This is a genomic window from Sphingobacterium sp. HSC-15S19 (assembly GCF_050433745.1).
Taxonomy (GTDB): Bacteria; Bacteroidota; Bacteroidia; order Sphingobacteriales; family Sphingobacteriaceae; genus Sphingobacterium; species Sphingobacterium siyangense.
Genome location: NZ_JBNPWQ010000015.1, coordinates 115,343 through 170,857, shown reverse-complemented (window position 1 = coordinate 170,857; position 55,515 = coordinate 115,343). Strand labels below are relative to the sequence as shown.

Here is a 55,515-nt window from a genome sequence, read left to right as displayed (position 1 = left end):
AGTTAATGCCAGCCTTACGGCTGACCAAACTCGAAGAGGAAAATCGCAAAACCCAATGCGCAAGGGGACTGTATTATAGTTAATTTATAGAGGAAAGATACGAATTTCTATTCACTGTACTATTGATATCATGACTCCATATTAAACAACCTCTAGGATCACTAACAGATCAAAAAGTAGGTATTGCTAATGACCGACAACAGCTATCATTTATCGATAAAGAGAAAACCCCTGAGAAAAGGAACAATATTTGTACGCTATTAAATCAAGCTATACATGATATCGCTTAATCAACGCTTAATTTTTGATATGTTATGATTTGTTCAGATAAAGATATTTTAGCCGTTCTCTCTTCTTCATTGGATGCTTGCGCAATTTATGATAGCGCAGATCTCCGTATTTCTTATGCAAGCACTAACATGTTAAAATTATGGAATTGTGATCACAGCGCGATTGGGCAATATCTTGAGAATTGTCTTCAACAAGAAGAATTAACGTCTTATATCCCCCTTTTGAAAAACGTTTGGGGAAATGAAAATACACAGCTGATCGACAAGATAAAGATCAAGCTCAAAACCGAACAACAATCTTCACTCCGATATACGCACACGTTTGAATATCATCCGCTCATCAATGAAAAGGGTGAAATTTATGCCATATTTAATCAAATTAGACTGATACCTGAAAATGAAGACGACACCCCACAAACGCAAGAAAAAAATACCATTGAACGAAAACTGCTACAAGATTTATTAACTCAAAAGTATACAGTAGCAGGAACCCCCTACAAAATCCCCACGAATAATTATACCTTATCACCTAAACATACCGAAGATCTCAATGAAAAGCTTAAGGATGCACTCAAGAAAATCATAGAAAGTGAAGAACATTACCATTTTGCCTTACAGTCGGCTGAGATGGGTACATGGAATTTAAATTGTAAAAATTATATGGTCAATTGGGATGAACGGACCCGGGAGCTCTTTGGTTTTGCGAAAGGTGAATATGTTCCATATAATGAGGTACTAAAATATATTCATCCAGAAGATAGGAATAGAATCGATCAAGAAGTCAAAAAGTCACTGACTTACCAAAACAAAGGTGTTTATGACGTACAATTTAGAACCATTGGAGCACAAGATCTTCAATTACGGTGGTTGCACTGTAAAGGAAGAGTATACTTTGACCAAGACCAACAACCCGAATGGTTTGCAGGCACCGCTATAGATATTACCATCCAGCATCAAGAGCATGAAAAACTTGAAGCTATTAATCAACTTATCGCCAAAAGAGATCAACAGTTTAGAATGATCGTAGAAGCCGCCGGCATCGGTATCTTTTCTATTGACATGGAAACCAAGAAAATGGAACTCAATGATCGTTGCCGTGAATTATTTGGCTTCGATCAGCGTGACAACATAAAAGAATCCGACTTTTTCGACCAAATTCTGCCTCAGTATAGAAACATCATTCATCATGTTTTTCAAGAAGTAACGCTCAAACAATCCCCTTTTGATTGTCAATGTGAAATAAAAGATAAAAAAACGGGTAAGATAAAATGGTTAAGGTCAATAGGCGGAAGTCAATTGGAATCGGATACGACAAGACTCATGATCTACGGCGCTATAATAGACAGCACCAATGACAAGGAAGAAGAAAGGAAAAAACTAGACTTTATTAGTATCGCAAGTCATGAACTCAAAACACCTTTGACCTCACTCATTGCCTATATCCAATTACTACAAGCCAAAGAAGGTACATTGAGCAGCGAAAAGCGCATGCAATATCTCCACCAATCGAATGAGCAAGCAACGCGCATGCGCGGTTTAATCGACGGCTTTTTAAATGTTACTCAACTAAATGAGGGTAAGTTAGTACTTCGCAAAAAGACATTTAACGTTTGTTCTTTACTCGATTATATTCAAAATATCTATTCTCTAAAATCTGCAAAGCACTTCATTCATTATTCAGGAGCAATAGATTCGAATTTGGAGATTATCGCCGATCGTGATAAAATCGAACAAGTGTTAATCAACTTCATGGATAATGCCATTAAATATTCGCCCAGTAATTCAACAATTACTATGCATGTGGCCATACATTCAGGTTATTTTGAAGTCGAGATCAAAGACCAAGGAAAAGGCATCAATCATAAGGATCAGAAACAAATATTCAATAAATTCTATCGTGTAAATGACGATGCAGATCGTTATGCTTCGGGATTTGGCATAGGACTGTTTATTTGCAAAGAAATTATTCAAAAACATCAAGGAGAAATTGGTGTCGACAGCCAGATCGGCCAAGGGTCAACCTTTTGGTTTAAAATTCCGGTCAGTGTATAAATAACAGCGCTAATTACCACCAATAAAATTTCCGATAGCAAAAAAAGCAACAGTTGCGAATCAAATCACAACTGTTGCTGAAATATTAATTCGTCACCTATTTCTTTTTCAAATCGGCTCCGGCAATATCTTCCCATCGATAATAATGGAATGTTTTATCGTCACTCATAACAACAAACAAGCCATGTTTGAAGGTTTCATTTAAATTAAAAGAGGTAGTTTCCGAACCATCACTTTGTGTTGCCATAACCGGCACAGTCTTCAGATATTTATGTTCGAAAGGATTGCTTTTGGTTCCTTCCCGACTAAAAACCTGAAAACGATTTGCACCCTGGTCCGACACCAAGATATATCCAGTACTGTCGGTCACTTTATAAATCGAAATACCTTCATGATCTTCTTTAAAACCTGCTGTAGCAAACAATGCCAACTGTTGGTTTCCCTTTGCTGGATCCGCATAGTATTGTTTTACGCCAACCTGTTCATCCGAATAGTAAATATACCCAAGCTCATTGTCCACCGCTATTGCCTCAATCTCTTTCTTTCCACTAAATGAACCGAATTTGCGAACCAGTGTAGCTTTTACTGAACCAGAGCCATTATCCTCCAATAAATATTGTCCCAAATAGCCTTCTTTTGGTCCATTTTTTCGTCCAACAATAGCATAGATCTCTCCTTTTGGAGAAGTATATAGGGCAATCCCCATCAGATCTCTGAATTCAGGCTCAGTTTCACCAACAAACATATCTAATCCCCCTTGATCGATCGGCTTCATGTCAGGTAGTGAAAAAATACGCAATTTATGGGTCATACGCTCTGTTGTGACAGCGATATCGACAGGTTTCCCCCCCAATACCAAACCGTAAGCGACATCGACATTGTTTGGCCGTTTTAAATTGGAAACCACTTTTTCTTTGACCGTTTTACCCTGTAAATCGTACACGAATAAAGCTCCATCGGCATCTTTATCCGTTGCTATAATCAGACTCTTGCTCGGATCGCTCTTATTGATCCAAATTGCAGGATCATCCGAATCATAACGTACAGCATCGGTCACAATAATGGGTTTAACTGAGTTTACCGTATTTGTTTGCGCATTTTTGCATGCCATTTGAAGCAGGGTTGACGCTCCAAAAGTTAGTGTTAGTATTGTTTTTAAATTTGTCATTATATGAAGTAAATTAGAATTTGGAACCAAATGCCCCAACATAAGCTGCAGGCTGAGGAGAATTATATGTCAGGCCGTTTGACATCACCAGGCCACTCGTAAAATGGGGTTTAAAAGCCAAAGTACCGGCCTTTAATGCAGGTGAATTCCCCTGAAGATGAAAATCCCAGGTTAAATCAAATATGTAATTGTCAACTGATGTTTCTAAAGGATAAGAAACAAATTTAGGATTATTCTCCCCTGCCACTTTACCTCTAACATCATTACTACCGCCTACAATATCATTTTTACCGACCTGAAACTGATCTACAGTCAATTGACCGTAGCCATAATACCAATTATTACCTGACACAGAACGGCTATCTTCTGGTTTTTTAGGATCACGCTTGACACCAAACCGTGTATTGGCAAAAAGATTATTATAAATTTCTGCTCTGACAGAGGCTTCTAACCATATGGAACCTCCTTTGGCTGTAGGTCTGCGCCACCCTGTATTGAGCATGGTATTATTATAAACAATAATATAAGCCTGCGGTGTACGGTCTCCCGAGTTGGATAGTTTTAATGCATTGGTATTTACACTATACACGAGGTTATAAGCAACATCTGCAAGACATCCGGATTTGAAATTCATCGCTTCTCCACCTGTCACCCCATTAGAAAAGAAACGATTGTTAGCGAAAATGATTTTTCCGCCTTCAATATACGTACAGTCTTCGTGAAAATGACTTACAGTACTATTTTGAACAACTAGCTTTCCGTCTGGATTTGAGAACCACAAAGCTGGCAAAGCTTCACCAGACACTTTTTTATACAAGCCCATTTTTACAGAAGTCGACGCATCCGATGTAATTGCACCACCATATTCAATGACGGTATTGTCCAAAACAAGTTCCTGGCAGCTTGGAGCGGCTAAAATTCCTCCCCATAACTTCCCAAATTCATTCGTCTTCGTCTTATATCCATCTTCAACCGTAAACTTTACAGGATTTTCAGCTGTACCTAGTGCATACAAATTACCCAAAACAACAATTTCAGGCTTATTGACTGAATCCATCAATACGGTTACACCTTCCTCAATCGTCAGGCTCTTGCCTTCGGGAATAATAATATCTCCCTTGATATGCTGCACACTCCCTTTGCTCCACACACCGGAGACCTCACCTATAGCACTTCCATCAGCATCAGAAGTATCAACATCAATATTTGCTTTTTCACAGGCACTTAGCACCACGATAAAAAACGCTAGAAACGATAAAATACATTTATTTTTCATCTGTATATATTTAATTTTTAATGATGAAGCAGATTTCACTTATCGAAAACATTGGCTTTCCAAAAAAATTCAAGCTTCACCTAAACAAATTGTTCTTAATTCACATCACACATGTTCAGATTAAAACATGTCGTGTTTTACGCGAGTCTATTATTTACTAAACGAATAACGTAAACCAAGGATATAGTTCTGTCCATACAAATCCTTTCTAATCAATGTATTTCCGCCTTCAATAAGCTTTTCGCCGATCTTCTCATTTTCGGGATTTGTTCCTTTCACATACAATTCCATTGGTGTATTCAAGATGTTGTTAGCTTTGGCAAAAATGGCCCAGCCAGCTTTAAATTTCTTCTCAATAGAAGCATCTAACTGAACAAATCCTTTTTGCCATAAATCATCGTTCAAAAATTGCGACACTGTATTGATTCGTGAGCCGGTATAAGATCCAGCTAACTGTCCTTCCCAGCCATTATTAGCATCTTTGTAAAGTAGCGATAGATTGGCCACATGTGCAGCTTGCCCATATAGCGGCCTCGTTTGATCCACGATAATCGCTTCAGGGTCCTGTGTGGTTTCATTGATTCGACGTGACATCTTGGCGGTCGTTATACGTGAATGTGTATAGGTATAATTGGCCTTAACACCAAATTTTTGGATATACTTGATATAATCAACCTCGATACCAAAGTTGTTGGCGTTACCAAAATTACCGGGGGTGTAGTATACATCCTGCTTACGAACCTCATCCGGTTGAAAGGTATATTCAATTGGGTTTTTGATTTTCTTGTAAAACATACCCACAAGAAATTGAGAGGAAGCTTCAGGGAATAATTCATACCTTAAATCGAAGTTATCTGCTAAGGCATGTTTTAAATCTGGGTTTCCTTTTTCTAAAAACTCTTCATTAACCACACTTGAGGGTACAATTTCATAAAATCCAGGTCGGTTTAACGCTCGATAATAGGCCGCATGAAGCTGTTGTTTTTCGTCCAAATGATATTTCATGGTCAAACTTGGCAGCCACTCTGTATAAATTTGAGATCCTTCTGGTCTTTTTTCTCCTGCAGGAAACAATAATTTATAATTCTGATTGGTATGCTCCATACGGATCCCTCCGATCATCTGCCATTTGTCATTCTCATAATTGAACATGCCATACAATGCTGTTGTCTTCTCACCGGCGTCGTAAGTTAATGGATTTGCGACAGCTCCAGTAGGATTGGTAACAGTTAAATTGAGATCGGTATAGCGCTGAAAATCCACGCCGTATTTATACTTTGCCTCTTCTGCCGAAGCTGGTGATAAGTTGTAGTTATTGTAAAAACTACTACGCTGTTTATCACGATACAAACCTCCGGTCGATAGCTCCAGCTTACTGTTTTCCATTGGAACTTTATAAGCTACATCCCAATAGCCTGCACGATCATTATCGGTATTCCGCTCCCAACGATAGGTTACAGGAGATTTATTCACGAGAGAAGTCCTTTTACGTTCAAAATTTTCTTCTACTCCATCCAAACTGATCATCGTATTTTGTGGCAATTGATTGCGGGCCGAAGAGAGTACTCCTGACCAACGGACATTCAGACGATTATCTAAAAAATGATGATCCCCCTGTAGGGTACCATTGTAAATTTGTTGCTGCGTTTTTCGGCTTCTTGTCACATAGGTCAGTTCGGCTTTACCAATGCTGGGATCATACTGACCATTGTATATCGTATTTACGGCATCGCGCAATTGCATGTTATTTAAATTCACATACATTTGATAAAAGCTAACCCGATGATTTGGATTAAATCGATAATCGATCTTGTTATGCAAACCTAAGCGTTGTTGCTGTTCATCATATTGACGATCGCTCTGCTCAGTAATTACTGCATTGGGATTTACGCCAACGACAGCCGATTTGTAGAAAATAGAACGACTACCTCGATGTAAATTTTGATAGCTCGCGCCCAAAATAACGCCCAATTTATCATCCAAATACCGATTTCCTATTGTCAGATTGCCGACAAGGTCTGGAAGGGGTTTTTTATAGGTATAATCTAACGCACCCTTATTAAAATCAGCAGCGGTTGCATTGTAATTCTTCCCATTCAGTTCGTAGGGAGATTTTGCCGAAGTTCCGCCTGTTGAAAAGCTTCCAAAATCACGATTAAAATAACGTTGACTGTAACCTGTTGCCAAATTTGCCTGCAGCAATAATTTAGTCGGTGCCGATTTCATAACCATATTGACAACTCCACCCACCGCATCGGCTTCCATATTTGGTGTTAGCGACTTGTAGACTTCTAAGCGTTCCAACATATCTGAAGGAAATAAATCCAAAGGCACATAACGGTATTTATTATCCGGACTTGGAACCTTTACACCATTCACTAAAGTGGTATTGTAACGTTTGTCCATCCCCCTCAGAATAGCATATTGTCCCTCGCCATTCGAATTTCTTTCTATAGATACACCCGAAACACGCTGTACAACATTTGCAACGGTGATATCCGGAGAAATCTCTATTGCACGCGCCGAAACAACATTCATAATTTGTGACGCATTCTTTTCCAAACGCCTTGCACTAGGATCATCATCCCCCCCATTCCGGCGTCCTTTTATGGTTACTTCCATTAATGTCTGTTCGGTAGACGTCAGCTGAAAAATAAAATGAGGTGTATTTTCTTTTTGAATTTCGATTTCTTTAATTAATTCGGCATAGGCCATATGCTTGATATGAACCCTATCCACACCTGCAGATAATCCTTTGAATTCAAACGAACCATCCAATTGTGTTTTGGTCGATAGCCCACGCTGTTCCAAGAATACTGTTGCACCAGCAATAGCTTCACCAGTTTGACCATCCAATACCTTACCTTTGATTTTGGTCGCATAAGCAGCGCTGACCGAAATACTGGAGGCAAGTAATACCGTTAAAAAGTTTTTCATTTTGCTTAGATTATTATGAATCTTTGATTGTTGTCGCAAAGATGGCAGCCAATTTTAATCACACAAAATATCTAGCGTTACAACAAGGAAACAAGGTAAAAAGAGCACTATACAGCAAGGAAACAGAAAGATTTAAAACGCTAATAAACAGTAGTTTAAAAACAAATTACACGCCATTAACATTCTATTACTCCTATGTTAAAAAATTATGAAATACCAACGAGATAACCCGCTAGATCCTCTCCTTGTTCCAATCTTAATTTTTTTCGCAATCGATGTCTGGCAACACGAAGGCTATCTTGTGATATGCCCAATAGGACGGCAATCTCGATATTATTCAAATTTATTTTAAGCAATGCTATTAATCGCATATCTGCGGCCGTCAAATCTGGAAATCGTTGAATAAGTTTTTCAAAAAAGCTGTGATGCACCTTTTCGAAAGTTCCCATAAATTCTTTCCAATGGATGCCCTGTGTGATATTTTCATTGATCTGCAACACCAACTTCTGCATTTGTCGTTTTTGATCCCTGCGTTCGTCCTTAACCATTCCCTTTAATTCATCACGAAGTTCTTCCAAAAATTGATTGTTACGGATTAGATTTAAAGTATGGGATGTCAATTCCTTTTGCTTGAGCGACAGTTCTTGTTTGAGCTGCTTATCTTCAAGCAACTGGTTTTTAAGCGCAATTTCTGTCAACTCACGTTCGGCCTCCTGTTTTCGCGATTCGGCGATCTGATTTTTGATCTTAATTTTCTGGCGACTATGCAATACATAGGATAATACAATTAACAAAATTAAAACCACGATTGTTCCCCACAGCATGATTAAGTTGATTCTTTTTGTTACCTGTAATTTTTCAATCTCCTCAGCTTTTTGATTCATATCGTAGAGCGCCTGAAAAAAAGCTGTATGTCGAGCACCATCTACGCTATACAGTTCAAGCACCAACTTACGGCTCTTTTCTGCATAAAAATATGCGCTATCCATCTGCTCACGCAAGGCGTAGGTCCTACTCAAATCTTTTGTCGTAGCAGCCATTTGATACACATCACCCAAATTTTCCGCCATCTGATAAGCCAATTGTGTCAGTTTGATACTTTCTGGATATTTATTGGTCTTTCTAAAAATATCGCCCATATTATTGATGACCACAATTTTTCCATAATTGTCTTTTGTTTCCGTATAGAGGGTACTTGCTTTTTCAAAATGAAAAAAAGCGCTGTCATACCTTGCAAGATCTTCATAAATACTGCCTAAATTTTCATGGATCTTGGCTTCTCCATTTTTATTACCCACACTGCTATAAATAGACAAAGCAAGATTCTGGTAGACAAAGGCGGAGTCGTAGTTAGCTTCCTTTTCAAATAAATGACCTATATTCCCTAATGTACCTGCCTCTCCATTTTTATCCCTTTCTGTTCGGAAAGAATGTAGCGCCTTGTTAAAATAAACTTTCGCTACATCATGTTGTTTGTTGAAAATATTGAGCTCCCCGATATCACTCCAATTCGAAGCAAGATGCTGTTTTGAATTTAATTGCGTATAGATTCGATCGGCTTGAAAATAGTAGTCCTGCGCCTGTCCATAATGTCCCTGATTGACACATAACCATCCAATCGCCTGTAAACAATTGGCTTGTAATAATAAGTCTTTATCCGTAACAGCTTTTGCATAACGTTTTTTGACGAGCATAATTGCAGAATCAGGATGGTTTTGACTTAATCCTCTAATATCCTTAAAGGATTCAACCTGCGCAGTCCCCGGGTGCCACAAAAAAAGCTGTATAAAAAAAAGTAGAAACAAAATAATTTTATCAGAAATCCTCATATTTAACGTAAATAATCGAATTGCAAATGTACATGAAACATGTTAACACAATATTAAATCACATAAAGCAATACGAGTTTTAACATAAGGAAGGCTGACTTATTTTTATCCGCCAAGCTCAACGATATACTTATTAAAAAAGCCCTTTTATTGACGACACACATCAATAAAAGGGCTTGAAAATAGACAATCCCAAAACCGGTTAATTACCCGATTTCAATTCAATGAGCGGAGTGATCCGTTCTAATATATCAAATGCCACCTCTGCCATTTTATTACCTTTATTGTCCAATAACGGATTAACTTCAACAATTTCAAAACAAATTACCTTTCCAGATCGGATGATCTCTTCTAAAATCAACACAATCTCCCTTGGCAAAAAACCCTTAGGTACTGGTGTTCCCGTGCCATCCGATATCAATTCACTATCCATGCTATCTACATCAAAAGAGATATAAACCATATCACATGCTTCTAGGATTTTCAATGCTTCAGCCACACAATCGGTTATTCCCCGCTGTCTCGTATCTTCCACACGATAGTTCTTAATGCCAAGTCGTTCAATGACCAGATCTTCCGGTTCTTCCGTATCCCTTACACCAAAATAAATCAAATGATTGGATTGTATTTTACCTACTGGGCCAGCTATTCGTTTTAGTTTATTCCAAAATTCTTGTGTCGATTCGTCTATTTCATTGATTTTGCATGGCAAATTATCCTCATTCAACATCGCCGCTAAAGGCATTCCATGCATATTGCCTGAGGGTGTTGTGTGCGGAGAATGAATATCGGCATGCGCATCTACCCAGATTACACCGAGTTGCTTATCGGGATAAGCGGACTTTATACCACTGATCGTCCCCATTGCGGAGGAATGATCCCCTGAAAACACCAATGGAAAATTGCCGGAAGATAAGCTATCTTCAACGGTGGAAGCTACTTGTTTGCATTGTTCATAAATCTGCTGAATATGTTTCGCAAAAGGATGATTATCATTCTGATAAATGGAGCTATTTCGAGTCGGCACATCAACAAATGGATAGTTAATGAAATATTGACTTCCTTTATTAATTGCAGCTATCTCGATGGCGTCGATGCCCAGATCTGAACCCCTAGTCCCTGCTCCTATATCCGATCTGTTTTTGATCAATTCAATCATTTTCTCCATACACTATTTCAAATTAGTCAACGATCGCTCAATAATCCCTAAGCAAGTCTCGACTTGCTCTTTTGTAATAACCAGCGGCGGAGCCAATCGAATTTTGTTACCATGTGTAGGCTTCGCTAAAAGTCCATTTTCTTTAAATTTGAGACAGATATTCCAGGCCAAATCACTTTCTTCATCCGCATCAATTACAATGGCAGTCAAGAGCCCCTTTCCTCGCACTTCTGTAATTAACGTGCACTTAGCGGCAATCTGACGCAATCCATCCAAAAACAATGCCCCCATCTGAAACGCCCGTTGCGTCAAATTTTCATCCCGTACAACATTTAACGCTTCCATAGCCACTGCACAGGCCAACGGGTTTCCACCATAAGTCGAACCATGTTCGCCCGGTTTAATACACAACATAATGGAATCATTTGCCAACACTGCCGATACCGGCAATACACCTCCCGATAACGCTTTCCCTAAAATCAGAACATCTGGTTTGCTTTGACTCTGCGCAGCATCAATATCATAGGATGCTAACATACTTCCCGTCCGAGCAATACCGGTTTGGATTTCGTCTGCAATAAACAATACATTGTATTTTGTACATAACTGTCTCACACGCATCAGATAATTCTCATCAGGAACGACAATACCCGCTTCGCCCTGAATTGGCTCAACAATAAAGCCAGCAATATTTTCATCTGCTTTGAATAACTGTTCTAGCGCATCAACATCATTATAGGGAACGAGTACTATGCCATCTAAAAAGGGACCAAATTCATGTGTTGCAGTACGATCATTGGATGCCGATATAACGGAGATTGTCCTACCATGGAAATTGTCTTTGGCAAAAACAATTTTCGCTTGATTGGCTGCTACACCTTTCACCTGATAGGCCCATTTACGACAAAGCTTCATTGCCGTTTCTACCGCTTCAACTCCCGAATTCATCACCAAAGCCTTATCAAACCCAAATAACTGACAAAGCATTTCTTCAAAATCGCCCAATTTATTATTATAAAATGCTCTCGATGTAAGTGTCAATTTCGCAGCTTGCTCTTTTAAAGCATTTATAATTCGCGGATGGCAGTGTCCCTGATTGACAGCAGAATATGCAGATAAGAAATCAAAATAAGATTTTCCATCAACATCCCACACCATGACTCCTTCAGCTCGTTCCAATACGACTGGAAGAGGATGGTAATTGTGCGCTCCATATTTTTCTTCTTTGGCAATGAACATCTCGCCCTTACCCTGTTTAGCTACTGTACTCCTAATTCAGATTTTTTCTAATAATAACAAATATACAATATTTACTTTTTTATTGAATTAAAAATAAAATTTAACACTAAATTAGCATAAAAATATTAAAATTAACTTTTAAACCACTTTCTACAATGAATAGTATCGATGATTTTGATCTGCAGATTTTAAAATATTTAGACGAAGATGGACGGATGGCCTACTCTGCAATTGCAACAGCTATGGGCGTATCCAATACGATGATTCATCAACGAATCAACCGATTGACGGAACAAGGAATACTGGCCGGTATAAAGCCTGTATTAAATGAAAAAAAGCTAGGCTATGATTGGGGTGCTTTTACAGGGCTAAGTTTAGAAAAAGATCATGACTCGAGCCGAATTATTGAAGAACTTAAGAAAATACCAGAAGTTACAGAATGCTATTACATTACGGGCAATTACACGCTATATGTAAAAATTATTGCTAAAAACCACGAACATATGCGACAATTACTCTATGAAAAAATCGATAGCATTCCAGGAATTGCAAAAACAGATTCCCTTATTGAATTAGGCTGTGCTTTCAAACGTAATATTATATTCTAGTACAATAAAACATTCATGGGATCCTGAACCTCTATTTCAGGGTCTCCACACTACTTACCTATATTTGCCAATTCTTCTTCTGTCCAGTAGATCAATTCGCGCAAAACATATACATTTTCATAGCTTCCCAATCCATCGATGTAGTCCCACAAATCACCTTCAACCTTCACTGGTCTTCCATGATGAAGTATATCATACCCATTATCTAACCAATTTTGTATCTGCTCTTTATCCATCGTTATTAAAACTTATTGTTAATTATCTTTAAAATGACTATATCAAATATAATATATTTTACGATGGCTACCCAAAACTGTTTCAAAGAAACAAAAATTTCAACAACTTTTTGACATAGTGTCTATCACTCTTCAAGAAGTTCTCGTGCTAATTGACAAATTTTAAAAATAAAAAAAGTATATTCGTATAACATCAAATATCATTATTATGGCAGATTTTTTCTATGTTGGATTAGAAGGTGAAAACGAATTGCTCGAACTGGTGGCTGTATCTACGATTCAATCCCTCCTCTATTTTCAGGATGCCGATCAAGAGGATTTTACAACAATAAAGACCGCTATTGATCAAAATTTTATTGTCGAAGAAGATCTAATCACTGTAGCAGACACCCTCCGATTGGATCAATCTATTGTGCGCTTTACTCCGGGCAAGCCCAATTATAAAGATTAATTGCATACTCAATCATATGGGTAAATAACTATCAGTAAAGCAATTAAATCAAGATAATTAGTAAAGAAAATAAGTAAGGAAATAATGAAGGTAGTTTTAATAGGTGGTTCTGGCGCTACAGGAAGAGCGCTCGTTCAATTGATGTTAAAATCTAAGGAAATTACGGAAATCGTTGTGCTTTTAAGACGTGTCTCGTTTGAGGAGCATATTAAATTGAAACAGGTTATCGTAGATTTTGAAAATCTAACGGATTTTGAGCAAGTGATACAGGGCGATGTCGCAATTTCCTGCCTTGGCACCACATTAAAAGACGCAGGCAGTAAAGATGCACAATGGAAAATAGATCATGATCTTAATTTACAATTTGCGGCATTGGCTAAAAAAAATGGTTTTCCTACCTTTCTCTTATTATCGGCTGTTCTTGCGGATCCTGCATCAAAAATTTTTTATAACCGCATGAAAGGAAGCCTTGAACAGGATGTTAAGGCACTTGATTTCAATCGGCTTATTATTTTCCAGCCTGGAGGGCTAATCCGACCAAATACAGATCGCTTGGGTGAAAAAACAGCCATAGCTGCCCTCCGTATCTTTAATACAATAGGATTATTCAAAACATACGAGCCTCTTTCAGTAGGACAAGTTGCTATGGCAATGTTACAGGCGATCAATCATTACACAACAGGTATCCATACTGTAACCGTGAAAGATATCCAGAAATTAGCAGCAGAAACCAGTTGAAACAAGTAAAAAATAATTCATAATATTGAATTAACAGTAAGCTAATCCTAAGGCTGTAATTTGTGTTTTTTTAAAATAACAACCATTCAAATGAAAAAACACGTTTTATTTCTGTTTCTCCTCGTTTTTGTACATGTTTTCCCCTCTTTTGGCCAAGAAGTAAAATACATCTTTTATTTAATTGGTGATGGCATGGGCCTCAACCAGGTTAATCTCACCGAAATTCATCAAGCTGAAGTACAGCATAAAGATAATCCCATCCCACTTGTGTTTACCCAATTTCCTCATGTTGGATTTGCCTCCACACATTCACTCTCCAATGGCGTAACGGACTCAGGCGCTGGAGGTACCGCATTAGCCGTTGGAAAAAAAACCAAAAATGGCGTTATCGGTATGGATAGTACAGGAACTATCCCCTATAAGAGTATAGCTTATGCCGCAAAGCAAAAAGGAAAGAAAGTCGGTATTATTACAAGCGTCAGCATAGACCACGCTACCCCGGCTTCATTTTATGCGCACCAAGCAGACCGCGACATGTATTATGAAATCGGTAAAGAAATTGTCACTTCCAATTTTGACTTTTTTGGCGGATCCAATTTTCTCAAACCCGAAACAACATTTGATCATAAAAAGGCGCCATCGCTTTTCCCCATATTAGAAAAAGCCGGCTATAAAGTGCTTAAAGGAAAAGATGCTTATGCACAACTACCAAATAAATCAGATAAGATCATATTGATGAATTCAGATGGCAGTCCTATAGATGCCCTTAAATATGCCATAGACCAAAAGCCAAGTGATTTAAAATTGGCAGATATCACATCTGCAGCTATCACTTCACTGCATAAAAACAATACAAATGGTTTCTTTTTAATGATTGAAGGTGGAAAAATTGATTGGGCATGCCATGCAAATGATGCGGCTACAACGATTCAGGAAGTATTGGATTTCAATGCCTCCGTACAACTCGCCTATGATTTTTATAAAAAATTCCCAAATGAAACACTTATAGTCGTTACGGCGGACCATGAAACAGGAGGATTAGGTGTCGGTAATGGAAGTTCTTCGCTGAAAACAAAATTCTTGTCCCACCAAAAAACCTCGCATGCAGAACTTTCGAACGCAATTGGCAACCTTCGTAAGAATAATCCAAATGCAACATGGGACGATCTCAAGAATCTCATTGCTGCTCAAACTGGTTTATTTTCCAAAATTACAATCCATGAAACTGATCGTAGTGCTTTAGAAGCTGCCTATCAAAAAAGCTTTGTCGATCATCAAAATGAAACCGCAAAAAGCCTTTACGCAAGCGACGACAAAATAGCCGCATTGAGTATTTCAATCTTAAATCGGATGGGATCAATAAGCTGGGCCTCTAACAACCATTCGGCCGCCTATGCACCGGTATATGCGATCGGAGTTGGCTCCGAGCAATTCAGTCAGAAAATGGATAACACAGATATACCAAAGAAAATCGCTACAGCAGCACAACTTAGTTTGGACTAAACAAAAAAAGATCCTCAAGAAATCTTGGGGATCTTTTTTATGAGCCTCTTATCGGAATCGAACCAATGACCTACTGATTACAAGTCAGTTGCTCTACCAGCTGAGCTAAAGAGGCTTTTTAAAGAAGTTTAATGCATGTTGCTTAAAAGAGCCTCTTATCGGAATCGAACCAATGACCTACTGATTACAAGTCAGTTGCTCTACCAGCTGAGCTAAAGAGGCGTTACTTCTTTTCAATCTTACAACGTCTGACCGTTTTAAGATGCTGCAAATATCGAAAGCTTAAACCAAAAATGCAAGTCGATTTCAAGAATTTTATACCCTGTTATGCCAATTATTTAAAAATCAAGCGCATTATTTTCAATAACTGAAAATTTGTCATGATTCAATAAAAAATATTGCCATTTTTTCCGAAGTATGGCTTAAAAACCGAATGGCACTTCAATTGTTATAACCAATATGTATCAACGAAACTTTAAATAAGAGAATAAAAATGAATTTTAACAACTATACAATTAAAGCCCAAGAGGCTATACAAAAAGCATCCGAAATTGCGGCTGGCCATCAACAACAGGCGATTGAGACAGCGCATATTTTAAAAGCTTTACTCACAGTGGATGAAAATGTTGTCAGCCACTTATTAAAAAAGTTAAATGTCAACATCAGCTATCTCGGAACTGAACTTGACAAACAAATTGAAGGTTTTCCGAAGGTTAGTGGTAGCAATATTTATTTAAGTAGCGATGCCAACAATGCACTTCAGAAAGCACAGGGCTATCTCAAAGAATTCAATGATGAATTTGTCTCGGTAGAGCATTTATTATTGGGTATCCTGGCGACCTCTGATAAGACCTCAACATTACTTAAGTCACAGGGCGTTACAGAAAAAGACTTAAAGACCGCCATAAAAGAATTGCGCGGAAACAGTCGGGTAACTGATCAAAATGCGGAGGCCACCTATAATGCTCTGGGGAAATATGCACGAAATTTAAATGAATATGCCGAATCCGGCAAATTGGATCCTGTTATCGGCCGTGATGAGGAAATTAGACGGGTGATGCAGATACTCTCCCGTCGTACCAAAAACAACCCAATACTCGTTGGTGAACCTGGGGTTGGTAAAACGGCTATTGCGGAAGGTATTGCTTACAGAATTATAAAAGGCGACGCACCTGAAAACTTAAAATCTAAGATTGTATTTTCCTTAGATATGGGCGCTTTGGTTGCCGGAGCTAAATATAAAGGTGAATTTGAAGAACGTCTAAAAGCGGTTGTAAAAGAAGTTACCGATTCCAATGGAGACATTATACTCTTTATCGATGAAATCCATACATTAGTGGGGGCTGGTGGTGGTGAAGGCGCAATGGATGCGGCTAATATCCTCAAACCGGCGTTAGCTAGAGGTGAACTACGTGCAATTGGAGCGACAACCTTAAACGAATACCAAAAATACTTTGAGAAAGATAAAGCATTGGAGCGCAGGTTCCAGAAAGTTATGGTTGAAGAACCTGACACGCAAGATGCCATTTCCATTCTCCGTGGCCTAAAAGAACGCTACGAAACACACCATAAGGTACGCATTCTGGATGAGTCTATCATTGCTGCAGTGGAATTGTCACAGCGCTATATTGCCGATCGTTTTCTACCAGATAAAGCGATTGATTTAATTGATGAGGCAGCATCCAAATTGCGCCTTGAAATGGATTCTGTACCGGAAGCTGTCGATGAGCTTGAACGTCGTATCATGCAATTGGAAATTGAGCGTGAAGCTTTGAAACGTGAAAATGACGATAAAAAAGTCGCAGAACTGTCGGAAAGTATCGCTAATCTATCTGCAGAAAGAGATACGTTGAGAGCATCGTGGCAAGAAGAAAAGAGTCTTGTTGACAATGTCAATCAAGAGATTGAGAATATTGAAAACTACAAACTCGAAGCTGAGCAGGCCGAGCGTTCCGGAGACTATGGAAAGGTAGCAGAACTTCGTTATGGACGAATTAAAGAAGCGCAAGAAAAAGTGGACAAACTAAAGGCTGAACTCGCCGAAAAACAAGAAAGTAAGCGTATGCTCAAAGAAGAAGTTACTTCAGAAGACATTGCTGATGTTGTTGCAAAATGGACGGGAATACCTGTGAGTAAAATGATTCAATCAGAACGCGAAAAATTACTGAATCTAGAGGAAGAGCTTCATAAACGTGTCGCCGGTCAGGATGAAGCAATAGAAGCTATTTCCGATGCCATTCGTCGATCACGTGCTGGATTAAATGATGCGAAACGACCAATAGGATCGTTCATATTTTTGGGGACTACTGGAGTCGGAAAAACCGAACTTGCAAAAGCACTTGCCGAGTTCTTATTTGACGACGAACAATCCATGGTTCGTATTGATATGTCGGAATATCAAGAACGACACGCAGTGTCTCGTTTAATCGGAGCGCCTCCGGGATATGTCGGCTATGATGAAGGCGGACAGTTGACTGAAGCAGTCCGAAGAAGACCTTATTCTGTTGTTTTGTTAGATGAAATTGAAAAAGCTCATCCCGATGTATTCAATATCCTATTGCAGGTATTGGATGATGGCCATCTTACAGACAACAAAGGTCGTACGGTAAACTTCAAAAACACCATTATCATTATGACCTCCAATACGGGGTCAACCATTATACAGGAGAATTTCAGTCATCTGACCGATGATAATAGGGATGAAATTATCGCCAAAACACGCAATGAGGTCTTCGATCTTTTAAAACAGTCGATTCGCCCCGAGTTTTTGAACCGTATCGATGAAGTGATTATGTTTACGCCATTAAGTCGAGACGAAATTGGAGATATTGTTCGTTTACAATTTGCACATGTTCAGAAACAGCTGGCCGAACAAAATATATTCATTACGGCTTCTGATGAAGCAATGGATTGGTTGGCACAGCTTGGTTATGACCCAATTTATGGGGCTAGGCCACTAAAACGTGTTATTCAAAAACGAATTTTAAATGAATTATCAAAGGAAATTTTATCCGGAAAAGTAAATCGCGATTCGATTATTCGTCTGGATGTATTCGACGGTAAATTTGTGTTCATCAATAAACAAGAACAATAAAAAAAAGAAGGTCCGATAGTACTATCGGACCTTCTTTTTTTTATTGTTAATTTTTAAACATTTAACCTGTAATACCTAAAGCTTTTAACAACTTGTTTACATCGTCTTCGCCGTCCAAATGCTGTACCAATACTTTGGTTTTTGCATCATAGATATAGAGCGAAGGGTAATTGCTTGGCTTAAATTTTTCAATAAATTGAGTTCCAGCATCAAACAAGAATTTGACATTTGGAGCACTTTTCAATGCCTTCGCATGCATATTAATAAATCCATCGACATAAGGCTTGTCATTCATGGAAATAAAATAGAAGGATACATTCTTGAATTTGGACAAGTGCTGTGCGATACCAGCCCCCATTTTCTGACAATGGCCACAACCCGGGTCGTAAAAATCCAGCACAATATAGCCCGATTTTGGAAGCTTGTCCGAATTAAACTTGTTAGCCTGATAGACCTCATCAAAAGTAAACGATGGAAGTGTTTTGGGTGCCTGTGCAAAAACAGGTTGAAATAAGAAAAATACACTTACAAAAAATAGGGAACAAAGGAACCTCATGTTAAAGAAATTTAAACCAACAGTGACTATTCAATTAATTTTAATCAATAATACTTAAAAATGCGCTTCAGTCAACTATTATTTTAGTTTTTTTACAAAAAATCCGTAAGTTTGGGCTAATTTTTAAATCGATCAAATCTATTAATACTTATTAATCGTGAAAAAACGAATTGCTATTTTTGCTTCAGGTTCAGGGTCCAATGCTCAAAAAATAATGGAACATTTCAAGTATTCAGATGAAGCTGAGGTTGCCTTGATTTTATCCAATAACCCTGATGCTTACGTTATTCAACGAGCCGACAATTTTGAAATACCTGCACATATATTTGATCGTGACGAATTTTACAAAACCGACAACGTTGTCAACATTCTTAAAAACTTAAATATTGATCTGATTGTTTTGGCGGGTTTTCTTTGGCTCGTTCCAAATAACCTGCTGAAAGCATTTCCAAATCAAATTATAAATATACATCCTGCTCTCCTACCAAAATATGGTGGCAAAGGTATGTATGGTGACCATGTACATAAAGCCGTTTTGGCCAATAAGGAAGAGGAACATGGCATTACGATCCATTTCGCAAATGAACATTTCGACGAGGGGGAAATTATATACCAAGCACGATTCAAAGTGGATCCCAACGATACTTTAGACATTATTAAATTTAAAGGACAGCAACTCGAACATCAGTACTTCCCTAAAATAATTGAAAATCTGATCAAAAAAATGTAAAAACAATCCTATTATTTAGAATTGTTTTAAACAAATTGTAACTTTGTATTATGAACGAAGTTATTGAATCTGTGTTGGAGATCGATGAGTCAGAAAATAAAGCTGGGTTGTTTCAGTTTCGGAATACGGCTATGAACCCTTTTTCTGACTTTTCTTGTGCCTGCTTTAAAAAGTGTTGCAAAAAATATAAAGAAGGCAAACGCTGTAAAAAATGTCCGGGACGAAAAAAATAGCTATTTATTGACTACTCTTCCAGGTAGTCTAAATCTTTATCAAAGCTTTCTTCTAACTGGGTCAACGAATAAATTGCTATACCCGAAAGAACGACAACCATTGTAATTGCTGCTGGCACAATTCCAAATGCATTTACTAGAAGTCCATATAGCATTGTTGACGGAATGAGTGCACCCCGTACAAAATTGGGGGCCGTCGTTGCGACAGTTGCTCTAAGATTTGTACCAAATTGTTCCGCTGAGATAGTCACAAAGGTTGCCCAATACCCTACTCCTAAGCCCATTATAAAGGCAAGGCTTAAAAACTTCGTCGCTGTAATACCATCACTCAATAAATACCATAGTGAGCTTCCAATGATAATTAATTGACATATAAACACCACTTTTTTGCGGGATTTTAAAATCTGTGCGAATATTCCTGCCAGTACATCCCCGATAGAAATACCGATATAGGTAAACATCACCCCTTGACCAGCACTCAGTGTACCTGCAGCCCCCAAGGCCTTGCCGATCTCCGGAGCTTGAGTAACCAAAACACCGACAACAAACCAGATTGGAAGACCAATGCATAGACAGTTGACATACCGTTTTAAGCGGCTTTTATTTGTGAAAAGCATGCGAATATCCCCTTTCACAACACCCGATTTATCTTGCTCCTTAAATAATCCTGATTCAAAAGAGCCAATGCGCAACAATAGCAACAGTAAGCCCATTCCACCACCGACAAAGTAGGCCGTCCGCCAGTCAAATTCTTCCGAGACAAAATAGGCCAATATAGCGCCTAAAACACCGACACCGGCAACCAACATGGTCCCATAACCGCGTTTTGATTTATGCATACTTTCAGAAACCAGGGTAATTCCCGCCCCCAGTTCTCCGGCCAAACCAACGCCCGCTATAAAACGAATAATACCATACATAAGCACATCATGTACAAAACCATTTGCAATATTCGCTACAGAGTATAAAAGAATCGATCCAAAAAGCACTTTTAAACGTCCAAATTTATCCCCTATAATCCCCCAAAGAATTCCACCCAACAGCAAACCGCCCATTTGCATATTGAGCACAAATTCACCTTTTACCCGCATCTCTTCCGCAGGGACGCCAATATCAGTGAAGGACTGAATACGGACGATGGAGAAAATAATCAAATCGTAGATATCGACGAAATAGCCCAGTGACGCAATCATAACCAGTAACCACACTTTTTTATTGGGTTGTTTTTCTTTTATTGTTGACATTTTAGGTTTTTTGATCTGTAAAAATACCATAGTGAAGCTATAAAACCAAGATTTCGAAAAATAATCCGACACATTGTTTTATTTTTGCATCATGAGATATAGTCCACTTGCCTTAACATGGCTATTACGTATTTACCCGCCCTTTCTATTTCAAGGAATCTGGGTAAAAAAAATTAGTCCTGGCTTCCAAGGTGCCAAAGTAAAAATATATAAAACACCATTCAACATCAATACCAACAAAACACTCTTTGGTGGAACAATCTTTTCTGCAGCAGACCCCATCTTCCCTATCCTAATCGACCAATACCTTCAAAAAATTGGCTTTAAGAAAACCGTTGCTTGGTTAAAATCATCACAGATCACCTTTAAGAAACCCGGCAAAACCAGCGTGGAATATTCTGTGCAACTCTCCGAGGAAATCCTTGAAGAATGTGCCCATATTATCCGCACAAAAGGCAAAGTAGTTAAGGATTTTACCCTGGAAATTAAAGATAAGTCTGGTGACCTCTGTGCCACGGTACGTTGTGAAACCTATATTCGTGACTTGAATTTTACATTCCCTTCCAGAAATCGAAATATTGAGCCATAAGAAATTAATATATTTGTCCAATTACCAAAAAACATAAAACATGAATAAAATCGCGTTTGTAGCTATCGCATCCTTGGCAATAGCAGCATGTGGAACCCAGGGAAATGGTGCAACAGGTGTAAAAGCCCTGCAAGATTCAACTATTAAGATACATGATGAAATTATGCCTCAAATCGCTCATTTCGACCGCGATGTTGTTAAGATAGATTCTATTTTGGCAAATTTAAAAAACCTAAAAACAACTAAGGCTGATTTAGACACCAATTTAACAAGAAAAGAGCTAAGCACATTGAAAGCTAATTTAGAAAGTGCTACAGACCATATGATGGACTGGATGAAAGGATATAACCCAGATTCAACAGATGTTAAATATTTTGAAACAGAGCTTCAAAAAGTAAGTGATATGAAAAAAATATTTGATAATGTTGCTAAAGAAAGCCAAGACAAATTAAAGAATTTTTAAATCCAAAAATTCAAATAACACAGTCCGCCCCTCTTTAGGTTAACATTAAGTTGTTCGTGTAAAGATGGAATCAAGCTTTAACAAACAAAACTATTAAATACATGAGATCCATAACTAAATTTTACTGCGCAACTGGTCTTTTACTCGGTTTATTTTCCTGTAAAAACAATAGCCAGACAAGCTTACCCATCTATGGCGAAAGAGAAGCTGTAGAAAAAACAGTTGATGGAAAACAAATCGTAGATACAGTCTATCATACTATTCCGCCTTTTAAACTGCTCAATCAGGATAGTACAATGATTTCAGACAAAGATTTTGAGGGTAAAGTATATATCGCCAACTTCTTCTTTACCCATTGTCCAAGTATCTGTCCAACGATGAATCGCAACCTATTAAAGATATACCAGCAATACAAGGATAATGAAGAAGTTCGTTTCCTGTCCCATAGTATAGACTTTAAATACGATCAACCCTACGTACTGAAAGATTATGCCAATAAATTGGGTGTAACCAATAATCACTGGCAATTTGTTTCGGGGACTAAAGCAGAAATATATGGTCTAGCCAATCAATACCTGGTTTATACCGCTGAAGATAAAAATGCGCCTGGAGGTTACGATCATCAGGGGTACCTTGTCTTAATAGACAAAGATAAGCGAATTCGGGGCGCCTACGACGGTACAAATGATGAGCAAGTAAAAAAACTGATGAACGACTTACCTTTACTCTTGAGCAAGGATAAAAAATAACATGCACATTCTCTTAAAAACAGGTATAACAATTGGTGCTATTTTAGCGGTCTTGATAAGCTGTCAGCATGAAGTTGATATCAAAACTGCGCAATATGCGGTCAACGGTCAAAAGGTATACCGAACACATTGTCAAAATTGTCATGGAGAGAAAGGTGAAGGATTGGGCAATCTCTATCCGCCCCTAACCGATACCACCTTTCTGCAAACTCATCGTCAAGATCTTGCTTGCATCATCAAGCACGGAACTTCTGGTGAACTTGAAGTTGCGGGTAAAAAGTTTAATAATACCATGCCCGCTTCAAATCTTTCCGCAATTGATATCGCTTATGTATTAACCTATATCAATACCAAGATCAACAAAGGGAAAAATTTATATCCTTTGGAAGATGTTGAGAAAAGTTTAAAAGGTTGCAAATAGAAAAGCGGTGATTTAATCAAATCACCGCTTTTCTATTTGCGATCCTTCACCTCTACCTCCCCTCCACCGATCAAAAAAAATAAAAATACGAAAACAATTTCATCTCTTTTTCCTTATTGTATTATTGATTCAAATCGTTTTATATTTATTGATTTATAACAATATTCTGACATTTTGGATCCAAATTAATCGTTAATTTTGCAACCGAATGAACGTTCGATTGATGAATTCCAATGAAAAAATTGCGGCAGTATTTGCCAGCACACTAAAACTTATACAAACAAACGGCTTCCATGGAACGCCGATGAGCAAAATCGCACAAGAGTCTGATGTAGCAATTGGGACTATCTACCATTATTTCCCGTCAAAAGACGATCTAATTTTTGGTTTGTTCAAACATTGTAGAACACTACTCAATGAGTATATTTTTGATGGTATAAAAGATGATTTCGACTATAAAGACTCATTTTTTCATATTTGGCGCAACTTTGTCAAGTTCTATCTAGAGAACGGGCACATCTTTAGTTTTTTTGAGCAGTTTTTTTCCTCTCCTTATTACGAGAAGAACAAAGCTGAGATACAAGAACCTGTGGGGGGGCAAAACAAAGTTGTTGATTTTTTACAGGAAGGCATTGATCGAAAAATTTTGAAGCAGGTAGATGTCCATCTTTTGGTGGCAAGTTACATTGGCGTGGCACTATCAACTGTTCACAGCATCAAATTTAAAGATCTCAAGTTTTCCGAACAAAATGTGGAGGACTTAATGGGGATTATTTGGGATGGGGCTATTAATAGAGAAAAAAATAATTAATTACATATATGAAGTTTAATAAAATCGTTTATTCCTTAGCGGCCCTATCGCTTTTGAGTAATACAGGATTTGCACAACAGCAATCTGAAAACTTGCCGGCAAATGCAACACTTCAGCAGCTGATTGATTACGCCTTACGTAATCAAATCGCTGTAAAACAAGCGCAATTGGACGAGACCATCGGTGAAAAGGATATTGACATCTCTCTTTCAGGTTGGTATCCACAATTGGGTCTAAAAGGAAGTTATAATTATAATGTCATTGTTCCATTAGCAAATATTGGCGGAAATAATATCAAAATGGGGCAGAACAATGCAAGTGCATTAACGCTTCAAGCGGATCAACAGATCCTAAATCCAGAGCTAATGCAGGCGAAGAAAGCGGCAGAATTGGTACGTCTTGGCAATAAACAAAATACGGAGAACAAAAAGATCACCGCTGTTGTAGAGGTCAGCAAAGCCTATTATGATATCCTAACTTCGGAAGAGCAGATCAAGATTGTACGAGAAAATATCGCTCGCCTCCAAAAACAATTGAAAGATGCAAAATCTCAATACGATGTGGGCTTAGTCGATAAGACCGACTATAAGCGAGCACAAATTGCTTTGGCAAATTCGAATGCAGACGAGAAAAGAACGGTTGAGCTTCGCAAATATAAATACGAATACCTCAAACAATTGCTAGCTTTGGATAAAAGCAAAAATTTGACGCTATCCTTTGACAATAGCAATATGGAATCAGAAATTTTGTTAGACACAACTGCTGGAATAAATGTCTCTAATCGAATTGAATTCCAACAATTGGAAACATCCAAAAAAATCCAGCAGTTGAGCACGCAATACTATAAATGGACATATTTACCAAGTGTAAGTGCTTTTTATAATTACGCTTTCAACTATCGAAATGATAAATTTAGTAAACTTTACTCCGATAATTTCCCGGGTTCAGTTGCCGGCCTAAATGTTTCTTTTTCAATTTTCGACGGATTTAAACGTAAAAAACAAATCAATAAGTCCAGATTGCAGGAAGAAAGAATTGACTGGGACATCAAAAATTTAGAAAATAGCATTAACACAGAGTATTCGCTGGCAAGAGCAACCTATAATGCTAACTTAAATGATTGGAAAACAGCTAAAGAAAATGTGGAACTCTCCAAAGAAGTATACGAGACCATCAAACTTCAATATGACGAAGGTATCAAAACTTACCTCGATCTAATGACAGCAGAAACTGATCTCAAAACAACGCAACTTAATTATTTGAACTCCCTCTATGCACTATTATCAAGTAAATTAGATGTTCAGAAAGCAGTTGGGGCAATCCACACAAATTAATTAATAAACGGAAACTAATACAAATCATGAATAAAAGACAATTATTATTCGCTTTCTTCCTTGGGACGGCATTAGTATGGACCTCTTGTGGAAATAAGGATGCAAAAAAGCAAGGTGCAGCACAGGCTCAGGCTGAAAAAGTTGTTCCTGTCAGCTTTGGCGTAGCATCACATGAGATTGTTACAGGTACAATCAGCTATCCAGCAACAGTCAAACCGTTGAACGAAGCAGATCTATATGCGGAAGTAAGCGGCTATATCACCAAAATATATGTTTCTGACGGCGCAGTAGTTTCCGCAGGACAAGCGCTTTATGAAATTGATGGAACACGCTACAATGCGGCTGTCCAACAAGCTAAAGCAAGCTTACAGGTAGCACAAACGGATTTGGACCGCCAAAAAAGAGATCTAGCGCGCTACCAAACATTAGCCGATAAAGATGCGATTGCGAAGCAGGTATTTGACAATGCAGTTTCGAATGTAGCCGCTTCGCAGGCACAGGTAGAGTCTGCTCGTGCAGCTTTGGTCACCGCGAATACAAACTTATCGCGTTCGACCATTCGGGCTCCTTTTAGTGGTACCGTAGGAATATCACAGGTACGTTTGGGCGCCTTGGTCAATCCAGGTACGACCCTATTGAATACCTTGTCTTCAACTAGCCCAATAGCTGTTGAATTTCAGGTAAATGAAAAGGATATTACCAAATTTACCCAACTGCAAAGTAGCCATTCATCATCGGATCTTTCTCTTGTATTGCCAAATGGAAGTACGTATGAAGGTAAAGGAACAATCACAACCATCGACCGCGCAGTTGACCCTGCAACCGGGACGATCAAAGTGCGCGCTACTTTCCCCAACAATGCCAACGAATTGCGGGCCGGTATGAATATTACGATGAATGTATCGACAACCTCAGCTACGGAAGAAGTTGTGGTTCCCTACAAAGCCGTTTTCGAACAGCTTGGCGTATTTAACCTCTATACCGTAAATGATAGCAGTAAAGCTGAAATTCGCCAAGTAAAATTAGGTATTAAAGCCGGTGACAAAATTGTGATCAAAGAAGGTGTTAAAGATGGTGAGAAAATCGTTGTCGATGGTGCCATGAATGTCCAAAATGGAGTTAAAGTAGTTGACGCTGCTGTCGCTGCCCAACAGGCTGCAAAAGGCGCACCTCAAGGAAAATAACACCATTAATTTTTTAAAGAGAATCTAAAAGATATAGAATGATTTCAGAAGTATTTATTAAGAGGCCAGTTACCGCAATCGTTATTTCGATATTGATTTCAATTATCGGGATCATTGCAGTATCCACGTTGCCAATTAGCCAGTATCCTTCTATTGCACCTCCAACAGTAACGGTTACGGCCAATTACACCGGAGCTGATGCACAGACGGTTGAACAAACCGTGACAACTCTTATCGAGAGTCAGATCAATGGTACACCTGGCATGATTTATATGTCGTCCAATAGTACGTCAAATGGTCAAGCAACAATTACGGTGACATTTGAAGTAGGTACGGATATCGATATTGCGACCTTAGACGTACAAAACCGTGTGGGAATCGCTGAACCAGCCCTTCCGGAAGCGGTAAGACGTTTGGGGATTACAACCCGTAAAGCCAATAACGATATCTTGATGTTGGTTGCTTTAACTTCACCAAAAGGAACTAGAAGTGAAAATTTCTTGGCCAATTACAACAACTTATACGTTAAAGATGCACTTTTGCGTGTGAAAGGCGTCGGTGATGTAACGGCTTTCGGGCAACCATTCTCGATGCGCGTGTGGCTTGACGCAAATAAATTAGCCAACCTGAGCATGACTCCTGCTGATGTATCCACAGCAATTGCCGAACAAAACTCCCGTATACCTGGTGGTAGCGTTGGTGGACGTCCACAAGAGTCTTCGACGGTATTTGAATATCCGATCATTACCGATAGTGATCTTTCAAATCCCGAGGACTTTGAAAACATCGTTGTAAAAACCAATAAAGATGGATCTATCGTACTCTTAAAGGATGTTGCGCGTGTTGAATTGGGTCAATTTAATTATGGTACATCATCTACCGTAAATGGTATGACTTCATCTGCGATGATGATCAATCAAACCCCAGGAGGAAATGCCGTAGAATCCGCAAAAGGTATTGTCGATGCTTTGGAAAAATTAAAGAAATCTTTTCCAACGGATGTAGATTATACGATCAGTTATGAGACGGTGTCGGTTGTGAATGCCTCTATTTCTTCGGTTATCCACACCTTGGTTGAAGCATTGATTCTGGTAACGGTCGTGGTATTTTTCTTCCTTCAAAGCTGGAGAGCAACATTAATTCCCGTACTGGCAATCCCCGTATCCATCATCGGTACTTTCATCTTCTTCCTAATGTTTGGCTTTTCGGTCAACAACCTGACCATGCTTGCCTTTGTATTGGCCATCGGTATTGTGGTGGATGATGCCATCGTTGTGGTGGAAGCCGTCCAGCACTATATTGACCATTATAAACTGGATGCAAAAGAAGCGACACGTCGTGCCATGGGCGATATCACTGCTCCGGTTATTGCAATTGCATTAATTTTGGCTGCGGTATTCGTTCCGGTTGGTTTTATCCCTGGAATGGTTGGTAAATTATATCAACAGTTTGCAATCACCATTGCAGTATCCGTTATGCTGTCTGCATTTATCGCACTTTCGTTAACCCCAGCATTATGTTCAATTTTATTAAAGCCGACAGCAGTACATGAAGGCGCTAAAGGTTTGAATAAATTTTTCTACAAATTTAATATTTGGTTTGAAAAAGTGACCATCAGGTACTCAAATGGTGTAAAACAGGCTATCAAAAAAGCACCACTGGTATTGATTATTCTGTTATGTATTTTTATCGGAACAGGCTGGATGTTTACAACCAAACCAACTGGATTTATTCCTTCAGAGGATGGTGGTGCATTTTTCGCCGGTATTACATTGCCAGAAGGTTCTTCTTCTGCGCGTACAAATGAAGTTCTTAAAGAGATTGAAGCCGATCTACACAAGACATTTCCAGAAATCAAGTATGTTACTGCAATTTCCGGTATCAATATTTTGAACCGCGCGTTTAAATCCAATGGTGCAACAGTGTTCGTTTCGCTTAAACCTTGGGAAACCCGTACACGCACGGCAAACGATATCGCTGGTATGATTATGGGTAAATACCAGGGCTATACCAAAGCAAGGGTGTTGGCGGTAACGCCACCAGCAATTCCGGGTCTAGGTACATCTGGAGGTTTCTCTATGCAGGTACAGGATTTACAGACGGTAAATATCAAAGATTTCGAAGCGACAGTCGGCAAATTCTTGATGGCTGCCAACCAACGTCCAGAAATTGGAATGGCTTATACCCTATTTAATACCAACTCTCCCAACTACAAATTGGAAGTGAACCGCGAACAGGCAAAACGCATGGGCGTGCCTATCTCCAGTATTTATTCGACGATATCATCCTATTTGGGTAGTAGCTATGTGAATGATTTTACAAAGTATGGTCGTAGTTACCGTGTCGTCACACAAGCTGATATCCCGTACCGTATGAATATTGAAGACATCAACAAATTGTATGTCAATAATGTGTCGGGAAACCCTGTACCTATGGGTACGCTGGTTAAGTATGAATTGATGACTATGCCTTCGATCATCAATCACTACAATATCTTTAGAAGTATCGAGATCAATGGTAGTTCGGCCCCTGGTTACTCATCAGGAGATGCTTTGAAAGCCTTACAAGAAGTAGCTGCACAAACATTACCAGAAGGTTTTGACTATCAGTTCTCCGGTCTGTCGCTGCAAGAGATGCAATCGGGATCAAAAACTGTCCAAATTTTTGCGTTGTGTATCCTGTTTGTGTTCTTGCTTTTAGCCGCATTATACGAAAGTTGGTCTGTACCATTCTCTATTTTATTATCTGTTCCTTTAGGTGTATTTGGGGCCATATTAACCCTAACATTAATCCCTACATTGGATAATAACATCTATGCACAGATTGGTCTGGTCACCATCATTGGACTTGCTGCCAAGAATGCGATTCTAATTGTGGAGTTTGCTAAGGAACGGGTTGATATCGGGATGAACCTTTATGAAGCGACATTAGATGCTGTAAAATTGCGTCTACGCCCAATTATCATGACGTCCTTTGCCTTCATCTTGGGGATTATTCCATTAATGCTATCTCATGGAGCTGGAGCAATTTCTCGCCAAACAATCGGTTGGACGGTATTTGGTGGTATGACTGCAGCCACACTCCTAGCGATCTTTATCGTTCCGGTACTATTCGTTGTGATTACACGTATGGCATACGGTAAGAAAAAATTGGCTGAATTAGAAGCGAATTTCGATGAAGAGAAAGCGAAAAATTTAAGTTCACACTAATTATACGCTGCCTCTGTGAAGAATCCACACGGAGCTAACAGCAAGAAGCCTTTCCTTGTAACAAGGGAAAGGCTTCTTTTTTGCTCGTCCAATTATATTTTTTTATTTTTACCGCTCACTATTAAATATATGTCACCTGAATCACAACGAAAATTTGAATTACTAAACCTTCTTGCCGAATCCTACGACGCACTATTATTTGATGTCGATGGTACCCTGGCAGATAATATGGACGCACATAAACAAGCCTATAAAGCTGCAGCCAAACAATACGGAGTCGAGTTGGATGTCAATTTGATTGATGAAACTGCCGGATGGCCCACTGTGGCTGTTGCAGAGGAAATCAGCAAACGCTATGAGGTAGATTTCGATTATCAAGAATTTTCCACACTAAAGTCTACTATTTTTCGAGACGAGTATGTTTTCAAGACTAAGCCTGTAGATTACGTTGTTGAACATCTAAAATATCAGAAAGGTAAAAAACACATCGCTGCCGTTTCAGGAGGAACCAGAACAACCTTATCCATGACATTAACCACCATTGGTGTATGGGATGATTTGGAAACACTGGTTTGTGCTGGAGATACAGCTGAGGGAAAACCTTCACCACAACCCTTTCTTTTGGCAGCTGCTCAATTGAATATTGCTCCGGAAAGATGCCTGGTCTACGAAGACGGGACCCCTGGAGTTGAAGGTGCGAAAGCCGCAGGAATGGGTTGGGTTCGCGTTGATGAAATTTAATAAACCCCAATTTGCAGACTATAAAAAAAGCCGCAGTAAACTTCAAGCTTACTGCGGCTTTTTTTATAACATTATGCTATTTAAAAACTAGTAATTATTTTCACTCCCCCGTTGCTATAGTTCAAATCGGATGATTTCAAATTTCCGATTGGAGCTTTATAATAAGGCTCTACAGAAATGGATAATTTTCCAACTTTCTGTTTCCGACCAACTGAAAAATTAATAAAGCCGTTCACACCTTTATCATCAACATTTTTGTCTTGAGATTTTTGTCTGTACTCCGTATTATTTGTTTCATAGATCGTTGCCCGTTCCTGATCCAATACACCAACATAGGATACACCGACTGAGGTATAGAAATTCTTGTTTATCGCGTATCTAACATCCAATGGGATATCAACTGTTAGGATTTTACCTGAAACCCGTTCATTACTCTTTGCATCTTTTGCATCTGCTGCCCGCATCGCAAAGGAATTATTCAAATTCGATTGAGAAATATAATTTGGCGCATCTGCATTAAGAGAATTTGATCCCATTGCAGGAGTAATGGGTGAATTACCCGAAACAGCTCCATAATGTTGAATGGAAGCTCCTGAACGAAGACTTACTTTGCTCGAAATATTATAGGCTAGCGCGACCCCACCACCGAGCGTTATGCTTTCCGATGTAGAGGCTGGGGATACAAAAGCGCCCATTTCCCATTTTTTATCTTGAGGAATGTTCGTGTGAACAACACTAGTTCTTGTTCTCCCTTGTTGCGCATCATACAATTGCGCGAGTTTTACAGCGTCACGTTGCGTTTGATTAACAGGCGGGATTAGCCCTGAATTGGTCGATGCAATAACGGTTTTATTCGTCAACGTGTTATTTGTTGACGCGCTTGCCCGTTCCGCTTCATTATCAGGTACGCCAACCTGCGCTGAAAATGAATTATTTTTCAATTGCATGGACTGCAGTCTTCCTAAATCGGCTGATACAGTCACATCCTGCCCCTGCATTAATCGCCCAGCACCTAATATCAAGTGGTGATTACCCAAACTTTCTGTCGGATGAGCCGTTGGTACAGAATAGGTATAGGGCTTTTGCAGTGCTAATACCTCTGGACTTAAAGCCCTACCGCCCCTAATATCCGATAATGAACGCTGGATGGATTCTTTTAAATCTTTGTTGTCGCCTAACACATCTTCTCGTTCCGGCAGATGTGTTAACACTACTTCCGGTAAATCAGTCTCCACATTCTTCTTTAGCCCCCAATACCCCACACCAAAACACAATAACACGGCCGCAGCAGCACTCCAGTATTTCCAATTCGAAGAACGATGTGCTGAAACGCCATAACTTGAGGCAAATTTCTCCCAGGAACCTTCTTTATAAGGTAGTTCATGGTCCTTTAATTGTCCAATGATCTCTTCTATCAATTCCTTTTTCTTATTGTCTTTCATCGTAACAACACTATTTATCTTATTTCTTGAACTACGCCTGTATAATCCAAGTATAATTTTCTAAGTTTTTGTTTCGCTCGCGTCAGATAAGTCCTTGACGTACTATCTGGTATGTTAAGCATTTGGGCTATTTCATCATGCGAATAACCCTCAATTTCATAGAGATTAAAAATAGTTTTTTGAATTTCGGGGAGCTGATCGAGCAGACGCATAATCTCATTGACCTCTAGTCGACTGTCCAATTGTACTGCAGGAGTATGCATATCCCCTTCTCCCAAATCTTCAACCGAATAAAACTGCTTTTTACTTCGTAAAAAATCAATCGAAATATTGGCAGCAATTCGCCCTATCCAGGCTCTAAATGATTTTTCGAGATTTTCATCATCAATATCCCTATTAAATGATTCTAATTTCCGAAATACCCGAACAAAACTTTCATTTACAAGCTCTTCCGCGTCCACATCCTGTTTAACATAACGAATAATAATAGCCATGAGATAACCATAATACTTCTTATAAACGAAGGCCTTGCCGTCCTCACGATCGCGTAAGCAACGTTCTAAGGCATCCTGTAAAGATGATAGCTTCTTGTTATAAAAATATGACCGAATTATACCCACTTAAACCATTTAATTATTAAGTTTCAAACTTAGACAAATTGCCTTTCATATGCAATCAATAACATATGCCATGTAAACAATCTATCGAATTCTCCCTTTCAAGATGAACGTTTTTTTCGAGGAGATAACGAAATTAAAATTATAAAACTCAACATCAAATAGCCGAATGTCCCCTTGTAATAATATCACTATTTAACTATTTTTATCCATATAACGAAATGCCATTTCCTTTCGCTACAGCGTTTTCAAAAAAAATCCATAAAAAGAATTGAAAAAAATGGCTATTTTTGCGTGATTTTCACATTTTAAATATTATTCATACCGAATGAGTACTGTATTATCCGAACAGGAACAACTTAGAAGACAAGCGATGCAATCGTTGTTGGATATGGGAATTGATCCATTTCCAGCCAACGAATTTGTCGTCAATGCACATGCTGCTGATATTTTAGAAAATTACGATAGAGATAAATTGAATTATAAGAACATCACCATTGCGGGACGTATCATGAGTCGTCGTGTCATGGGTAGTGCTTCATTTTTTGAAATTCAAGACTCAACCGGACGTATTCAAGCTTATATAAAGCGTGACGATGTCTGTCCTGATGAGAATAAAGACCTTTACAATGTAGTTTTCAAAAAGCTATTGGATATTGGCGATATCGTTGGTATCAAAGGCTATGTCTTCACGACACAAACCGAGGCCATTGCAGTACACGTAGAAGAATTTACTGTTTTATCCAAATCGCTGCGCCCCCTACCTGTTGTTAAATCGGCAGAAGGTAAAACTTTTGATGCGTTTACAGATCCAGAACAACGCTATAGAATGCGTTATGTAGATTTGATCGTAAATCCAAGTAACAAAGACATATTTATCAAACGTACGAAGCTTTTCAATGCGATGCGTCAGTTCTTTAACGACGCTGGATATATGGAAGTAGAAACACCGGTCCTGCAATCCATCCCAGGCGGTGCTGCGGCACGTCCGTTCATCACGCATCATAATGCTTTAGATATTCCATTATATCTTCGTATCGCCAACGAGCTTTATCTAAAAAGACTAATCGTTGGTGGATTTGATGGTGTATACGAGTTTTCTAAAAACTTTCGTAACGAAGGAATGGACCGCACCCACAATCCGGAATTCACCGCAATGGAAATTTATGTAGCCTATAAAGACTACAACTGGATGATGAATTTTACAGAACGTTTGTTAGAACATTGTGCGTTGGCTGTAAATGGTACGACTGAAGCAACCTTCGGTGAACATAAAATTGACTTTAGAGCACCATATAAACGGATATCGATGACAGATTCCATTAAGGAATTCACTGGATTTGATATTACTGGAAAATCTGAAGAAGAAATCCGTATCGCTGCCAAAGGAATGGGCATCGATGTAAACGAAACCATGGGTAAAGGCAAACTGATTGATGAAATTTTCGGTGCAAAATGTGAAGGAAACTACATCCAGCCGACATTCATTACGGATTATCCAAAAGAAATGTCTCCTTTAACGAAGAAACACAGAGATAATCCTGATTTAACCGAGCGTTTTGAGCTGATGGTTTGTGGAAAAGAGATTGCCAATGCTTATTCAGAACTTAATGATCCAATTGATCAACGTGAACGATTTGAAGATCAATTACGTCTTTCTGAAAAAGGTGATGATGAAGCCATGTTTATAGATCAGGATTTCCTTCGTTCATTGGAATATGGAATGCCACCGACCTCTGGACTTGGAATCGGTATGGACCGTTTAATCATGTTCTTGACCGATAATGCGTCAATCCAAGAAGTTCTTTTCTTCCCACAAATGAGACCTGAAAAAGTCGTCAAAGTAGCAGAAGTAAAAGATTATGAAGAACAAGGTATTCCTGCAGCCTGGGTTCCCGCATTACAAAAAATGGGCTTTACAACCATTGAAGCTTTAAAAGAAGCCAATCCGAACAAGGTTTTTAATGACCTTGGTGGTATGCGTAAAAAACTTAAACTGGATATCAATATGCCAACGAAAGACGAAGTATTTGCTTGGTTTAATTAAATCGGTATTTATGCTAGCTAAAAAAGCTGTCTCAAATTTTATTGAGGCAGCTTTTTTTTTAGGGCAAATTTGTAAAAGTATTTACAAATAGATTCGCTATGCATTGAAGCACAGGATCGCTGACAATTGTCACCAATATATGACTCCTGCCAATTGTAGACATTTGTTATATTTACATATCGTTAACTAAATCAGTTTTTAGCTTATGAAGAATATTCTCGCGCTTGACGGCGGTGGTATCCGGGGTATCATTCCTGCAATGGTTCTTGTGGCTCTCGAAGAGAAGTTGCAAAAGCAGACGATGGATCCTAATGCACGGATTGCCTCCTACTTTGACTTTATTGCGGGTACAAGCAGCGGCGGAATTCTAACGAGCATTCTCTTGTATCCGGAAGAAGGCAATCCCACGCATCCTAAATTTTCAGCTCGAGATGCTTTAAACTTATTCGTCAACCATGGAACTGAAATTTTCACGGCCTCCAAATGGCGTCGATTTCTGAGTGGATTTGGTCTGGTCAGTGAGCTGTATTCGTCGAATCCATTATCGAATGTCCTGGATGAATATTTTCAAAATGCACAATTGAGCCATCTTATCAAACCATGTATCATCACTGCATATAACATTGAATTACGGAAAAATCATTTTTTCAGGCAGCAAAAAGCAATTACGCATGGCGAAGCACGGGATTTCTACCTCAAAGACGTCTGCAAGGCGACATCCGCTGCGCCCACATTTTTTCCTGTTGCAGAGATCTATTCCCTTTCAAAAACAAGATATCCGTTGATTGATGGCGGTGTGTTTGCTCAAAACCCCTCCATATGTGGTTTACTTGAAGTTTTAAAGGCTTTTAACAGCACGCAGATAAACGACATGTTTATGGTATCCTTAGGTACTGGAATGTCAAAGACAGCTTATAACTACGAACATTTTAAGAAGAAACTTGCTATACAAATCGGCCCCGCTTTAGTTGACATTATGACAAGTGCATCTTCCGAGAGTACCGAATTTTTTATTCGGCAACTATTCCAAAATAATGGTAAGCAACAAAATTATCTGCGCATAGAGCCTTCCAACTTGTCTAGTATCAATGCGTCGCTAGATGCAGCCTCGCCCAATAATATACAGAAGTTGATTTCCCTATCCGATAAAATGATCAGTGAGCACGAGGATACATTGGATTATATCGTTGCACACCTCATTAAGGAAAAGAGTCAAAATAAGAAGAAAAATCCATGGAGCCAGTTGATGGATAAGTTCTAAAAGATTACTTTTACGCATATTTTAAATCTATATGGCATTAAACTACGTTTGGGTTGCATTTTTTTTAATCACATTTGCCGTAGCCCTTGTAAAACTAATCTTTTTCGGAGATACGGAAATCTTTCAGCAAATTGTAAATTCAATCTTTGACAGTGCAAAAACGGGGGCGGAAATCTCTTTAGGGCTGATCGGCATGATGAGTTTTGCCCTTGGAATTATGAAAATTGGCGAGAAAGGTGGTATGATCAATATTTTTGCAAAAATCGTGGGCCCTTTTTTCCATAAACTATTTCCGGAAATACCCAGAAATCACCCAGCACTTGGCTCAATTCTGATGAATTTCTCGGCTAATGCGTTGGGATTAGATAATGCGGCAACGCCATTGGGACTTAAAGCGATGAAGGAACTCCAGGAGCTCAATCCCAATAAGGAAACCGCTACCAATGCACAGATCATGTTTATTGTCCTCAATGCATCTAGCTTAACCCTATTGCCTATTTCAATTATGGCTTATCGGAAGGAAGCTGGTGCTCCAGACCCTTCAGATGTATTTCTGCCAATTTTGATCGCAACCTTCTTTTCCACATTGGTGGCTTTGATTCTCGTTTCCATCTATCAAAAAATCAATTTATTTAACCGTGTAATTCTTGGATACCTGGGTGCAATGGGATTATTTATCGGTGGACTACTTTATTACTTTTCGGGACTGCAACAAACAGAAATTGAAATATTCAGCAAAGTATTTGGTAATGTTATTTTATTCAGCTTATTTACCTCTTTCATAGGTTTGGCTCTTTTCCGTAAAGTAAATGTGTACGATTCATTTATTGAAGGTGCCAAAGAGGGCTTCGAAGTTTCTGTAAAAATAATCCCCTATCTTGTCGCCATGCTTGTTGGTATTGCGGTATTTAGAGCATCAGGAACGATGGACTATATGGTCGCTGGAATTTCCAAAGCCATCGCATTATGTGGTCTAGACACATCTTTTGTAGACGCTTTACCGGTAGCCTTTATGAAACCGCTTAGCGGCTCCGGTGCACGTGGACTTATGGTCGATTTGATGAATGCCAAAGGTCCAATGGACTTCGCTGCCAGGGTTGCTTGTGTTATACAAGGATCGACAGAAACTACTTTTTATGTCCTCGCCGTATATTTTGGTGCAGTGGGCATAAAACGTACTAGGCATGCTTTACCATGTGCATTATTAGCCGAATTAGCCGGTGTAATCGCAGCAATAATTATCTCATACATATTTTTTAAATAACATACTTATACTACAGAAAGGTCTGCTGTTATAACAATGTCAACTATTTACAAATTATTATATTGTGATGAAAAAAACAATCGCACTAATAGCCCACGACGGCAAAAAGCCTGAAATGGTCGCATTTGTCAAAGACCACCAGGAATTATTGGAGCGCGCCAATATCATTGCCACAGGTACTACAGGCTCTTATGTCAGGCAGACAGGACTGCCTGTAGAATTGAAATTAAGTGGCCCCATGGGTGGTGATGCACAGATCGCAGCTTTAGCCGCCGAAAGAAAAGTGGACGGCATTATTTTCTTTCGCGATCCACTAGGAAAACATGCCCATGAACCAGATATTCAAATGCTTATGCGTGTATGTGATCTTTACAATGTCCCTTTGGCAACAAATCCTGCAACTGGAAGCCTTATCATTGAAGGTCTATTAGAAGACGTTGAATCCTAATTTCTATCGCTTATGGACAATGAAGTAATCGTTTCAATAGGGAAAATCCCCTATACAACGACAGTACAATACGGTAAGCATCAAATAACGGTCGATGAACCTGAAGATATAGGCGGTGAAGATCAGGGCATAAACCCTACTCCATTACTGTTATCATCCTTAGGGAGTTGCAAAGCCATTACCGTCAAAATGTATGCGGACCGCAAAAATTGGCTCCTGGAAGAAGTACAGGTGCGTTTATCTTATGAGGTGCAAACAAGTGAGCAGCAGCAAACGACCTATATACAATGCTTTATCAGCTTTAAAGGAGATCTAGATGAGGTGCAAAAGCAGCGGTTGTTCAAAATTGCTGAAAAGTGCCCCGTTCATAAGATATTATCAAATCCTATTGTAATAACTTCAAATCATTTATAATGTTTCTTGGGATAACGGATAACACTAATTATATTTGTCCGCGCAAAAAAGACCTTTAATAGCTCCTAGAATCGAATAGAAAAGGTTACTTGTCCTGCAATATAGATAATTGGAATAAAAATAAAGCAACAATGCAATTGGATCCACAAATAGCAATAGACTCGCCTTTTAGATCGATCAAACGTGAAGACTGGAAAAATTTAAACGGAAAAGTATTGCACAATTTCAGTGTCGAAGATCTGGAAAATCTCCATGCACTGAATGAACCCTTGACAAATCAGGAAATAGAAGAAGTCTACTTTCCCTTGAGTCATCTACTTGAGATTCATATTGATCGTTTCCAAAGTCTTCACCAGCGTACAAACCGCTTCTTTGGCAAGGAAGTGAGCAAACTGCCTTATATCATCGGTATAGCTGGGTCGGTTGCTGTGGGAAAAAGTACGACAGCCCGTGTGCTACAACGTGTGCTTAGTTTACTCCCGTCCAAACCGAAGGTCGATTTGGTGACCACAGACGGTTTTCTTTACCCGAATCAATATCTTATCGAACGCGGTATTCTAAACCGAAAAGGCTTTCCTGAAAGCTATGATGCTAAAAGATTGATTCATTTCCTTTCAGCAGTGAAATCAGGAGCTCCAAAAATTACGGTTCCAGTATACAGCCACCTGGTCTATGACGTGTTGCCAGACGAACAGCAACAAGTGATTGAACAACCCGACATCCTTATTGTAGAAGGGATAAATGTATTACAAGTCAATTCCCAGCGACCACGAAAGGGACATAGCGTATTCGTTTCCGACTTTTTTGATTATTCAATCTATGTACATGCCAGCGAGAAAAATCTTATTGAATGGTATACCAATCGATTTGAGTCACTGCGTGCCACTGCATTTCAAAATCCGGCTTCATTTTTCCATAAATATGCAAATATGACAGCTGATGAAAGTCACACCATGGCTGTAAATATCTGGAACGAAATTAATAAGCCCAATCTAATTAAAAACATTTTGCCAACGAGATATCGCGCCGATCTTATTTTGGAAAAAGGAAGCCACCACTTTGTTAAAAATGTCAAAGTAAGAAAGATTTGACCCTACAGTCTCGTAAACTGCAGGATTTCATTTAATATGCTGCTTTGTACCTGTTGATGTACTTTATTGCTGGATGAGATTGCACTAACCTCAACTTTATATTTGATATAATCTTTAGTCATATCGGCGACCTTAATTGTAAAACCTTGGGAATGATCTAAATTTGGATTTTTTTGTAATAATGGACTTAAATACTGTTCCAATTCCGCCACTGCAAACGAGCGATCAATCGGCAATTCGAATTTTACAACAATTTTATTTGACTTTTGGGAGGTCTTATTGACCAACGTTGCAGTAAACACCAAATTATTGGGAATCATCACAGCGTCGTCATCTTCATCGCGCACAACCAGATTAGCCAACGTGATATCCACGATTTTCCCCTGATATTCGCCGATTTTTATGCGATCGCCTACAGAAAACTGATCCGAAAACATAATAATCAAACCAGATATCATATTCGTGATGTATTCTCTAAAAATCACAGCAATGGCCATTGCGACAATTGTCATGCTGGTGATAAAATCTTTTGGGTTAATCCCAACAGCTATCATTAGGCTGACAATAATGAAAAAGACATTGCCTACCGTGGCGACACGCGTAATTCCAAGCACAAAATTACCCCGTACAACCTGCTGCTCATTTCGGCTATTGTATAGTTTTACAAGGATAAAATGACCAATGGAGATCAGGACACTAGCTGTTAGAAAAGTATTTAAGCCGTATGCCATATTCCGGATGATCTCCCGCTGCTTATAAAAGGTTTCAAATTGAACAAAGGATGCCGTTAGCGCAATCAACAATATAATTCGGACGATAAAAGAAATTGAAATCGATTTTGTCATTTTTTACACAAGCTTAAGTTGTCTATCTAGTCAAATTTAATGTTCTCCCATTCACTATTCAAGATATTTCATGTAAAATGGCTTCAAACGGGCTTGCTAAACTAAACAATTTTACTTTACGTAAAAAGCATTATCAGGAAATAGCTATCTTTGGCTAAAGACATTACATGCTATTAAATGAAGGAATCGAACGTGCAAACTGAACTTAACGTAAGCGGAATGCACTGTGCAAATTGTGCTATTTCAATCCACAAATACCTAGAAAACAACGGTGCTAAGGATATCTATGTCGATTTTGCATCAGATGAAGTGAAATTTTCGGAGATACCGCTGGAACAAATACCTGTGCTGGTCAAAGGCATTGAGTCTTTGGGTTACAAAGTTATGGAGGGTAAGGATAAGAAACCTAGCTTTTGGAAATCTATCGAGCTTAAGTTCCTCTGCTGCCTCATCTTTACGATACCCTTGTGGAGTCACATGTTTACGAATTTACCTATTCTACATGATCCCTTTATCCAACTCGCGCTTTGTGCGCCAGTTTACATCATTGGTTTTTCCTATTTTGGCATCAGTGCATTTCGTTCCATCTGGAACAAAATGCCCAATATGGATGTACTCATCTTTATTGGATCTACAGCTGCTTTTGCCTATAGTCTCATTGGAACATATTATAATCTAGGACATGATTACCAGTTCTACGAAACATGTGCAACAATCATAACACTGGTATTTTTGGGAAATGTCCTCGAAAAAAGAGCCGTTACCAAAACCACATCAGCCATCAAAGAGCTGGTTAAATATCAAGATATACCCGCTATCAAAATTGAAAATGACCAAGAAGTCGAGCTATTAGCCCGAGAAATTAAATCCGGTGATATTTTAAAAGTAAATTCTGGAAATCTCATCCCCGCTGATGGCGATATTTTGGAAGGACAGGCTTGGGTGGACGAATCTATGCTAACCGGAGAAAGTCTACCTATTGAAAAACTTAAATATGATGCCGTCATCGGCGGTACCTTACTAACCGAAGGAAATATCAGAATCGTGGCGACCAAAGTTGGGTCTAAAAGTGTACTGTATCAGATTATCCAATTAATTAAAGATGCGCAGAGTAAAAAGCCACCTATTCAAAAATTTGGTGATAAAGTAGCCGCTTATTTCGTTCCAATCGTTGTGACGATATCATTTTTCACTTTTTTTGTTACTTATTTTATCGCACAATTGCCGCTGCAGCAATCCCTCATGAATGCCATAGCTACCCTTGTTGTATCCTGTCCATGCGCCATGGGGCTAGCCACACCTACTGCTGTCATGGTTGGCCTGGGAAGAGCTGCAAAAAGTGGAATACTGATCAAAGGCGGAAGCACCATCGAGGAGATGTCCGATCTCAAACAGATGGTATTTGACAAAACGGGGACCCTAACGACAGGCGATTTTAATATCAAAGCGATTCAGACCTTTGGTATCGAACAATCGCAAGTCGAATCGATCATCGCACAATTGGAGAGTTATTCGAGCCATCCGATCGCCAAGTCGATCCGAAAACAACTCCAGGAGATAAAATCTTACCGCATTATCTTCAAGGAAGTCAATGAAATAAAAGGGAAAGGAATCTTTGCGACCGACACAAATGGAAATAACTACTCCATTTGCAATGCAAAACTTGGCGAAAAAGATTACTCTAATCGTTATGACCTTACCTTAACCATCAATGGCGTTGTAATTGCAGGCATTGTCCTCGAAGATCAAATTAAGCCGTATGCAAAGGAACTCATCCAATACCTCAAAGATAAAGGCATACGGCCTATTCTTTTGAGTGGAGATCGACAAAGCAAATGTGAACGCACAGCACAGAAACTTGGTATTGCGGATGTATATTGGGATAAATCGCCAGAAGAAAAATTAGCAATATTGTTCAAACTCAAAAAGAATGGCCCTACCGCAATGGTTGGTGACGGTATCAATGACGCTCCCGCATTAGCTGCTGCCGATGTTGGCATCTCGCTTGGCGATTCGACACATATTGCCATCCAATCGGCCAAGGTGGTTTTATTAAACAATGAGCTCAAATCTATTGAAAAGCTGCTGGAAATTGGTCACCATACCCTATTGACGATAAAGCAAAATCTCTTTTGGGCGTTCGCGTACAATATTGTGGCCATACCGCTTGCCGCGGTTGGCTTTCTCGGACCTATGCTTGCCGCCCTTAGCATGGCCTTTTCAGACTTAATTGTCATCGGCAATTCGATTCGGCTCCGCTTTAAAAAAATCAAATAAAAAGGATACCCCATAAGTACCAAGACAATCCATAAAAGATTGTCTTTTTTGTGTATATTAGGGCTTAAATCATTCGCTTTTGAGGTTAAATTTTTGTAACTTCGCATGCGTGGCAAGCCAGTTTAGAGGGCTTGCATACTAGTTTTATTGAAACCAAATTCATATGGCTGAAGAAACAGAAAACGACAACAATCTTGTTCCGGCAAACGACCGGATTATCCCAATTAACATCGAGGATCAGATGAAGTCTGCCTACATTGACTACTCCATGTCTGTCATTGTATCAAGAGCACTTCCTGATGCGCGTGATGGCATGAAGCCAGTACACAGACGTGTTCTTTATGGCATGCTGGACTTAGGGGTTACCAGTGGCAAGCCTTACAAAAAGTCTGCCCGTATCGTTGGTGACGTATTAGGTAAATATCACCCACATGGTGATTCATCCGTTTATGACACCATGGTTCGTATGGCTCAAGATTGGAGTTTACGTTATCCTTTGGTAGATGGTCAAGGTAACTACGGTTCCATCGATGGCGATCCACCTGCGGCGATGCGTTATACGGAGGCAAGATTAAAGAAAATTGCCGAGGAAATGCTATCTGATATCAACAAAGATACGGTTGATTTCCAAAATAACTTTGACGATTCCCTACAAGAACCAACAGTCCTTCCCACCCGTATTCCAAATCTCCTGGTCAACGGAGCTTCGGGGATTGCAGTGGGTATGGCTACAAATATGGCCCCACATAACCTATCCGAGGTTATCGATGGTACAATCGCTTTTATTGATAATCGTGATATCGAGGTTTCGGAATTGATGCAGCACATCAAAGGTCCAGACTTCCCTACAGGTGCATTAATCTACGGCTATGCTGGGGTTCAAGATGCTTGTAATACAGGTCGTGGCCGTATTGTTATGCGTGCAAAAGCTGAAATAGAAGCAACCAAATCGGGTAGAGAGCAGATTATCGTCACCGAAATTCCTTATCAAGTGAACAAGGCGAATATGATCGAGCGTACAGCCGAATTAGTTAACGAAAAGAAATTAGAAGGAATTTCTGCTATTCGTGATGAATCTGACCGTACCGGGATGCGTATTGTGTACGACATCAAGCGCGATGCAAATGCAAATGTTGTTTTAAACAATTTGTTTAAATACACAGCGCTACAAACTTCATTTTCAGTAAACAACATTGCTTTAGTTAAAGGAAGGCCAATGCTATTGAATCTGAAAGACATGATTCATGAGTTTGTAGAGCATAGACATGAGGTAATCGTTAGACGTACACGCTATGAGCTGGCGGAAGCTGAAAAACGTGCTCATATTCTAGAGGGGTATTTAATTGCCTTGGATCATTTGGATGAAGTCATCAAATTGATCCGTAATTCGGATACTCCGGAAGATGCACGCCTTGGATTAATGGAGAAATTTGGCCTATCCGATCTTCAGGCTCGCGCGATCCTTGATATGACCTTACGTCGTCTAACAGGACTGGAACGTGATAAGATTAAAGAGGAATATGCTGAATTGATGAAAACAATTGACTATTTAAAATCGATATTGGAAGACGAGGGACTTCGTATGAAAATTATCAAAGATGAGTTAATTGAGATCAAAGAAAAATATGGTGACGAACGTAGATCCCAGATTGTACACTCTGCTGAAGATATGCGTATGGAAGATTTTATTGATGATGAAGAAATCGTTATCACAATCTCCCACAACAGTTACGTAAAACGCACACCATTATCCGAATACAAACGTCAGGGTCGCGGTGGCCGCGGATCAATTGGCACAAATACACGCGAAGAAGATTTTACCGAACATATCATTACAGCGTCGGCACATAATTATATGCTGCTATTTACAGAGGCAGGTCGCTGTTTCTGGTTGCGTGCATTTGAGATTCCTGAAGGAAGCCGTACTTCTAGAGGTCGAGCACTTCAAAATATAATCAACGTTCCAAAAGAAGAGAAAATAAAGGCCTTCATCCTGGTGAAGAACCTGAAAGACCAAGATTATTTGGAAAACAACTTCATTATTATGTGTACCAAAAAAGGTACGATTAAGAAGACGTCTTTGGAAGCCTATTCTCGTCCAAGAGCAAATGGTATCAATGCCATCAATATCAATGAAGGCGATCAATTAATTGAGGCTTGTTTGACTACTGGAAGCAGCGAAATTGTCATGGCACTGCGTTCTGGTCGTGCAATTCGTTTCAATGAATCTACGGTTCGTCCAATGGGCAGAACGGCAACAGGTGTACGTGGTATCACCTTGGCAGCGGAAAGCGATGAGGTGATTGGCATGATTAGTGTGAATGATTCGGAAACTACCGTGTTGGTCGTTTCTGAAAAAGGATATGGAAAACGTACAGATATCGAGGATTATCGCGTAACGAATCGTGGTGGTAAAGGTGTGAAAACAATCAACGTTACAGATAAAACAGGCGAACTCGTTGCGATAAAAGGCGTTACAGACAACGAAGATTTAATGATCATCAACAAGTCTGGTATTGTTATCCGTATTGCTGTGGAAGAATTAAGAGTAATGGGACGTGCAACACAAGGTGTAAGACTCATTAATTTAAAAGATAACGACGAGATCGCTTCTATTACGAAAGTCGATCGTGAAGAAGAATCTGAAGAAGAGTCTGAACTGACCGAAGAGTCAACGGAAAATGGCGATTCAACTTCTGAAGAAAACACGGACTTAAACGAAGAATAAATAGTCTAATGAAAAACTTACTGATATCATTGTTAATATCTGCAAGTAGTTTAACTGTTGTTGCCCAATCCAATCTGAAAGAGGGCAGCAACAGTTTTGCTTTATATACCAAAACTGGCGAATTTAAAAATCTTGAAAATGCGCGAAAGTTTGCAGACGCCGCCTTCCAATCGAAGAAAGATTCAGCTTCTGTCAACAATAATCTTTTAAGAGCATTGGTATATAGCTCCTTGGCAGTTGCAGATTCAACAAGGAAGCAGCCATATAAAATGGATCCTATCGACGTATCCATCAAATCACTTAAGCTTCTGGATCAAAAAAAAGCACGTCGAAACTTTCCTGCAGAGATGGACTATATTCGTCAAAATCTTGCTGGAGCCATCTCTTATCAGGGAGCTTTGGCTTTAAAAGATGGCAAGTTTGACAAAGCGTATAAAGCTTACCTTCGAATAGATTCACTTGGCTTCAAAAATAATGATCTCAAATATAATCTGGCCGTACTCTCCGGCAAGAATAAAGATTATATGAATTCGATCAAATATTATGACGAACTCATTAAAAGTGAACATCCCAAACCTAATTACTTTCTTGAATTGGCACAGATTTATTCGCTCGGAGGTACTAAACAGGATGTCTTGAACGTTCTTGAAAAAGGACATGCTATATTTCCTGAAAATAAACAGATACTTTTTAGATTAATTGATGTGTATTCAGCCAATAATTCTTATGACGCTATCTTAAATGTCATTGCTGATGCCATTCGTTTAGAACCTGAAAATGTCGAACTGAACTATATTGCGGGCTATTCTTATGAAAACGCCAATGATATAAAACGAGCGAAAGAGTATTATAATAATGTATTGCGGTTGGATCCGAATAATTATGAATCTAATCTTGCATTAGGACTAATTAATCTGGAGACTTTATTAAAGGAACCTTCCAACCAAGATATACAAGAGTTGACCATCGAGTATCTGTTGAAGGCAAATGAGATTAAGCCTTATGATGTCAATGCGCTTAAAGCTTTGGCTAAATATTATAAGCTTATTGATGACGCATCACAATTAGACAGAGTGAATTTATTATTGAATCAATTAACAGTTAAATAGATATGAATTTAAAATCTCTATTATTATTAGCAGCAATAGGTACTGTATCTACCTCAGTTTCTTTTGCGCAGACGGGTAATGTTAAAAAGGCGAAGTCAGCCCTGGCGAAATTCCAAGAATTGAAAGACGCTGGTACAGTTCAATTGGGTATCTCCAATTTGAAATCGGCAAAAGAAGCTATTGACGCAGCTGTTGTCAATGACAAAACAAAAGATAATGCTGAGGCATGGACGGTATACGCATTGGTAAATGCAAACCTATCAACAATAGATAAGTCATCTGAATTAGCGAAATTGGCTGAGGACGGAATTGCTAGAGCAAAACAGCTCGATACAGACGGTGCAAATAAAGCGAATATTACTGTTGCAGAACAAATTCTGGGACAATATAATTTCAATTTGGGTGCAGAAGCCTATCAAGCACAAAAATATGCTGAGTCTTATAGCTCCTTTACAAAAGCATTGACATATCTTCCTGGAGATACATTAGTTACTTATTACAGTGGCGTTGCAGCACTATCAAACAAAGATTATAAGAATGCTGTGGAACGTTATAAAGAACTAATTCCAAGAAAAGATTTCTCTTCGCATAAAACGATTATGGTCGATTTACCTAAATTGTACCTCTCTATGCAAGATACGACTTCAGCACTTGAATATGCAAAAAAAGCAGCTGAAGCTTATCCAGATGACAATGCAGCAATGACTCAAAACATCGAATTGAATTTGATTACAGGTCACGAAAAAGAAACAATTGATGCCATTACAGCACAATTAGCAAAAGATCCAAACAATAAAAGCTTAAATTATTACTTAGGTATTGCCCAATCTTCAGCAAAAAATGAGGATGCAGCAGTTGCAGCATACAAAAAGGCTTTGGAGATCGACCCTAACTTTTTTGAAGCAAATACAAATTTGGCGATCACGTTGATGAACAAAACACGTGAAAAATTAAATGTTGTTAATAATAACAGAAAATTGACGCAGGCCCAATATGATGCAGAATTAAATAAGATTAAAGCAGAATTAAAGCCAGTGCTTCCGTACTTAGAGAAAGCAGTTTCTTTGCAGCCCAAAAATGTAGATGCTTTAACGAATTTAAAGAACTACTATATTTTTATGCAAGACGAAGCTAAAACTGCCGAAATCAATGCTAAGATCAAAGAAGTAGAATAAAAAAATAAACTTTCATAAAAAAGCCCGCATAATAAGATGCGGGCTTTTTTATGAAAGTCTTTTTTGTGTTAAGCTAAAATGGCAATCAACTCAATCTGAAATATCAACGTACATTCCCCTCCTTTTCGAGGTAACAATTCTTCCTTTCCATAAGCCAGCTTTGGTGGAAGACACACTTCCCAGATTGACCCAACAGGCATCATTGAAATTGCTTCTTGCCAACCGACTATGAGTTCATTGATATAAAACGTTTCGGGACGCTTCCGCTTATACGAACTATCGAATACGGTTCCGTCTAAAAGCTCGCCTTTATAATGACAGATAACTTTCGCGGACTTTTTGGGAATCTGCCCCGCCCCCTTTGTTAATACCTTATAGTGCAAACCCGAGGCACATACAACAGCTCCATCTTGTTGTGCATACTTTTCCAAAAAGACCTTTCCAGCCTCCAGATTCTTTTCCGCAAGCGCTGCTGAACTTAACTTATTTTTCTTTCTCTGAACCAAAACTCAATTGATTAAAATTCAATATTGCTAATTATTTATGATATTCTCAAAATAACAGCTTTTTCTCCTTTTTACGAAAAAAGACCGGGTTTTTGTTCAATACTGTACCTTTATCAGCCTAGCTTTGCATCTAAGGTTTTCTCGAAACTGAACGCCTTACTCACAGGACAGTTTTCCTTTGCTTTATGCGCTATTGTTTGAAACTCAGCTTCTGTAATCGTTGGGACCTTTCCTTTCAGCTCCAGTTCAGATCGCACAATTGAACCGTTTTCGAATACAATTGTTGACACTGTCGTTAATTCCTCGGGAACAAAACCAGACTCAGAAAGATAAGCGCTCAATTGCATGGTGAAACATCCAGCGTGCGCTGCTGCCAATAATTCTTCGGGATTTGTCCCAATACCATTTTCAAAACGTGTCGAAAATGAATATTGCGTATGATCCAACGCTGTACTGTCTGTAGTCAGACTACCTTTTCCTTCTTTCAGATTGCCATTCCATTGGGCTGTTGCTTTTCTTCTCATGTTTTCTACGATCAATTATTTAATTTTTCCTATGTCAATTTCTCCTGTCGCGTTTCTAACTTTTCAGGTATCTTTTATAGAACAAAGAGTCGATCAAAAAGTTGTACACTATTGAATAAATTGATGTCGCATTTTAGACAGTGCCTACGTTAACAGCTGTATTAAAACTAAACTCATGAATAAACTATTGTACCTTTTTATTTTTGTAATTGCGTTCACTTCATGTAAAACTCGTCAAGTCAAAGAACAGGCTTTAATACAAGACTGTCCTGAAGAGAAGATTGTCAATAAAATCCCCGGCCCTCCAGTAAAGGGTGAATCTGAAAAAGTTTACTATATCTATCAAGGCAAAAGAATTTCACCAAAACAATTTGATCAAGAATGGCTCGAGAAAAATTGTGATATTAAAGAGACAGTTGTTTATTGATTTTATTTCTAAAAACAAGCATAAAGACGTAATTTCGCCTAAAATTTTTTATAATGACAATTTCTCTTCGGGAGGTCAATCAAAAGATTTTAGGCTATGTCTCTTTAACTTTCCTTGGTTATTTCACAATCGGCCTATCGCTTGCAACCCTTCCCATCTTTATTCACCAGACTTTAGGATTTAATACAATTATTGCGGGATTGGTCATTAGTGTTCAGTATGTTGCTACATTCTTACTCCGCGGTTATGCAGGAAAAATTGTGGACACCAAGGGCCCCAAGATTTCAGTTTTGCGCAGCATGTTATTTTTTGCATTATCTGGACTTCTTCTGCTCCTTGTTTTCTTATTTAAATCACAGCCTTTTATCAGTTTAGGGCTTCTGCTTATTACCCGCTTGTTTACTGGAATTGGAGAGGGGCTGGTGGGCGCGAGCCCAATAAATTGGGCATTAATGGAACTCGGCGATGAACATGCCGCAAAAGCGATTTCTTTCAACGGAATAGCCAGCTATGGTGCATTGGCTATTGGTGCCCCCTTAGGTGTTTTGATGGTGGATCATATCAATTACGAAGCTTTGGCTCTACTGACCAGTGCAGTTGGCCTCCTTGGTTATTTTTATTGTCGCGCTAAAACACCCTACCAAGTGGCACGAAAAAAGGCTGAAAAAGTGAGTTTTAAACGCGTATTGCTTTTAGTAGCACCTTTTGGAATCTGTCTTGCTTTAGGAGGTCTAGGCTTTGGCAGTATCTCCACTTTTATGACGCTTTACTATGAACATTTCAATTGGCAAAATGGCGCAGCTTGCTTAACTATATTTGGCGTATTCTTCATTTTAACACGGCTTATTTTCAATAAGGTTATTGACCAATATGGCGGACTTAAAGTTGCTTTAGTAAGTCTTTTCGTTGAAGCATTAGGTCTCATGGTTATCGCCGTGGCTATTGATCCATTATGGACTCTATTGGGCGCAGCATTAACGGGTTTTGGCTTCTCACTGGTATTTCCAGCGCTTGGTGTCGAAGCCATTAAGCGGGTAGATCAAAGTCAACAAGGCTCTGCTCTGGCTGCTTACGGACTATTTATAGACATTTCACTAGGTATCACAGGCCCTTTAGTTGGCTTTGTGGCCAATAATATGGGTATGACAGCGATATACCCATTTAGTACCATTATGGTCTCTATTGGTTTTGCCGTTGTTGGCAACCTACTCTATCAAAAGCGGCGGGAGCTGACACCATAGTCTCCCAAACATATAAACATAGCATCAAAGATATACCTACAAAAAGAGCGGATAATGTTTAAACATTATCCGCTCTTTTTGTAGGTATATCCGTTAAAATTAACCTTCAATACTAGGTACACCAACAACTTCATTGGTATCAGCGTTGTAATCGATACCGTCGAAATTGAAACCGAACAAATTGAAAAACTCGTTACGGTAACCTTCAATGTCTGAAATTTCGGCTAAATTTTCGGTTGTTGCTTTCTCCCATAATGCTGCAACTTCAGCCTGAACATCTTCACGCATTTCTAAGTCATCAACACGGATACGACCTTTGTCATCAAGCAATACCTTTCCGTCAGCGGTATAAAGTCGCTCAGCAAACAAACGTTGCATTTGTTCAATTGTACCTTCGTGAATACCTTTTTCCTTCATGACTTTATACAATAAAGAAATGTATAAAGGAACAACTGGAATAGCTGAACTTGATTGCGTAACCAAGGCTTTATTCACCGATACATAGGATACACCATTAATATCGCTCAAAATCGCGTTTATTGCAGGCACTGTTCCTTCTAAATCATCCTTTGCACGACCAATCGTACCATTACGGTAAATTGGATAAGTAAGTTCAGGACCTATGTAAGAATAGGCAACTGTTTTTGCTCCTTCAGCTAACACACCAGCAGCTTTAAGATCTTCGATCCAAAACTTCCAGTCTTCTCCACCCATAACAGCTACAGTATTCGCAATATCTTCTTCATTTTCAACTGGCTGAATGGTAATGTCTGAAATTACACCCGTATGAAAATCTACCGTTTTGTTGGTAAAAGGCTCTTGTATCGGTTTCAAAACAGAAGCGTGTGCTACGCCAGTTTTTGGATGCGTACGACGTGGTGATGCCAAACTATAAACCACTAAATCAACCTGTCCTAGATCCTTTTTAATAAGTTCAATAGTCTGTTTTTTCACTTCGTCCGAAAACGCATCGCCATTGATACTTTTGGCATATAATCCCGCCTCATGGGCTTCTTTCTCAAAAGCTGCCGAATTGTACCATCCAGCAGTTCCTGGCTTGCCTTCTGCCGCAGGTTTTTCAAAAAATACACCGATTGTAGCAGCTCCAGAACCAAATGCTGCAGAAATCCGAGATGCAATACCAAATCCAGTAGAAGCACCGATTACCAATACTTTCTTTGGACCATTCGCGATCTCACCTTTGGATTTCACGTATTCAATTTGATTTTTAATGTTTTGCGCAGCCCCTTGTGGATGCGAGGTTAAACAAATAAAACCTCTAGTTCTTGGTTGTATAATCATCTTGATTAATTTTCTTACTACTTGTTTTATTGATTAGGCAAAATAAGGAATTTTAAATGAGAAAATCGCGATAAAAATCAATTAGTTTTTGTTTCATTTCCATTTGAACGGACATTTGCTTACTTTCACAAAGTTAAGTATACATCGCACTCCTTTTATTTATGCCAATCCAATTTACAATAAAAAAGAATAAAAAAAATGCACTTTTTTTAGGAACGCTAGCTGCATTATTTTTTGCCAGCACCTTTGTTCTAAACCGAATTATGGCAGTCTCCGGAGGAAGTTGGCAATGGACAGCGTCTTTACGTTTTATTTGGATGCTTCCAATCTTACTTATCATTGTTGCCATAAGAGGAAACCTCATCGATTTACTCAAAGAAATCAAATCCAACCTTTGGCAATGGCTTCTTTGGAGTACGATCGGATTCGGGCTATTCTATGCAACACTTACCTATGGCGCAAATTATGGCCCATCTTGGCTCGTAGCTAGCACCTTCGAATTCACCATTATAGCCGGCATGTTTATTGGTCCGCTACTTGATAAAAAAGGGCAACGAAAAAGCATTTCAAAAGCTTCACTCCTCTTCTCCATCCTTATTTTTTTAGGTATTCTTTTGATGCAAATTTCAGAAGCTCAGTCAACTTCCTTAAATACAATGCTATTGGGAACCATCCCAGTGTTGATCGGCGCTATTGCCTATCCCTTAGGTAACCGTAAAATGATGAAAATATCGAACAATAGATTGGATGCTTTTCAACGTACACTCGGTATGACACTCTGTAGTATGCCATTTTGGATTATCCTGAGCCTATTTGGCTATTTAGATAATGGTCTGCCTACTGATAGTCAACTTTTCCAAACCTTTTTAGTAGCCATCTGTTCGGGAGTAATTGCCACACTTTTATTTTTCTCAGCTACCGATTTCGTTCATCAGGACCATAAAGCATTGGCAGCTGTAGAGGCAACACAGGCCATGGAAGTCATTTTTACGTTGGTTGGCGAAATTCTTATCCTGCAGGCGGCGCTTCCGAATGTATATTCCTGTATTGGTATTGTCATGGTGGTCATTGGCATGATTCTACATAGTCGCACAAGTTAATAATACCCTCACTTTTCATCTGCGTGTAATGTTCGGCTTATTTTACTCAGGTTTAAACTATTGGCCATTGCTGAGAAAATATCATAATAAGTTCCTTTATGTGCGTATAGATCTTCATGTTGCCCTTTCTCCACCACCATTCCCTTTTCCATAACCACAATGGCATTGGAATCGATGATCTGAGAGATACTATGGGAAACGATAATTACTGTACGGTCTTTCTTTATGGCATCCAAACTATTTTTAATCTGTTCGGTCGCGATGGCGTCCAAATTAGCCGTAGGCTCGTCGAGAAAAATAATCGGTGGATTTTTTAAAAATAAACGGGCTATGGCGATCCGCTGCTGTTGGCCCCCTGATAGTGACTGCGCATCTGAATCGTAACCTTTGGGCAGATCCATAATCTGCTCATGAATATAGGCTTTCTTGGCTGCTTCAATAATTTCTTCCCTAGAACTTCCCATCTTACCATACTCGATATTTTCAAAGATAGTCCCTTTAAAAATATGATTACGCTGCAATACCATACCGATATGTCGACGGAGAAACGCTGTATCATACTTTGCCAGATCTACCCCATCCAAAAAAATTTGGCCACTGCTAGGTTCATAAAATTTATCCAATAAGTTGATAATCGTGCTTTTCCCGGCCCCACTCAGCCCCACTAAAGCTGTGATTTCATTCGGCTTGATCTCAAAATTCACGTCCTTTAAAGCAACGGTTCCATTTGGATATTCAAAAAATACATTCCGTAACGCCAAATGTCCTTGAATATGTGCTGGCTTATAATCACCCTTTGATTCAATATGCTCGTCAGATTCCAAAATTTCGAAGAAAGATTCTGAATAGATCAGGGCATCGTTTACCTCATCATAAATACGGTGCAACTGACGTATCGGCGCCGAAACGTTATTAAATAACATGATATGAAACATAATCGCACCAATAGTAATTTGGCCAGAGAGAACAAGATAAGCTGTTAAAACGATGATAATGACGACAGCAATCTGTTCGACAAAATTTTTAATGCTATCATAAAGAAAACTCGTTTTTCGAGTTTCCATTTGATTCTCCGTCATTTCAAATTGGATCTTTTCATGACGTTTAGCTTCTTCTGGCTCCCGAACGAATGATTTAATTACTAAAATTGAATCGATCAAACTAATGATCCGGTTATTTTTCGACTCCCTGTAATTGCGCATCTGCCGCCTAAAGCCTGTCAACTTGGAGGCCTGAGTCTGACTAATATAAAGGTACAAAGGAATAACAGCCACTCCCACCAGCCCTACATATACATTAGCATAGAACATACAAATTAATGCTATGATTGCATTTGCAAACAAAGGCAGAATATCAATAAAGAAATTTTGGACTAAACGTGTCAACGAGCTAATACCGGCGTCTATTCGGGTAGCCAATTTTCCACTTTCATTATCACTTGAGGTATAAAAGGCTAACTTATAGGTTAAAATGCGGTTTACAATGGATTGAGAGAAGTCCCGTGCGATATAAATTCGAAGTTTCTCTCCGTAAAATTTCTGACCAAACTGAACAAAAGCGTAGACAATTTCTTTAATTAACAAAATAATACTGATCATGACGACTAGATACATACCTTTTGATAAGGGTTCTTTGGCGACCATCAGATCATTAATTCGATCGACGGTATAACGTAAAATAAAAGCGTTTATTTGCGCAGCAAAAGACCCCACTACCGTTAATAGCAAGGTATAAATAATCAACTGACGATAAGGTTTGGCAAAGGGAACAATTTTTTTAAATAATTGCGGGATAGTCATTGAAATTGATTTTAATATAGAGGAAACAACTAATCCAGGGACATTGTTTAAATGAAAGCATAAAATCAATGTGATCGCAATAACGTACTACGACAAAAAAGGCGTATCGTTTCAGGATACGCCTTTTTAATAATTTATGGTAGCCGTAATATTAACCAAAAATTCGGTTTAATACTTTAGCTAGCCTTAAGCCACCTTTTAGCATACATTGCTCCATAATATCCTTGTTTTGATAAACATAGGAGTACGATAAATTGGCATTATTAGCTATGTCAGCGTAAATCTTTTCAGCCAATTGATTTGATTCATACAACCAGTTAGCGAGCTCTCCAGCCGCCAGCTGTTCATTCTCTTTTTTGTTATTCACATCTAAAACAGTTGCAAACTCGGTATAACTATACTTCTCATTGTCGACCAAATCACTATCCCAAACACGGTGAATATTTGATTTTTTTCCAAACCAGCTTACTTCAATCTTATTACCTCCTTGATCCTCGGCACTGCTAACATGCATGGGTTGATGCGCATCGCCCAGAATATGGATCAAGAAATACAGGTTTTGCTTTTTTTGATCCATTGGAATAGTCTTATCTGCAAAGGATTTCTCAATACGGAGCGCTGTCTTATACAGATTCTCATCAGCTGAATTTTCTAAACCCAATTGAAAATCGGCCCAGGGTAAATTTGAGTTTAAATTTATAAAATGAGAATTTCCCAGTTTTTTAAATTCAGGATTGGGATCTGATTTGATAAAATCCCCCCAGTTGGCCCAATAGGCAAGCTTTTGCTGTCCAATAATTTTTCCAATATTCTTTTTGGCTTTTTTAGTCAAATGGCGTTCCGCAATTTCAGCCACCACACGATGCCCTGTTGTCCCCCACGCAAATACCGAAGAAAGCTGAAAACACAATGCCATTGCCAGCAAACCCTTGATCATTTTTTTCATTAGATTGTTGTTTTAAATGATGACGAAGCTCCTACCTGTTAGAAAAACGCCGTTCGCCCCCACAAACTGGATTTGAAAAGCGAAATCAGACCTGTAATAACTCATCTT

At 38.9% G+C, this 55,515-nt stretch carries 46 protein-coding genes and 2 tRNA genes; 29 read left to right on the top strand and 19 right to left on the bottom strand.

Annotated elements, in window-relative coordinates; genetic code table 11:
- Positions 1-314: 314 nt before the first annotated feature.
- The gene (locus L1283_RS14345) at positions 315-2,342 is read left to right on the top strand and encodes a PAS domain-containing sensor histidine kinase (protein WP_115048769.1); all 2,028 of its coding nucleotides are present in this window, start codon (positions 315-317) and stop codon (positions 2,340-2,342) included.
- Between the two features lie 97 nt (positions 2,343-2,439).
- Here the strand turns inward: L1283_RS14345 and L1283_RS14340 are convergent, their stop codons facing one another.
- The 6 genes from L1283_RS14340 to rocD form a co-directional block, all read right to left on the bottom strand.
- Positions 2,440-3,453 (bottom strand): phytase, encoded by a 1,014-nt coding sequence (locus L1283_RS14340; protein ID WP_115049586.1) that lies wholly within the window; start codon positions 3,451-3,453, stop codon positions 2,440-2,442.
- Between the two features lie 70 nt (positions 3,454-3,523).
- Positions 3,524-4,786 (bottom strand): right-handed parallel beta-helix repeat-containing protein, encoded by a 1,263-nt coding sequence (locus L1283_RS14335; RefSeq protein ID WP_115049587.1) that lies wholly within the window; start codon positions 4,784-4,786, stop codon positions 3,524-3,526.
- A 150-nt stretch (positions 4,787-4,936) separates the two neighbouring features.
- Positions 4,937-7,723 (bottom strand): TonB-dependent receptor, encoded by a 2,787-nt coding sequence (locus L1283_RS14330; RefSeq protein WP_333886911.1) that lies wholly within the window; start codon positions 7,721-7,723, stop codon positions 4,937-4,939.
- Positions 7,724-7,929: 206 nt separating this feature from the next.
- Positions 7,930-9,498: a tetratricopeptide repeat protein gene (locus L1283_RS14325; RefSeq protein WP_429626275.1), complete on the bottom strand. Its 1,569-nt coding sequence runs from the start codon at positions 9,496-9,498 to the stop codon at positions 7,930-7,932.
- 256 nt (positions 9,499-9,754) lie between these two features.
- Positions 9,755-10,720, bottom strand: coding sequence for an arginase (locus L1283_RS14320; RefSeq protein ID WP_159726582.1), 966 nt, complete (start codon positions 10,718-10,720; stop codon positions 9,755-9,757).
- 3 nt (positions 10,721-10,723) lie between these two features.
- On the bottom strand, positions 10,724-11,950 hold the full coding sequence (rocD, locus tag L1283_RS14315; RefSeq protein ID WP_429626274.1) for an ornithine--oxo-acid transaminase: 1,227 nt from the start codon (positions 11,948-11,950) through the stop codon (positions 10,724-10,726).
- Positions 11,951-12,105: 155 nt separating this feature from the next.
- On the opposite strand from rocD, the gene L1283_RS14310 reads away from it, so the two are divergent.
- Entirely contained in the window at positions 12,106-12,558 is a 453-nt protein-coding gene (locus L1283_RS14310; RefSeq protein WP_088161676.1) for an Lrp/AsnC family transcriptional regulator, read from the top strand.
- Between the two features lie 50 nt (positions 12,559-12,608).
- Here L1283_RS14310 and L1283_RS14305 read toward each other — a convergent pair whose 3' ends face one another.
- Entirely contained in the window at positions 12,609-12,794 is a 186-nt protein-coding gene (locus tag L1283_RS14305) for a hypothetical protein (RefSeq protein WP_046673540.1), read from the bottom strand.
- Positions 12,795-13,002: 208 nt separating this feature from the next.
- On the opposite strand from L1283_RS14305, the gene L1283_RS14300 reads away from it, so the two are divergent.
- The 3 genes from L1283_RS14300 to L1283_RS14290 all read left to right on the top strand — a co-directional run bounded on the left by L1283_RS14300 (position 13,003) and on the right by L1283_RS14290 (position 15,486).
- Positions 13,003-13,245: a hypothetical protein gene (locus L1283_RS14300; RefSeq protein ID WP_088161677.1), complete on the top strand. Its 243-nt coding sequence runs from the start codon at positions 13,003-13,005 to the stop codon at positions 13,243-13,245.
- 84 nt (positions 13,246-13,329) lie between these two features.
- Positions 13,330-13,983 (top strand): NAD(P)H-binding protein, encoded by a 654-nt coding sequence (locus tag L1283_RS14295; RefSeq protein WP_088161678.1) that lies wholly within the window; start codon positions 13,330-13,332, stop codon positions 13,981-13,983.
- 90 nt (positions 13,984-14,073) lie between these two features.
- A complete protein-coding gene (locus tag L1283_RS14290) occupies positions 14,074-15,486 on the top strand; it encodes an alkaline phosphatase (protein ID WP_429626273.1) in 1,413 nt (470 codons plus the stop codon).
- Between the two features lie 42 nt (positions 15,487-15,528).
- Here the strand turns inward: L1283_RS14290 and L1283_RS14285 are convergent.
- Together L1283_RS14285 and L1283_RS14280 are read right to left on the bottom strand one after the other, a co-directional pair.
- Positions 15,529-15,601: transfer RNA gene (locus tag L1283_RS14285), tRNA-Thr, on the bottom strand.
- A gap of 34 nt (positions 15,602-15,635) precedes the next feature.
- Positions 15,636-15,708, bottom strand: a tRNA-Thr gene (locus L1283_RS14280).
- A 271-nt stretch (positions 15,709-15,979) separates the two neighbouring features.
- Here L1283_RS14280 and clpB point away from each other — a divergent pair.
- Complete coding sequence (gene clpB / locus L1283_RS14275) at positions 15,980-18,580, top strand: ATP-dependent chaperone ClpB (RefSeq protein ID WP_075992745.1); 2,601 nt, start codon at positions 15,980-15,982, stop codon at positions 18,578-18,580.
- A 61-nt stretch (positions 18,581-18,641) separates the two neighbouring features.
- Here the strand turns inward: clpB and L1283_RS14270 are convergent, their stop codons facing one another.
- Complete coding sequence (locus L1283_RS14270; protein WP_088161680.1) at positions 18,642-19,136, bottom strand: TlpA family protein disulfide reductase; 495 nt, start codon at positions 19,134-19,136, stop codon at positions 18,642-18,644.
- A 157-nt stretch (positions 19,137-19,293) separates the two neighbouring features.
- Here L1283_RS14270 and purN point away from each other — a divergent pair, with 157 nt between their 5' ends.
- Positions 19,294-19,866 (top strand): phosphoribosylglycinamide formyltransferase, encoded by a 573-nt coding sequence (purN, locus tag L1283_RS14265; protein WP_070563826.1) that lies wholly within the window; start codon positions 19,294-19,296, stop codon positions 19,864-19,866.
- Between the two features lie 244 nt (positions 19,867-20,110).
- On the opposite strand, the gene L1283_RS14260 is transcribed toward purN, so the two are convergent.
- Positions 20,111-21,343 carry an MFS transporter gene (locus L1283_RS14260; protein WP_070564477.1) on the bottom strand — a complete coding sequence of 411 codons (1,233 nt, stop codon included), beginning with the start codon at positions 21,341-21,343 and terminating at the stop codon, positions 20,111-20,113.
- Positions 21,344-21,434: 91 nt separating this feature from the next.
- Between L1283_RS14260 and L1283_RS14255 the strand changes: the two genes are divergently transcribed.
- The 9 genes from L1283_RS14255 (at position 21,435) to L1283_RS14215 (ending at position 30,844) form a co-directional block, all read left to right on the top strand.
- Positions 21,435-21,932, top strand: coding sequence for a PaaI family thioesterase (locus L1283_RS14255; RefSeq protein WP_070563819.1), 498 nt, complete (start codon positions 21,435-21,437; stop codon positions 21,930-21,932).
- A 40-nt stretch (positions 21,933-21,972) separates the two neighbouring features.
- Positions 21,973-22,395, top strand: coding sequence for a hypothetical protein (locus L1283_RS14250; RefSeq protein WP_070563816.1), 423 nt, complete (start codon positions 21,973-21,975; stop codon positions 22,393-22,395).
- Positions 22,396-22,496: 101 nt separating this feature from the next.
- Positions 22,497-23,144: an SCO family protein gene (locus tag L1283_RS14245; protein WP_070563813.1), complete on the top strand. Its 648-nt coding sequence runs from the start codon at positions 22,497-22,499 to the stop codon at positions 23,142-23,144.
- A 1-nt stretch (position 23,145) separates the two neighbouring features.
- Positions 23,146-23,565 carry a c-type cytochrome gene (locus L1283_RS14240; RefSeq protein WP_070563810.1) on the top strand — a complete coding sequence of 140 codons (420 nt, stop codon included), beginning with the start codon at positions 23,146-23,148 and terminating at the stop codon, positions 23,563-23,565.
- Positions 23,566-23,788: 223 nt separating this feature from the next.
- Positions 23,789-24,376 carry a TetR/AcrR family transcriptional regulator gene (locus L1283_RS14235; protein ID WP_053003616.1) on the top strand — a complete coding sequence of 196 codons (588 nt, stop codon included), beginning with the start codon at positions 23,789-23,791 and terminating at the stop codon, positions 24,374-24,376.
- A gap of 8 nt (positions 24,377-24,384) precedes the next feature.
- Positions 24,385-25,710 carry a TolC family protein gene (locus L1283_RS14230; protein ID WP_046673553.1) on the top strand — a complete coding sequence of 442 codons (1,326 nt, stop codon included), beginning with the start codon at positions 24,385-24,387 and terminating at the stop codon, positions 25,708-25,710.
- 26 nt (positions 25,711-25,736) lie between these two features.
- Complete coding sequence (locus L1283_RS14225; protein ID WP_046673554.1) at positions 25,737-26,894, top strand: efflux RND transporter periplasmic adaptor subunit; 1,158 nt, start codon at positions 25,737-25,739, stop codon at positions 26,892-26,894.
- A gap of 38 nt (positions 26,895-26,932) precedes the next feature.
- Positions 26,933-30,103, top strand: a complete 3,171-nt coding sequence (locus L1283_RS14220; protein WP_070563807.1) for an efflux RND transporter permease subunit — start codon at positions 26,933-26,935, stop codon at positions 30,101-30,103.
- Positions 30,104-30,232: 129 nt separating this feature from the next.
- On the top strand, positions 30,233-30,844 hold the full coding sequence (locus L1283_RS14215) for an HAD family hydrolase (RefSeq protein ID WP_070568850.1): 612 nt from the start codon (positions 30,233-30,235) through the stop codon (positions 30,842-30,844).
- Positions 30,845-30,924: 80 nt separating this feature from the next.
- Here L1283_RS14215 and L1283_RS14210 read toward each other — a convergent pair whose 3' ends face one another.
- Together L1283_RS14210 and L1283_RS14205 are read right to left on the bottom strand one after the other, a co-directional pair.
- Positions 30,925-32,286, bottom strand: coding sequence for a hypothetical protein (locus L1283_RS14210; RefSeq protein WP_070568854.1), 1,362 nt, complete (start codon positions 32,284-32,286; stop codon positions 30,925-30,927).
- A 14-nt stretch (positions 32,287-32,300) separates the two neighbouring features.
- Entirely contained in the window at positions 32,301-32,906 is a 606-nt protein-coding gene (locus tag L1283_RS14205) for an RNA polymerase sigma factor (RefSeq protein WP_046673558.1), read from the bottom strand.
- A gap of 325 nt (positions 32,907-33,231) precedes the next feature.
- On the opposite strand from L1283_RS14205, the gene lysS reads away from it, so the two are divergent.
- The 6 genes from lysS (at position 33,232) to coaA (ending at position 39,428) form a co-directional block, all read left to right on the top strand.
- Entirely contained in the window at positions 33,232-34,950 is a 1,719-nt protein-coding gene (lysS, locus tag L1283_RS14200) for a lysine--tRNA ligase (RefSeq protein ID WP_070568858.1), read from the top strand.
- Between the two features lie 205 nt (positions 34,951-35,155).
- On the top strand, positions 35,156-36,211 hold the full coding sequence (locus L1283_RS14195; protein ID WP_070568862.1) for a patatin-like phospholipase family protein: 1,056 nt from the start codon (positions 35,156-35,158) through the stop codon (positions 36,209-36,211).
- A 31-nt stretch (positions 36,212-36,242) separates the two neighbouring features.
- On the top strand, positions 36,243-37,475 hold the full coding sequence (locus tag L1283_RS14190; RefSeq protein ID WP_046673561.1) for a nucleoside recognition domain-containing protein: 1,233 nt from the start codon (positions 36,243-36,245) through the stop codon (positions 37,473-37,475).
- Between the two features lie 67 nt (positions 37,476-37,542).
- Positions 37,543-37,923 (top strand): methylglyoxal synthase, encoded by a 381-nt coding sequence (locus L1283_RS14185; RefSeq protein WP_046673562.1) that lies wholly within the window; start codon positions 37,543-37,545, stop codon positions 37,921-37,923.
- 12 nt (positions 37,924-37,935) lie between these two features.
- Entirely contained in the window at positions 37,936-38,337 is a 402-nt protein-coding gene (locus L1283_RS14180) for an OsmC family protein (RefSeq protein ID WP_070568864.1), read from the top strand.
- A 131-nt stretch (positions 38,338-38,468) separates the two neighbouring features.
- Complete coding sequence (coaA, locus tag L1283_RS14175) at positions 38,469-39,428, top strand: type I pantothenate kinase (protein ID WP_046673564.1); 960 nt, start codon at positions 38,469-38,471, stop codon at positions 39,426-39,428.
- A 2-nt stretch (positions 39,429-39,430) separates the two neighbouring features.
- Here the strand turns inward: coaA and L1283_RS14170 are convergent, their stop codons facing one another.
- Positions 39,431-40,273 carry a mechanosensitive ion channel family protein gene (locus tag L1283_RS14170; protein WP_070568869.1) on the bottom strand — a complete coding sequence of 281 codons (843 nt, stop codon included), beginning with the start codon at positions 40,271-40,273 and terminating at the stop codon, positions 39,431-39,433.
- A gap of 177 nt (positions 40,274-40,450) precedes the next feature.
- Here L1283_RS14170 and L1283_RS14165 point away from each other — a divergent pair, with 177 nt between their 5' ends.
- The 4 genes from L1283_RS14165 to L1283_RS14150 all read left to right on the top strand — a co-directional run bounded on the left by L1283_RS14165 (position 40,451) and on the right by L1283_RS14150 (position 47,562).
- Positions 40,451-42,550 (top strand): heavy metal translocating P-type ATPase, encoded by a 2,100-nt coding sequence (locus L1283_RS14165; RefSeq protein WP_070568872.1) that lies wholly within the window; start codon positions 40,451-40,453, stop codon positions 42,548-42,550.
- Between the two features lie 163 nt (positions 42,551-42,713).
- On the top strand, positions 42,714-45,278 hold the full coding sequence (gene gyrA / locus L1283_RS14160) for a DNA gyrase subunit A (RefSeq protein ID WP_046673567.1): 2,565 nt from the start codon (positions 42,714-42,716) through the stop codon (positions 45,276-45,278).
- A gap of 8 nt (positions 45,279-45,286) precedes the next feature.
- Positions 45,287-46,387: a tetratricopeptide repeat protein gene (locus L1283_RS14155; RefSeq protein ID WP_070568880.1), complete on the top strand. Its 1,101-nt coding sequence runs from the start codon at positions 45,287-45,289 to the stop codon at positions 46,385-46,387.
- Positions 46,388-46,389: 2 nt separating this feature from the next.
- Positions 46,390-47,562: a tetratricopeptide repeat protein gene (locus tag L1283_RS14150; RefSeq protein WP_075992766.1), complete on the top strand. Its 1,173-nt coding sequence runs from the start codon at positions 46,390-46,392 to the stop codon at positions 47,560-47,562.
- A 68-nt stretch (positions 47,563-47,630) separates the two neighbouring features.
- Here the strand turns inward: L1283_RS14150 and L1283_RS14145 are convergent, their stop codons facing one another.
- Complete coding sequence (locus tag L1283_RS14145; protein ID WP_088161694.1) at positions 47,631-48,068, bottom strand: FKBP-type peptidyl-prolyl cis-trans isomerase; 438 nt, start codon at positions 48,066-48,068, stop codon at positions 47,631-47,633.
- Between the two features lie 113 nt (positions 48,069-48,181).
- Positions 48,182-48,592 (bottom strand): OsmC family protein, encoded by a 411-nt coding sequence (locus L1283_RS14140; protein WP_088161695.1) that lies wholly within the window; start codon positions 48,590-48,592, stop codon positions 48,182-48,184.
- 175 nt (positions 48,593-48,767) lie between these two features.
- On the opposite strand from L1283_RS14140, the gene L1283_RS14135 reads away from it, so the two are divergent.
- Together L1283_RS14135 and L1283_RS14130 are read left to right on the top strand one after the other, a co-directional pair.
- A complete protein-coding gene (locus L1283_RS14135) occupies positions 48,768-49,019 on the top strand; it encodes a hypothetical protein (RefSeq protein WP_088161696.1) in 252 nt (83 codons plus the stop codon).
- A 53-nt stretch (positions 49,020-49,072) separates the two neighbouring features.
- Positions 49,073-50,260 carry an MFS transporter gene (locus tag L1283_RS14130; RefSeq protein WP_088161697.1) on the top strand — a complete coding sequence of 396 codons (1,188 nt, stop codon included), beginning with the start codon at positions 49,073-49,075 and terminating at the stop codon, positions 50,258-50,260.
- Positions 50,261-50,359: 99 nt separating this feature from the next.
- Here the strand turns inward: L1283_RS14130 and fabV are convergent, their stop codons facing one another.
- Positions 50,360-51,562, bottom strand: coding sequence for an enoyl-ACP reductase FabV (gene fabV, locus L1283_RS14125; RefSeq protein WP_088161698.1), 1,203 nt, complete (start codon positions 51,560-51,562; stop codon positions 50,360-50,362).
- A gap of 161 nt (positions 51,563-51,723) precedes the next feature.
- On the opposite strand from fabV, the gene L1283_RS14120 reads away from it, so the two are divergent.
- Positions 51,724-52,662 (top strand): DMT family transporter, encoded by a 939-nt coding sequence (locus tag L1283_RS14120; protein WP_088161699.1) that lies wholly within the window; start codon positions 51,724-51,726, stop codon positions 52,660-52,662.
- 8 nt (positions 52,663-52,670) lie between these two features.
- Here L1283_RS14120 and L1283_RS14115 read toward each other — a convergent pair whose 3' ends face one another.
- A complete protein-coding gene (locus tag L1283_RS14115; RefSeq protein WP_429626272.1) occupies positions 52,671-54,461 on the bottom strand; it encodes an ABC transporter ATP-binding protein in 1,791 nt (596 codons plus the stop codon).
- 151 nt (positions 54,462-54,612) lie between these two features.
- The gene (locus L1283_RS14110) at positions 54,613-55,407 is read right to left on the bottom strand and encodes a S1/P1 nuclease (RefSeq protein ID WP_429626271.1); all 795 of its coding nucleotides are present in this window, start codon (positions 55,405-55,407) and stop codon (positions 54,613-54,615) included.
- Between the last annotated feature and the right edge of the window lie 108 nt (positions 55,408-55,515).

Coding starts and splice junctions, on each gene's coding strand:
- coaA (WP_046673564.1), top strand. CDS start 38,469: ATGCAATTGGATCCACAAATAGCAATAGACTCGCCTTTTAGATCGATC.
- L1283_RS14130 (WP_088161697.1), top strand. CDS start 49,073: ATGACAATTTCTCTTCGGGAGGTCAATCAAAAGATTTTAGGCTATGTC.
- clpB (WP_075992745.1), top strand. CDS start 15,980: ATGAATTTTAACAACTATACAATTAAAGCCCAAGAGGCTATACAAAAA.
- L1283_RS14245 (WP_070563813.1), top strand. CDS start 22,497: ATGAGATCCATAACTAAATTTTACTGCGCAACTGGTCTTTTACTCGGT.
- L1283_RS14335 (WP_115049587.1), bottom strand. CDS start 4,786: ATGAAAAATAAATGTATTTTATCGTTTCTAGCGTTTTTTATCGTGGTG.
- L1283_RS14270 (WP_088161680.1), bottom strand. CDS start 19,136: ATGAGGTTCCTTTGTTCCCTATTTTTTGTAAGTGTATTTTTCTTATTT.
- L1283_RS14345 (WP_115048769.1), top strand. CDS start 315: ATGATTTGTTCAGATAAAGATATTTTAGCCGTTCTCTCTTCTTCATTG.
- L1283_RS14310 (WP_088161676.1), top strand. CDS start 12,106: ATGAATAGTATCGATGATTTTGATCTGCAGATTTTAAAATATTTAGAC.
- L1283_RS14305 (WP_046673540.1), bottom strand. CDS start 12,794: ATGGATAAAGAGCAGATACAAAATTGGTTAGATAATGGGTATGATATA.
- rocD (WP_429626274.1), bottom strand. CDS start 11,950: ATGTTCATTGCCAAAGAAGAAAAATATGGAGCGCACAATTACCATCCT.
- lysS (WP_070568858.1), top strand. CDS start 33,232: ATGAGTACTGTATTATCCGAACAGGAACAACTTAGAAGACAAGCGATG.
- L1283_RS14215 (WP_070568850.1), top strand. CDS start 30,233: ATGTCACCTGAATCACAACGAAAATTTGAATTACTAAACCTTCTTGCC.
- L1283_RS14225 (WP_046673554.1), top strand. CDS start 25,737: ATGAATAAAAGACAATTATTATTCGCTTTCTTCCTTGGGACGGCATTA.
- L1283_RS14155 (WP_070568880.1), top strand. CDS start 45,287: ATGAAAAACTTACTGATATCATTGTTAATATCTGCAAGTAGTTTAACT.
- L1283_RS14120 (WP_088161699.1), top strand. CDS start 51,724: ATGCCAATCCAATTTACAATAAAAAAGAATAAAAAAAATGCACTTTTT.
- fabV (WP_088161698.1), bottom strand. CDS start 51,562: ATGATTATACAACCAAGAACTAGAGGTTTTATTTGTTTAACCTCGCAT.
- L1283_RS14290 (WP_429626273.1), top strand. CDS start 14,074: ATGAAAAAACACGTTTTATTTCTGTTTCTCCTCGTTTTTGTACATGTT.
- L1283_RS14235 (WP_053003616.1), top strand. CDS start 23,789: ATGAATTCCAATGAAAAAATTGCGGCAGTATTTGCCAGCACACTAAAA.
- L1283_RS14165 (WP_070568872.1), top strand. CDS start 40,451: ATGAAGGAATCGAACGTGCAAACTGAACTTAACGTAAGCGGAATGCAC.
- L1283_RS14150 (WP_075992766.1), top strand. CDS start 46,390: ATGAATTTAAAATCTCTATTATTATTAGCAGCAATAGGTACTGTATCT.
- L1283_RS14135 (WP_088161696.1), top strand. CDS start 48,768: ATGAATAAACTATTGTACCTTTTTATTTTTGTAATTGCGTTCACTTCA.
- L1283_RS14185 (WP_046673562.1), top strand. CDS start 37,543: ATGAAAAAAACAATCGCACTAATAGCCCACGACGGCAAAAAGCCTGAA.
- L1283_RS14110 (WP_429626271.1), bottom strand. CDS start 55,407: ATGAAAAAAATGATCAAGGGTTTGCTGGCAATGGCATTGTGTTTTCAG.
- L1283_RS14195 (WP_070568862.1), top strand. CDS start 35,156: ATGAAGAATATTCTCGCGCTTGACGGCGGTGGTATCCGGGGTATCATT.
- L1283_RS14115 (WP_429626272.1), bottom strand. CDS start 54,461: ATGACTATCCCGCAATTATTTAAAAAAATTGTTCCCTTTGCCAAACCT.
- L1283_RS14260 (WP_070564477.1), bottom strand. CDS start 21,343: ATGTCAACAATAAAAGAAAAACAACCCAATAAAAAAGTGTGGTTACTG.
- L1283_RS14340 (WP_115049586.1), bottom strand. CDS start 3,453: ATGGCATGCAAAAATGCGCAAACAAATACGGTAAACTCAGTTAAACCC.
- L1283_RS14330 (WP_333886911.1), bottom strand. CDS start 7,723: ATGAAAAACTTTTTAACGGTATTACTTGCCTCCAGTATTTCGGTCAGC.
- L1283_RS14190 (WP_046673561.1), top strand. CDS start 36,243: ATGGCATTAAACTACGTTTGGGTTGCATTTTTTTTAATCACATTTGCC.
- L1283_RS14140 (WP_088161695.1), bottom strand. CDS start 48,592: ATGAGAAGAAAAGCAACAGCCCAATGGAATGGCAATCTGAAAGAAGGA.
- L1283_RS14295 (WP_088161678.1), top strand. CDS start 13,330: ATGAAGGTAGTTTTAATAGGTGGTTCTGGCGCTACAGGAAGAGCGCTC.
- L1283_RS14255 (WP_070563819.1), top strand. CDS start 21,435: ATGAGATATAGTCCACTTGCCTTAACATGGCTATTACGTATTTACCCG.
- L1283_RS14320 (WP_159726582.1), bottom strand. CDS start 10,720: ATGGAGAAAATGATTGAATTGATCAAAAACAGATCGGATATAGGAGCA.
- L1283_RS14240 (WP_070563810.1), top strand. CDS start 23,146: ATGCACATTCTCTTAAAAACAGGTATAACAATTGGTGCTATTTTAGCG.
- L1283_RS14180 (WP_070568864.1), top strand. CDS start 37,936: ATGGACAATGAAGTAATCGTTTCAATAGGGAAAATCCCCTATACAACG.
- L1283_RS14250 (WP_070563816.1), top strand. CDS start 21,973: ATGAATAAAATCGCGTTTGTAGCTATCGCATCCTTGGCAATAGCAGCA.
- L1283_RS14300 (WP_088161677.1), top strand. CDS start 13,003: ATGGCAGATTTTTTCTATGTTGGATTAGAAGGTGAAAACGAATTGCTC.
- L1283_RS14170 (WP_070568869.1), bottom strand. CDS start 40,273: ATGACAAAATCGATTTCAATTTCTTTTATCGTCCGAATTATATTGTTG.
- L1283_RS14220 (WP_070563807.1), top strand. CDS start 26,933: ATGATTTCAGAAGTATTTATTAAGAGGCCAGTTACCGCAATCGTTATT.
- L1283_RS14210 (WP_070568854.1), bottom strand. CDS start 32,286: ATGAAAGACAATAAGAAAAAGGAATTGATAGAAGAGATCATTGGACAA.
- gyrA (WP_046673567.1), top strand. CDS start 42,714: ATGGCTGAAGAAACAGAAAACGACAACAATCTTGTTCCGGCAAACGAC.
- L1283_RS14230 (WP_046673553.1), top strand. CDS start 24,385: ATGAAGTTTAATAAAATCGTTTATTCCTTAGCGGCCCTATCGCTTTTG.